General features: G+C 56.4%; 46 protein-coding genes and 4 pseudogenes (1 of these 50 running past the window's edge). 27 read left to right on the forward strand and 23 right to left on the reverse strand.

Features of this window, described 5'->3' with window-relative positions; translation table 11 throughout:
- Positions 1-238: 238 nt before the first annotated feature.
- A pseudogene (locus tag HV770_RS39015) lies at positions 239-463 on the reverse strand (IS5/IS1182 family transposase); the annotation flags it as partial.
- Positions 464-805: 342 nt separating this feature from the next.
- Here HV770_RS39015 and tnpA point away from each other — a divergent pair.
- A pseudogene (gene tnpA, locus HV770_RS30800) lies at positions 806-1,268 on the forward strand (IS200/IS605 family transposase).
- Positions 1,269-1,365: 97 nt separating this feature from the next.
- Here tnpA and istB read toward each other — a convergent pair.
- Positions 1,366-2,154, reverse strand: a complete 789-nt coding sequence (gene istB, locus HV770_RS30805; RefSeq protein WP_175165307.1) for an IS21-like element helper ATPase IstB — start codon at positions 2,152-2,154, stop codon at positions 1,366-1,368.
- A gap of 7 nt (positions 2,155-2,161) precedes the next feature.
- Positions 2,162-3,685, reverse strand: a pseudogene (gene istA / locus HV770_RS30810) (IS21 family transposase).
- Positions 3,686-4,463: 778 nt separating this feature from the next.
- On the opposite strand from istA, the gene HV770_RS30815 reads away from it, so the two are divergent.
- The 6 genes from HV770_RS30815 to HV770_RS30840 all read left to right on the forward strand — a co-directional run bounded on the left by HV770_RS30815 (position 4,464) and on the right by HV770_RS30840 (position 12,031).
- Positions 4,464-6,254 carry an ABC transporter permease gene (locus HV770_RS30815; RefSeq protein ID WP_217468663.1) on the forward strand — a complete coding sequence of 597 codons (1,791 nt, stop codon included), beginning with the start codon at positions 4,464-4,466 and terminating at the stop codon, positions 6,252-6,254.
- 14 nt (positions 6,255-6,268) lie between these two features.
- Positions 6,269-7,369 (forward strand): ABC transporter ATP-binding protein, encoded by a 1,101-nt coding sequence (locus HV770_RS30820; protein ID WP_175165308.1) that lies wholly within the window; start codon positions 6,269-6,271, stop codon positions 7,367-7,369.
- A 57-nt stretch (positions 7,370-7,426) separates the two neighbouring features.
- Positions 7,427-8,479, forward strand: a complete 1,053-nt coding sequence (locus tag HV770_RS30825) for an ABC transporter substrate-binding protein (protein WP_175165309.1) — start codon at positions 7,427-7,429, stop codon at positions 8,477-8,479.
- 144 nt (positions 8,480-8,623) lie between these two features.
- Positions 8,624-9,748: a porin gene (locus HV770_RS30830; protein WP_246291354.1), complete on the forward strand. Its 1,125-nt coding sequence runs from the start codon at positions 8,624-8,626 to the stop codon at positions 9,746-9,748.
- Between the two features lie 99 nt (positions 9,749-9,847).
- The gene (locus HV770_RS30835; RefSeq protein WP_175165311.1) at positions 9,848-10,732 is read left to right on the forward strand and encodes an amidohydrolase family protein; all 885 of its coding nucleotides are present in this window, start codon (positions 9,848-9,850) and stop codon (positions 10,730-10,732) included.
- 144 nt (positions 10,733-10,876) lie between these two features.
- Positions 10,877-12,031 carry a multidrug effflux MFS transporter gene (locus tag HV770_RS30840; protein WP_175165312.1) on the forward strand — a complete coding sequence of 385 codons (1,155 nt, stop codon included), beginning with the start codon at positions 10,877-10,879 and terminating at the stop codon, positions 12,029-12,031.
- Between the two features lie 172 nt (positions 12,032-12,203).
- Here HV770_RS30840 and HV770_RS30845 read toward each other — a convergent pair whose 3' ends face one another.
- From HV770_RS30845 to HV770_RS30885, 9 genes are all read right to left on the reverse strand, one after another.
- Positions 12,204-12,998 (reverse strand): NAD-dependent epimerase/dehydratase family protein, encoded by a 795-nt coding sequence (locus HV770_RS30845; RefSeq protein WP_175165313.1) that lies wholly within the window; start codon positions 12,996-12,998, stop codon positions 12,204-12,206.
- Positions 12,999-13,465: 467 nt separating this feature from the next.
- Complete coding sequence (locus HV770_RS30850; protein ID WP_175165314.1) at positions 13,466-14,473, reverse strand: aldo/keto reductase; 1,008 nt, start codon at positions 14,471-14,473, stop codon at positions 13,466-13,468.
- A gap of 191 nt (positions 14,474-14,664) precedes the next feature.
- Entirely contained in the window at positions 14,665-16,146 is a 1,482-nt protein-coding gene (locus HV770_RS30855; protein ID WP_175165315.1) for an FAD-binding oxidoreductase, read from the reverse strand.
- 67 nt (positions 16,147-16,213) lie between these two features.
- A complete protein-coding gene (locus tag HV770_RS30860) occupies positions 16,214-17,020 on the reverse strand; it encodes an SDR family NAD(P)-dependent oxidoreductase (protein ID WP_175165316.1) in 807 nt (268 codons plus the stop codon).
- Positions 17,021-17,082: 62 nt separating this feature from the next.
- Positions 17,083-17,757: an RraA family protein gene (locus tag HV770_RS30865; protein ID WP_175165317.1), complete on the reverse strand. Its 675-nt coding sequence runs from the start codon at positions 17,755-17,757 to the stop codon at positions 17,083-17,085.
- A gap of 465 nt (positions 17,758-18,222) precedes the next feature.
- The gene (locus HV770_RS30870) at positions 18,223-19,173 is read right to left on the reverse strand and encodes an NAD(P)-dependent oxidoreductase (RefSeq protein ID WP_217468664.1); all 951 of its coding nucleotides are present in this window, start codon (positions 19,171-19,173) and stop codon (positions 18,223-18,225) included.
- Positions 19,174-19,236: 63 nt separating this feature from the next.
- Positions 19,237-20,106, reverse strand: a complete 870-nt coding sequence (locus HV770_RS30875) for an amidohydrolase family protein (RefSeq protein ID WP_175165318.1) — start codon at positions 20,104-20,106, stop codon at positions 19,237-19,239.
- 345 nt (positions 20,107-20,451) lie between these two features.
- On the reverse strand, positions 20,452-21,408 hold the full coding sequence (locus HV770_RS30880; RefSeq protein ID WP_175165319.1) for a flavin reductase: 957 nt from the start codon (positions 21,406-21,408) through the stop codon (positions 20,452-20,454).
- 233 nt (positions 21,409-21,641) lie between these two features.
- Positions 21,642-22,616 carry a LysR family transcriptional regulator gene (locus tag HV770_RS30885; protein WP_175165320.1) on the reverse strand — a complete coding sequence of 325 codons (975 nt, stop codon included), beginning with the start codon at positions 22,614-22,616 and terminating at the stop codon, positions 21,642-21,644.
- Positions 22,617-23,042: 426 nt separating this feature from the next.
- Between HV770_RS30885 and HV770_RS30890 the strand changes: the two genes are divergently transcribed.
- From HV770_RS30890 to HV770_RS30915, 6 genes are all read left to right on the forward strand, one after another.
- A complete protein-coding gene (locus HV770_RS30890) occupies positions 23,043-23,834 on the forward strand; it encodes an HpcH/HpaI aldolase family protein (RefSeq protein WP_175165321.1) in 792 nt (263 codons plus the stop codon).
- A 647-nt stretch (positions 23,835-24,481) separates the two neighbouring features.
- On the forward strand, positions 24,482-25,726 hold the full coding sequence (locus HV770_RS30895; protein ID WP_175165322.1) for a lactonase family protein: 1,245 nt from the start codon (positions 24,482-24,484) through the stop codon (positions 25,724-25,726).
- The gene (locus HV770_RS30900; RefSeq protein WP_175165323.1) at positions 25,723-26,241 is read left to right on the forward strand and encodes a hypothetical protein; all 519 of its coding nucleotides are present in this window, start codon (positions 25,723-25,725) and stop codon (positions 26,239-26,241) included. The genes HV770_RS30895 and HV770_RS30900 overlap by 4 nt, the downstream gene beginning before the upstream one ends.
- Positions 26,242-27,125: 884 nt before the next feature.
- Entirely contained in the window at positions 27,126-28,205 is a 1,080-nt protein-coding gene (gene hppD / locus HV770_RS30905; RefSeq protein WP_175165324.1) for a 4-hydroxyphenylpyruvate dioxygenase, read from the forward strand.
- Between the two features lie 246 nt (positions 28,206-28,451).
- Positions 28,452-29,201 carry an electron transfer flavoprotein subunit beta/FixA family protein gene (locus tag HV770_RS30910; RefSeq protein ID WP_175165325.1) on the forward strand — a complete coding sequence of 250 codons (750 nt, stop codon included), beginning with the start codon at positions 28,452-28,454 and terminating at the stop codon, positions 29,199-29,201.
- Positions 29,202-29,214: 13 nt separating this feature from the next.
- Positions 29,215-30,159 (forward strand): electron transfer flavoprotein subunit alpha/FixB family protein, encoded by a 945-nt coding sequence (locus HV770_RS30915; protein ID WP_175165326.1) that lies wholly within the window; start codon positions 29,215-29,217, stop codon positions 30,157-30,159.
- Between the two features lie 1,017 nt (positions 30,160-31,176).
- On the opposite strand, the gene HV770_RS30920 is transcribed toward HV770_RS30915, so the two are convergent.
- From HV770_RS30920 to HV770_RS30945, 6 genes and pseudogenes are all read right to left on the reverse strand, one after another.
- Positions 31,177-32,457: an MFS transporter gene (locus tag HV770_RS30920; RefSeq protein ID WP_175165327.1), complete on the reverse strand. Its 1,281-nt coding sequence runs from the start codon at positions 32,455-32,457 to the stop codon at positions 31,177-31,179.
- 150 nt (positions 32,458-32,607) lie between these two features.
- Positions 32,608-33,159: a hypothetical protein gene (locus tag HV770_RS30925; RefSeq protein ID WP_175165328.1), complete on the reverse strand. Its 552-nt coding sequence runs from the start codon at positions 33,157-33,159 to the stop codon at positions 32,608-32,610.
- Positions 33,129-34,310 carry a lactonase family protein gene (locus HV770_RS30930; RefSeq protein ID WP_175165329.1) on the reverse strand — a complete coding sequence of 394 codons (1,182 nt, stop codon included), beginning with the start codon at positions 34,308-34,310 and terminating at the stop codon, positions 33,129-33,131. The genes HV770_RS30925 and HV770_RS30930 overlap by 31 nt, the downstream gene beginning before the upstream one ends.
- Positions 34,311-34,554: 244 nt before the next feature.
- Positions 34,555-35,655, reverse strand: coding sequence for a porin (locus tag HV770_RS30935; protein ID WP_175165330.1), 1,101 nt, complete (start codon positions 35,653-35,655; stop codon positions 34,555-34,557).
- Between the two features lie 356 nt (positions 35,656-36,011).
- Entirely contained in the window at positions 36,012-37,307 is a 1,296-nt protein-coding gene (locus HV770_RS30940) for an MFS transporter (RefSeq protein WP_175165331.1), read from the reverse strand.
- A 247-nt stretch (positions 37,308-37,554) separates the two neighbouring features.
- Positions 37,555-38,097 (reverse strand): annotated as a pseudogene (locus HV770_RS30945) (IS6 family transposase); the annotation flags it as partial.
- 132 nt (positions 38,098-38,229) lie between these two features.
- Here HV770_RS30945 and HV770_RS30950 point away from each other — a divergent pair.
- Complete coding sequence (locus HV770_RS30950; RefSeq protein WP_281366244.1) at positions 38,230-38,583, forward strand: beta-ketoacyl-[acyl-carrier-protein] synthase family protein; 354 nt, start codon at positions 38,230-38,232, stop codon at positions 38,581-38,583.
- 607 nt (positions 38,584-39,190) lie between these two features.
- Here the strand turns inward: HV770_RS30950 and dkgB are convergent.
- From dkgB to HV770_RS30975, 5 genes are all read right to left on the reverse strand, one after another.
- Entirely contained in the window at positions 39,191-39,997 is an 807-nt protein-coding gene (dkgB, locus tag HV770_RS30955; protein ID WP_175165332.1) for a 2,5-didehydrogluconate reductase DkgB, read from the reverse strand.
- Between the two features lie 239 nt (positions 39,998-40,236).
- Entirely contained in the window at positions 40,237-41,562 is a 1,326-nt protein-coding gene (locus tag HV770_RS30960; RefSeq protein ID WP_175165333.1) for an MFS transporter, read from the reverse strand.
- 27 nt (positions 41,563-41,589) lie between these two features.
- On the reverse strand, positions 41,590-42,342 hold the full coding sequence (locus tag HV770_RS30965) for a cytochrome b561 domain-containing protein (protein WP_246291359.1): 753 nt from the start codon (positions 42,340-42,342) through the stop codon (positions 41,590-41,592).
- Between the two features lie 307 nt (positions 42,343-42,649).
- Complete coding sequence (locus HV770_RS30970) at positions 42,650-43,597, reverse strand: 2-hydroxyacid dehydrogenase (protein WP_175165334.1); 948 nt, start codon at positions 43,595-43,597, stop codon at positions 42,650-42,652.
- 11 nt (positions 43,598-43,608) lie between these two features.
- Complete coding sequence (locus HV770_RS30975) at positions 43,609-44,376, reverse strand: glucose 1-dehydrogenase (RefSeq protein ID WP_175165335.1); 768 nt, start codon at positions 44,374-44,376, stop codon at positions 43,609-43,611.
- Positions 44,377-44,651: 275 nt separating this feature from the next.
- On the opposite strand from HV770_RS30975, the gene HV770_RS30980 reads away from it, so the two are divergent.
- The 13 genes from HV770_RS30980 to HV770_RS31040 all read left to right on the forward strand — a co-directional run.
- Positions 44,652-45,575: a cyclase family protein gene (locus tag HV770_RS30980; RefSeq protein ID WP_175165336.1), complete on the forward strand. Its 924-nt coding sequence runs from the start codon at positions 44,652-44,654 to the stop codon at positions 45,573-45,575.
- Between the two features lie 58 nt (positions 45,576-45,633).
- Positions 45,634-46,677: an L-idonate 5-dehydrogenase gene (locus HV770_RS30985; RefSeq protein ID WP_175165337.1), complete on the forward strand. Its 1,044-nt coding sequence runs from the start codon at positions 45,634-45,636 to the stop codon at positions 46,675-46,677.
- A gap of 11 nt (positions 46,678-46,688) precedes the next feature.
- Positions 46,689-47,030: a hypothetical protein gene (locus HV770_RS30990; RefSeq protein WP_175165338.1), complete on the forward strand. Its 342-nt coding sequence runs from the start codon at positions 46,689-46,691 to the stop codon at positions 47,028-47,030.
- A 2-nt stretch (positions 47,031-47,032) separates the two neighbouring features.
- The gene (locus tag HV770_RS30995; protein ID WP_175165339.1) at positions 47,033-47,938 is read left to right on the forward strand and encodes an SMP-30/gluconolactonase/LRE family protein; all 906 of its coding nucleotides are present in this window, start codon (positions 47,033-47,035) and stop codon (positions 47,936-47,938) included.
- On the forward strand, positions 47,935-49,032 hold the full coding sequence (locus HV770_RS31000; RefSeq protein ID WP_281366243.1) for a LacI family DNA-binding transcriptional regulator: 1,098 nt from the start codon (positions 47,935-47,937) through the stop codon (positions 49,030-49,032). The genes HV770_RS30995 and HV770_RS31000 overlap by 4 nt, the downstream gene beginning before the upstream one ends.
- A complete protein-coding gene (locus HV770_RS31005) occupies positions 49,029-49,907 on the forward strand; it encodes an NAD(P)-dependent oxidoreductase (RefSeq protein WP_175165340.1) in 879 nt (292 codons plus the stop codon). Before HV770_RS31000 ends, HV770_RS31005 begins: the two co-directional genes overlap by 4 nt.
- Before the next feature lie 17 nt (positions 49,908-49,924).
- On the forward strand, positions 49,925-50,461 hold the full coding sequence (locus tag HV770_RS39875) for a gluconokinase (protein WP_425497508.1): 537 nt from the start codon (positions 49,925-49,927) through the stop codon (positions 50,459-50,461).
- A gap of 294 nt (positions 50,462-50,755) precedes the next feature.
- Positions 50,756-51,526 carry an SDR family NAD(P)-dependent oxidoreductase gene (locus HV770_RS31015; protein ID WP_175165342.1) on the forward strand — a complete coding sequence of 257 codons (771 nt, stop codon included), beginning with the start codon at positions 50,756-50,758 and terminating at the stop codon, positions 51,524-51,526.
- A 102-nt stretch (positions 51,527-51,628) separates the two neighbouring features.
- A complete protein-coding gene (locus tag HV770_RS31020; protein WP_175165343.1) occupies positions 51,629-52,315 on the forward strand; it encodes a nuclear transport factor 2 family protein in 687 nt (228 codons plus the stop codon).
- Between the two features lie 308 nt (positions 52,316-52,623).
- Positions 52,624-53,451 (forward strand): p-hydroxycinnamoyl CoA hydratase/lyase, encoded by an 828-nt coding sequence (locus HV770_RS31025; RefSeq protein ID WP_175165422.1) that lies wholly within the window; start codon positions 52,624-52,626, stop codon positions 53,449-53,451.
- A gap of 35 nt (positions 53,452-53,486) precedes the next feature.
- Positions 53,487-54,938, forward strand: a complete 1,452-nt coding sequence (locus HV770_RS31030) for an aldehyde dehydrogenase (protein ID WP_175165344.1) — start codon at positions 53,487-53,489, stop codon at positions 54,936-54,938.
- 117 nt (positions 54,939-55,055) lie between these two features.
- Complete coding sequence (locus tag HV770_RS31035; protein ID WP_175165345.1) at positions 55,056-56,933, forward strand: feruloyl-CoA synthase; 1,878 nt, start codon at positions 55,056-55,058, stop codon at positions 56,931-56,933.
- Between the two features lie 173 nt (positions 56,934-57,106).
- Positions 57,107-57,671, forward strand: the 5' portion of a protein-coding gene (locus HV770_RS31040) for a LacI family DNA-binding transcriptional regulator (RefSeq protein WP_175165346.1). The gene runs 455 nt beyond the window's last position; only the first 565 of its 1,020 coding nucleotides appear in the window; the start codon lies at positions 57,107-57,109; its stop codon lies beyond the right edge, outside the window.

Consider the following 57,671-nt stretch of genomic DNA (forward strand, 5'->3'; position numbering starts at 1 on the left):
TCATGCCTTCCATTCGCCATTCGAGGTCTTCGCCGCGACCCTTGCCTCAGCAAGTCAACCTCAAGGCTCTAAACATTAAACCCGCTGTTGCGCTTCACTCTTGAAACCGCCCGTCAAAAAATGTCACTCTGTGCCGGTGCTCGAGCTTGCGATCGTCTAATCCATTTCATCTTCGTCTTTTTAGCGCTGGGTAGTGTCAATAGTCCGTCCTGAACAATTCGCTTTGCGGCCACCGGCGTTACGGCGATGGGACCGCGGCAGTGCGGCGCTCAAGCAAGGCAGCCAGAATAAAGACGCAAAGAAGCCGTAGCTTCCTCAGGATCATCCTCTAGTTGTCGCCGGCGCCGCACAACACCGCGTGCATTGCATCACCCAGCGCGCCTTTGAGCCAGTTTCTGCCGAGCTTCCCGTCTGTCTTCATGTGATCGATGGCTGGCTCGATTGCGCTGCGTCGCCTGATCATCGGTAAGCGATGCATCGGGGCCGTCTATACGTAACTGACCAGCCTGGTTACCGAGTTGCAATGAAAGGTCGCCAAGTCCTAACTCTGGTGATTGGTCTCATTCTTTTTGCTCCAGTCCATTGTCCCGGATCGTCGTGTCTTGGAGACCCGAAATGTCAGTCCGCCTCGCCATAACTCGTCCAAAATGCGTGGCCGTGCCTAACTGTCCGTGATTTATTAGCACACTAAAAACCACGTCCTATGGACGTGGTCATCACCTGACTGGCTGTGCCTGTCAGAGCACCCGCTCATGCGGGTTACTTTCAATACGTTGTTCCCACAACGTTGAGAAAGGAACGAAACATGAGCAGGTTCAAGAGAGCATCGCGTGTGATCTGGCATTGTCAATACCATCTTGTCTGGGTGCCGAAATATCGGTACCGGGTATTGCAAGGACCGATAGGCAGGGAGGTGTTCAAAATGCGTGATGGTGTTTTGTCAGCAGTTGGGCTGCGAGGTCGTGGAATTGAATGTGCAAGTGGATCACGTCCATTTGCTGGTGAAGGTGCCGCCGAAGCTGTCGATCTCACAGCTGACGGGCGTCCTGAAAGGACATACGGCAATAAGGCTGTTCACTGCGTTTCCTGTCATGCGCAAGAAGCCATACTGGGGCAATCATTTCTGGGCGAAGGGCTACTGCGTCGATACGGTTGGTTTGAACAGCGAGATGATCCAGAAGTACGTTCGATTTCAAGAAAAGGAAGAGCAACACCAGGAGCAACTGCAACTGGAACCGCTGGGCGGACCTTCTCGGAAGGGCCGCTAGTGCGCCCCCCATTTGTCACGGGGCGGCGTAATCGAGCCGCGGATGGGCGGCGTAATGGAGCCAGCAGAAACGGGGTAAAGCGCAGATTCGAACGGGCTCAAGAATGCGGTTTTTTGCCCGGTTTGGCAACCGCGTTTTCACTGTTTCCCGGCATCGGTTTGGGTTTGCGGAAGCTCTCACCTTCGATCACGACGCGATAGGCACCGTGGCGTAGTCGGTCCAGCGTCGCGGCGCCGAGGATGCGGTTGTCGGGGAACGCGTCTCCCCATTCGCTCAGATCTAGATTTGACGTGACGATGGAAGCCGCCCGCTCGTACCTGGCGGCGATCAGATCGTGGAAGTCTTCGTCGTGGGGCGGGTGTAGCGGTTTGACAGCGAAGTCGTCGATGATGAGCAGTGGCACGCGCACGAACTGCTGGAACCTGCGCTCGTACAAGCCCGTGGCGCGGGCCGCGTGCAGCTTCTTGAGCAGATCCGTCTGCGAGATGAACAGCACATCACGCCCCTGCCTGGCCGCGCAGTGACCCAGTGCCTGCGCCAGATGGGATTTGCCGACGCTTGTTCCGCCGACCAGTAGAACGCAGACCTTCTCGTCGATGTAGCGGCCGGTGGCCAGATCGTGGATGTAGGTTCGATTCAGCTTGGGTACCAGATCGAAGTTGAACGTCTCGAGCGTCTTGCCCATCGCGAAGCCAGCGCGGGCAAGCCGTACGCCCAGCTTCTTCGTGTCGCGCCGCGCGATTTCGTCGTGCAGCAGCATGGCGAGGAACTCGGTGTAGGCAAGCTGCCCGTCAATGGCTTCACGGTTTCGCTGTTCGATCGAGTCGAGGATGCCCGAGAGGCGCAGCTGCTTGAGGATGGTGTTCAGTTCGGGACTCGGATTCATGGTCGGCTCAATGGATCAGAAGGGATTGAAGGTCGCGGCCGAAGCGGCCACCGTTCAGGTAGGTATCAGTGGGCGCCGTAGTCGTGGATGGCGCCGCCGCCTCGCTGTCGAGTCCCTTGTCGAGGATCGTCTTGATGGTGCGATATTGGGGGCTGGAGAACGCGAGCGCGCGCTCGCACGCAGCGTTCAGCCGTGCATCGCCGACCTTCTCGCGCAGCCGCACGATGCCTTGGGCGCCGCGCAGGTTCTCAAGCACCGTGTTGTTGAACATCGCGAGGATGACGGCGTGGCAGGCTGGGCCGATATCCTTCGCGCGCGCGAGGCACCACTGGGGATCGTGCTCGAGCCACGCTTGCGCTTCGGGCGGCTGATGATCGCGCACGGTATGGCGGTCGCCGGGTTTGCGTAGCCTCGGATGAGTGGCGACGAGCTCGTGCCGGTGGAACGCCTGCACGGCCGTGTCGGTGGCCTTGAGCCACAGTTGCTTGCCCACCAGCGTGAAGGGCACGGAGTACAGCGCCTTCCTGTAGACGACGTGCCCATCCGTGTGCACCTTGACCTCGGACCACACAGCCAGTACCGGCGGCACATCGGGCAGGCGCGTGAGCAGCGGCCGCTCGATCGCGAAACGCGTGAGCGGTTGCTCGTGTGTGGTGCCGTGATCGCGCACACCGGCGTGCTGCATGATCCACTCGCGCAACTGCCGGTTCGCGTCGGCCAGATTGCGGAACTCACGTAGTGGTACGAAGGACTTCTTGACGTACTTGACTCCGGATTCAACGATTCCCTTCTTGGCTGGGTCGTGCGGCGGACACGGGTCGATGCGGAAACCCTATGCTTCGGCGAGCCCCGCGTAGGAGCGCTGAACCTCAGGACTGTGCAGGCAGTGCCGGATGATCGCGCACTTGGCGTTGTCGATCGTCACCCGGGAAGGACAGCCCCCGAACCATTCGAAGGCCCGGCGATGACAGGCCAGCCACGTCTCGACGGTCTGGTCCAGGACGACCTCGGCATACTGGTGCCGGGACCAGCACAGGGTCATCACGAAGATCCACGTCTTGAGCGCTGCCCCGGACTCGTGCGTAAGCACGGGGCCGGCGCCGAAATCAACCTGGGCGGCTTCGGCGGGCGCGAACTCTAGGATCGTCGTTGCCTTGACGACGCGTTCGGCCGCCAGACGGCGCAGCATGCGCTTCACGGCATCGTAACTGCCGGTATAGCCGTGATTGCGCTGAAGGGCTGCATGGATTGTGGTGCCCTGGACGCCGGCGGCAAGCCACTCGCGAACCTGCTCGCGGTACGGCTCAACCGTCGAGACGCTACTGCGTGGCACCTGTCTCGGAACGCTGTTGAGGACGCTGGCGATCTCGGGGTCTTCCGGCATGGGCTGCGCCGGATTGAGCCAGCCTCGCAACTGGGCTTCCTGCCGTAGTGCTGCAAGCTTCGCTCGGCCCATCAGGCGTCGCCGCGCGATGTCGCGGTCGGAATCACCGCGTCGCATGCGCACAAGGATATGACGATACTCAAACAATTCGAACCTCCTGTTGGCCATAGGCGCTCCGCTCAAAAGAACGGAGCGTACCGACTTGGAAAGTTCGAACTGCGCTTGTGCCCGCTACCGCTGGCGCCCCAGGGTGGCTTCTTTACGCCGCCCATGAGGTGGCTCGATTACGCCGCCCCTGAACTGGCTTCATTGCGCCGCCCCTCAGGTGGCCCCATTACGCCGCCCCCGGATTGGCTCTATAACGCCGCCCGCTGACACCATTGGGGGCATAAGGCAAAACCACGTTCTAAGAACGTGGTTTTTTACTCCCGCACCAGCTGCGATGGTCCGGCGTCGAAACTCTTCCAGTTCACGTGCGGAAATTATGGGGGGATGCGATCGGTCCCACGTCGCACTGAAAAAACGCAGGTTGGATGTCACGACGGAAATGCGGGTTTTCGAGCATGTCTCGAAAGAGAACATAGCCCACACATGAAAACGATCACATGGGGTGAGCTTAAATTAGTTAACGACTATGAATTAGCCTATGTCGATAGCGCAGGATAATCACCTAGAAGGCTCCGCTGACGCGGCAGTCGCGCGCAGGTTCGGCGGTGTCTGCGAAACGGCGGAGCCCTTATACGACGCCTGTTCCCGACTCGCGCGAGGTATTTGACGCGGCGTATCCATCGGTTTGATAGATGTATCTCATCAAAATATTGCGCATCTCTATCGGCTTCGCCTTTAGTAAGCTGCGACCATCAAATATGGAAAAAGATCTGGCAAACAAACATGGGGTATAAGGCAGACCCTAGGAGACAAGTTCATGCAGCCGTTGCAGGACAGTGACACCTCGGTCGGTGACCGAAGCCTAACCCGCCACCCCGCCGGTCTTCGCATGAATGCGGCTTCGCGAAGGGCAGTATGCATGCGCCTCGCGAGGCGAACTCTGGATCCCCAGTCATTGTGTGTTGCGTTCATCGTTGTGCTCTTAGGTTTTATTACCGTCTATCCGATGGTGATGCTGCTTTACGGGAGCTTCCATTCGACGCCGCCAGGAATGTCTGGAAGTTTCAATTTGGCTGGGTATATCGCCGCGTTGAAACCCTCGAATCTCGTTGTGCTTTCGAACAGCGTCGGCATAGCAATTATGCAAACGCTACCGTCGGTGGTGCTTGCGATCCTCCTGGCATGGATCATCGCGCGGACTGACACGCCTGGGCGCGCTACTCTTGAGATCTTGATAACGCTCCCTTTCTTTCTGCCGCCGATTCTCACAGCGATGGCGTGGGGGATGTTGGGTAATCCGCAGAACGGTCTTATTAATGATGCGTACAAGTTGCTTACCGGTAGCTCAAAACCCCTCGTAAACGTCTACTCCTATGGTGGAGTCGTGTGGCATCTGATGCAGTATTCAACTGCATTCTTGTTTCTTTTCTTGGTCGACGCGTTCCGCGTGATGGATCCGTCGTTAGAAGAGGCAAGTCGCATGTGCGGTGCCGGTTACAGATATACGTTTCGGCGCATTACGCTAGGCGTGATGCTTCCCGTAATCACAAGCGCCGCGATTCTTGCGTTCATTCGAGGCGTTGAGGCTTTCGAGTCTCCAGTGTTCTTCGGCACGCCAGCCGGAGTCAAAGTTATAACCACCGAGATCTACGACTCAATCACGGGCCGCACGCCACCAGACTATCAATACGCGTCGGCAATCGGCTTCGTAATGCTCGTGCTAATGCTTTGTGTGGTTTTGCTGCAGTGGAAGTTACTCCGAGGCAAAAGCTTTCAAACGGTAACTGGGAAGGGATTTCGTCCGGCACCGATTCAGTTGGGACGATTGAAGTGGCTCACGTTCGCGATATGCGTGCTCTACTTTCTAATTTCTGTAGTTCTACCGGTCGGCCAATTGCTTATCGGCTCGTTCTTTCAATTTCTGGGCTTCTACAGCGTTGACTCGCTGACACTCGATCACTATAGAAACGTATTCGACAACGCGGACTTTTGGCGGTCGTTCCGGAACACGATGTTCCTCGGTCTCGGCGGTGCAACGGCGACAATGCTTGTGGGTTGTCTCATAAGCTATATCACGGTCCGAACTCGTATGAAGGGCCGTCAGGTGATTGACGTGATCGCGTGGATTCCATGGATGCTACCGGGCATTGTCCTCGGTGCGGGATTTTTATGGGCCTTCGCAATGCTACCTGCTGGGATTCCGATCTATGGAACGATTTGGGCGCTCTTTTTTGCCTACCTCTCGCTAGGAACGCCCGTAGCCGTCCGGCGTATGAGCGAGGCATACCGGCAGCTCTCTGTTGACCTTGAAGAGTGTTCCCGAGTGCACGGTGCGAGTTGGGCTCAGACCATCTGGAGAATCATGATCTCGTTGACGTGGCCCGCGTTCACTGTGGGATGGGTGCTCGTCTTCTTTGGGATCATGCGCGAACTGAGTGCATCGATTCTCCTTTATTCCGTAGGAAACGAAGTCATGTCGGTGACCCTGTTGAAACTTTGGCTGAGCGGTCAAGCAGAGGAAGTATGCGTCATTGGGTTGCTGATGATTGCACTTGTCATCGTTTTGCGCCTCCTACTTCCGCGCATCGGCGGACGTTCAAAAGTGTGAAGGACCGGAGTGCTATGTCGAACATTACCCTTGAAAACGTAAGCCGCGCCTTCGGCAGCAACGTTGTCGTCGATGGCGTCAACCTAAACATTTCACCCGGCGAATTTGTGACGCTCCTTGGCCCATCGGGCTGCGGGAAAACGACCACCTTGCGCATGGTTGCTGGATTGGAGCGCAACAGCGGAGGAACCATTAAGATCGGGGACGCCGTCGTGAGCGATGCATCCCAAAAGATCTTCGTTCCGCCTGAGCGACGATCTCTCGGGATGGTCTTCCAGTCGTACGCCATTTGGCCTCATATGACCGTCTTCGAAAACGTTGCGTATCCGCTCAAAGTCCGGCGGATGCCCGAGCGTGATATTCGGACCAAGGTTGATAAGGCTCTGCGCCTTGTCGAGATGGAGAGATTCGCCGAAAGACCCGCGCCGGCGCTTTCCGGTGGGCAGCAGCAACGCATCGCGATCGCTAGAGCGCTGGTCTTTGAGCCAAAAGTGCTATTGCTGGATGAGCCGATGAGTAATCTTGACAGCCGGCTCCGGACCCAGATGGGAGATGACTTTCGTGAACTGCAGCAACGTCTAAAAATCACAACCCTGTATGTCACGCATGATCAGGCAGAAGCGATGTCGCTATCTGATCGTGTCGCTGTCATGAGCGGGGGGGAAATTCTGCAGATCAGTGCGCCGTCGGAGATATATCACCGTCCCGCCAATCGGCAGGTAGCGGAATTCTTTGGTTCTCCCAATCTGCTCAAAGCGATGGTCGTAGGAAGCTCGAAGAGACCCGATGGCCTTTTCAACGTGCGGGTCCGCGGATCGGGATGGCAGGGAAGTTGCACCGGAGAGAGAGACGTTGCTCCGTTTTCGGAAATCACGGTGATGATTCGCTCAGAAAACTTTCGGTGTGAGGCTGGGTTAGCGGTGGAAACTGGCGATGTAATTCATCTCTCGGGAACGGTAAAAGAGTCGGTTTTCCGCGGCCCGACCAGGTCGCTGGCGATTGCCAATGGTGAACAATGCATACGGGTGGAGGCGCCTTCCATGACAAACCCCGCCGTGGGTTCAGAGATCACGTTGTTTGCGAAGTCCGAAGGGGCTTGGGTACTGGACAGCTGAAAAAGCTAAACGATCTGGAATGGTCGGTTTCAGAGTAGTGATTTTTACGTTCGAAGCATGAGTTTGTCCATATTAAACAGTGGGGGAGACGAGATGTTGAACGGAAGAAAATTAGCGCTGGCCACGATGCTTTGTTTGACTGGTGTTGCGAACGCGCAGGAAAACAATTGGGACAACGTAGTGGCCGCAGCAAAAAAGGAGAAGACTGTCGTTTTCTATACTGGTTTGCTTTCCAGCAAATGCATGGATCGTAATATACAGCGATTCAAAGACCAGTATGGAGTTGAGGTTCAGAGTTTTCGTGCCCGTGGGGGAGAACTCCTCGAGAGAATTAGGGTCGAGCAGGCGTCGAATCGGTTCATCGGGGATGTGGAATGGAATGGGCCGCCTGTAATCTTCCTTCAAGGTCAGGCCGGCGCCCTCGAACCGATTGGGCAATTGCCCAACACGGCTAACTTGCTTCCCGGCTTCGCAGTCGAGAAATTTGCTGTCCCGGCGGAGCGCAGTTCTATCGGCATGGTCGTCAATGATCGCTTGGTCAAGCCTGGCGACATAAAGAGCTGGAAAGATATTATCGATCCAAAGTGGCGTGGGAAGATCGCGACCGACCAGATGGACGTTATGGGTATCGGGAACATTTGGTTTGATGTAACCGAGCGAGCGTTCGGGAAGAGCTATCAGGAGGCCCTCGCGAAGAACAAGCCATTGATTTCGCGGGACTGGGGCGCCATGCAGAGACGGGTCGCTAGCGGGGAATATCTGGCTTATGTAGGCATCGAAGCCTTCAACGGACTTACCGCGAGGGGCCTCCCTGTGAAGTGGATGGTTCCGGCGGAAGGGGCTCCAGCGTACACGGCGAAACTTGCTGTTTTGAAAAACGCGCCACACCCCAATGCTGCACGTCTGTTTATTAATTTCTTACTGAGCAGCGAGTCTCAATTGCAGTGCGCGGGGGAAGCAATGGGACCGGTGGTGAAAGGGGTCCTAGATAAGGTTGATCCGACGATGAAGCCTTATGTAGACGTCAAACAACTGGGTGAGCAGAGCCCTGATCCGGCTGAGGCTCAGAAGGCGGTCGACCTGGCTCGTCAGATCTATATGACGCGCTAGGAAGGTCCCGAAAAAGCTGTGGCCTTTTGGGCCTCAACTTTGATGGGTGACCAGATGTTCCGTCCAAGCCGGATCCAGAATAAACCGGTCCAAAAGAGAAGTTAATTAACAACAATCTGAAAGTATTTTATGTCGGAGTACTTAGTGAAAAAGTCTATAGTTGTAGCCGCAATTGCCGCCTCGTGTGCAGGCCCCGTATTCGCTCAAAGTAGCGTTACCCTGTACGGCATTATTGATGCAGGCTTAAACTTCGTGAACAACGACGGTGGAAAACAACTTTACCAATTCCAGAGCGCTGTATCTGGGTCACGCTGGGGTCTCAAAGGCTCGGAGGATTTGGGGGGAGGAACTTCCGCGATTTTCCAACTGGAAAATGGCTTCAGTCCTTTTACCGGAAAGCTTGGACAGGGTGGACTGTTCTTCGGTCGTCAGGCCTATGTCGGCCTATCGAACAATAGATTTGGTACGTTGACGCTTGGTCGCCAGTACGATCCATTGGTAGACCTCGTGGGGCCGCAGACGTTCAATCAGCACTACGGGGCGTTATTCTCGCATGTGAACGATATTGACAACAGCGACGATGCGTTCCGTGTCAGCAACGCCGTGAAATACGTGTCACCAAGCTGGAACGGGCTGATTGCTGAGGGTATGTATGCTTTTGGCGGTGTAGCCGGTCAGTTCCGCCAGAACAGCACGATTTCAGGAGGGGTCAAATACGCTGGCCAAAGCCTCACTGTAGGCGCCGCTTACTTTTACGCAAGAGATCCCGCGACCCAATTTCCGGATGGCAATTTCCAGCCGAATACGACTAACTTGAACGTCTCCACAACTGGCGTGTTCGGCTATGTGGGCAACCCGTCCAACATGCAGACGGTCGGGATCAGCGCTTCCTATAATATTGGCGCTGCCCAGTTTGGCGGCGCCTTCACCAACGCTCGATTTGACGATGCAAATGGGGTGAAAGGAAACACCGTCTGGTTTAACAACTACGAGATTTGGGGGCAATATTTCTTTACGCCTGCCATGGTGGCTGGGTTGGGATACAACTATTCCAACGGCCATGTTGACGCCACTGATGCCAAGCCGCACTATCACCAGCTAAACGCTGTCGCGGACTATTTTCTTTCGAAGCGAACCGACGTGTATTTGCTAGGTGTGTTCCAGCAAGCGGGTGGTGGGGCGTACGCAAACATTTATCAAGTCTTTACTGGTCAATCGACAACGAACCGCCAGTTCTTGCTCCGGGTGGGCATGCGCCACCGGTTTTGATGAAGCTGGATAAGCGCGCCGGCTGGTGATTTTGGACTAAAGGAGCGTGTCTCATCTCCCCAGCCGGCCACTTACGCACGAATACTTGAGGCTGAGACTATGAAGGATTATTTACTCTCTGGAGAATCGGTATTGCAATGTTTTAACTCAGAACCTAGAAAACCACTCATGGTTCTTCCACCGGGTGCATGTGATACGCACGTGCATGTCGTCGGTCCTCGGAGTCGTTTTCCGTTTGTCGAAAATCGCCCCTTCACACCCGCCGACGCGTCTAAAGAGGCGCTTTTTGAACTCCATCGAGTATTGGGGTTTGAGCGATGCGTCGTCGTGCAGTCTGGGATTCATGGGTTTGACAATAGCGCGGTCGAAGAGGCTATAGCAACATCCGACGGTAGCTGGGTGGGGGTCGCTCTCGTAGAGCCGACTATCGCAGATGCGGAACTGGCTCGGCTTGCCGGCGCCGGATTTCGCGCGGTTCGCTTCACGTTCTCATCCAGTCATGCGCAGGCGCAGCCGGACGAAGTCATTGATCTCAGCCATCGTCTCGCACGGTATGGCATGCACGTTCAGATTCAGGCAGACGGCACACTGTTGAGCGAGCTATCCCGTGTTCTAATGCAGAGCGCCGTGCCGGTCGTAATAGACCACATGGGGCGGGTCAATGCAGCGTTAGGCGTGGATCAGGCACCTATGGCCGCACTTCGCTCGCTTCTGCAGAATGAGAAGTTTTACGTGAAGATCAGCGGCATAGACCGGATTACCATTGGAGGAAACTACGCAGATGGTATCCAAATCGCCCGTGCACTAGCGGAGGAGTTTGGCGATCGCTGCCTTTGGGGGTCCGATTGGCCACACCTAGGGAATGACCACGTTCCGGACGACGCCGAATTGGTCGAACTGCTGGAGTCGATCTCACCTAACGAGTCCGATCGATCCAGGATCCTGGTGGAAAATCCTGCGCGGCTCTTCCGCTTCGAAGGCTAGACGTTTCGATTGCTGTCCTAAATTACGAGATCTGTCTTGGCGCTCAGCCGACAAACTGCGAAGGAACTCTTGATGAGCGCTTGAATTATTACGCTCATCAGGAGTCGACGTTTGTCACAAGTTAAGGAAACGCCGAGGGCGTCCATGTGGTTGCTGGTGCTGCTTGTGCTCAGCGGCACATTAGCGATGCATATGTTTGTACCCGCATTATCGCAGGCTGCGCGCGATCTGGGAGCAGACAGCGGCGAGATGCAACTGACAATTAGCCTGTATGTCTTGGGGCTGGCGTTCGGTCAACTATTTTATGGTCCGTTGTCCGACACGTTCGGCCGACGACCTATGTTGGCAATCGGGCTGACAGCTTATACCGTCGCCGGCTTTGCTTCCGCAGTCTCCGGAAGCGTTGTGTTTTTGATCTATGCCAGACTGCTTCAAGCCTTGGGAGGCTGTGCAGGGATGATCCTTGGGCGGGTAATAGTTAGCGATACCTCGTCGGGTGACCTTGCGATCCGTCGGCTGGCGCTTCTCAATCTGATTGCTGTGGCTGGTCCCGGACTCGCGCCCGCGCTCGGCGGATTCGTCACCGAGACGTTCGGCTGGCGAATGATATTTGTGTGTCTCGGAAGCCTGGGGATTTTGAATGTAATCCTCGTACTTACTCTATTACCTGAGACCACAATTCGAACCCGTCGAGTGGAATCGCAGGTCCTGATTGGCGACTACTTGCGACTGATTCGATCTCCGATGTTCCTGGGATACGCTATAGGAGGAGGTTGTGCCACGAGCTCGAGCTATGCGTTCATCTCCGCGGCGCCTTTCATTCTCGCCGACCTACACCGTAGCTTACATGAGGTGGGCTTTCTGCTTGGCTTCCTTGCACTAGGCGTCTTAGTCGGTAGTGCAATTACAAGCCGAATTGTGGGCCAAATTCCGGTCGCGCGCTTGCTCTACACTGCGAATTTTCTCGCCTTCACGGCTTCGATATCTTTCCTGTTGCTTGCGGTGACGGGCAAGCTAAATCTCATGTGGGTCGCCGGGCTCCAATTTTTGTACACTCTGAGTGCGGGGATGACAGGCCCGGTTGCGATGACGAAAGCAATCAAAGCGAATCCCGTTGTTATGGGATCTGCAGCAGGATTAGCGGGGTTTGTTCAGATGGGCGTCGGCGCAGTATGTATTTGGCTGACGGGATTGGGGGGAGGGGCGGGAGTTGGTGCCGGCGCGGTCGTCACCGGCGCCAGTGTGGTGGCCCAGATTTCTTTCCGCATCGCTGCTCGAAGTGAGCGACTGACCGGCTAGTTCCAGTGGAATCCGCTATGCGCCATCGCGACTTCGCCGGGCGGATGGCCCCTCGGGGCATCGGTAGTCTGTGATTGCTTGACGCTGGCAACGACGTAGATTTTCGAGCAATGCCGATGCCCGAGAAAGTTTCGGGCACCGCCTCTTCTAATGCGGAAATGCGGGTGGAGAGTCACCCAGCCTTGTTTGCGCAGAAACCTGCCCCTTGGTACTGTGCCTCGATCTCGTTCGAAGGTCGTACACCTTGCAGCTTTTCAATGTACGGGTCTGCACTGTCGGTGGGTGTCCATTGAATCGCATCGCGCAAGTCGTTTGCCCAGAACGACTGCCGATTGTCCGACGTCGCCCAGACGACACACCAGCCGACGTTGCTGGCTTCACCGCCACGAATGATCAGGTCGTTCAGATCCGCCCGAGACAGCCATGTGGCCAGCATGCGCTGATCCAACGGTTCAGGCGGTTCAGCGGAACCAATTCGAATTATTAAACTTTCTACGCCATGCTTGTCCCAGTAGAGGCGGGCCATAAGTTCACCGTATGCCTTCGAGAGGCCGTAGTATGAATCCGGCCGATACATGCAGTCATAGTCTAACCGCTCATCTTGACGATAAAAGCCAAAACAATGGCTCGACGAAGCGTACACGACCCGGCATTTGTTCGTTCTGGCCGCCTCATAAATTGAGTAAATCCCTTCGATATTTGGGCCAACAGTTTCGCGAAACGGTCGATCGGTAGCCTGTCCTCCGAAGTGGACGATCACATCGGCGCCGCGGGAATAATCGACGATCGATGCTTCATCCGCCAGATCTATCTGCCTAAATTCCGCATCGGCGGGCAGCGTGCCCGGGAACGGCTGGATATCCGTCAGGCGCAGCTTCCAGCCGTGACCACTGAGCGCGGCAGCTATTTCGCGACCGAGTTTTCCAGATGCTCCGGTCAACAGAGCTGTAACTTTTTTAGGTTGCACTATTCACTCCACAGTTCGATACGTTTCCAGCGCTTTCCGCAGCACCGTCAGGGACTAGATCACGCTGCCACGCCAGTCTCTCTTGAGGCGCGACAGCGAGCCGATGGACAGTCGGCGGCAGCTTTCGCTCGGCACTGTCTTGGTTGAATGAACGCTCTTCAGTGTGCGTATCAAGGCGGCCTTCGAGGTCATGGGTGGGTTGCCGCTTGCCGTGAGACCGTCTCGTCCGATTCCTGACATTGCCGTGTGCTAGAGCAGGCCCAGGTTCATGTCAATCTCTTTCCTCAAGATATCGGTAGCTCGTCGTGAGGCCGTTCGCCCACCGGCCTGAAAGCCTTCCTGCTACTTCACGCGGTCGCGTTATTCTTTGCAGGGGGCACCGATTTCCGCGAGATTGCGATAAGTTCCGAGAGCGTTGTACGTGCGTACAGTTTATTCGTGCGACTGTTCGCGTTGATTTCACGTTTCTAGCCCGAAATTCGGCCTAGGACTGGAAAGAGCGGATCGTTAAAGCCATATGCTGCCGCGTGCCCGGGGAGCACCAGCTCGTCAACAAAGGTCTCGTCGCTGTGAGCTGTTTGCAAATCAATGGCGGAGAGATAGTCTTTCCATTGGTCGACCGTGCGGGGACCGCCTACGACGCCACATAGAAGGGAGTTTGCCCGCAACCACGCGAGGGAAAACTGCGCGCAGTTCATCCCTTGATCGCGCGCTCGGTGAGTGACGGCCTCCGCAACGGCAAGTGACTCGTCCCGAAAATCTGTTTCAAGAATGCGCTTGTTTCCTCGACCGGCGCGGGAGTCCAGGCTGGGCTCCGCGTTACGAGCATATTTGCCAGTTAGAACGCCGCGGGCCAGCGGGCTGTAGGCAACGACGGCGACTCCGTAGTTAGAGCAGCAAGGCAGAAGCTCGCTCTCGGCTCCGCGGGTTAGAAGGTTGTAAGGTGTCTGGCAGACTATTGGTTGTGGAATCCCCATGCGGCGCGCCGCCTCGACGACTTGGGCGATGCGCCACGCCCTGAAGTTGGAAATTCCGTAGTATCGGATTTTCCCGTCGTCGATTAACCTGGCAAAGGTACTGAGCGTCTCCTCAAGCGGTGTTGTGACATCATCCCTGTGCATGTAGTAGACATCGATCCAGTCCGTCCTGAGTCGTTCCAGGCTGGCGTCGACCGCTCTATGGATCCATCGTCGAGAGAGCCCGCGGTCATTAGGCAGGGAGCCAACCGGATTTGCGAGTTTGGTGGCCAGAACCCAACGGTCTCGATCGCCTTCGAGCAGCTTGCCGACCATCAGTTCGGAGTCGCCGCCTGCATAATTGTCGGCGGTGTCAATCGCATTCACCCCGGCGTCCCGTGCCAAGGCGAGCATCTCGTTCGCCGGACCTTGACCGGTCTGGTCTCCGAACATCATCGTACCTAACCAGAGACGCGAGACTTTGAGTCCGCTCGACCCTAACGGGATGTAGGAATGCATGTAATACTCCAAGCGAAAGAAATCTAGTGGCCGAGCGGGGGGCAAGCCAAGAGGGCAATGTCGGCAGCCATGCGCAATCTCAAAAGAACAGGCTATGTGAGGAAAAAGGGGTGTGCCACGTCCAAGGCCTTATCAAAGAGTCGACACTCGACGTTGAACCTTCAGGCCGATGCGATCCCGGCACGCATGCATCAATCGAAGATTTTGCCCGGGTTCATGATGTTCTTCTCGTCGATGGCAAGTTTGATCCGGCGCATAAGATCAAGTTCGACATCCGATCGATACTTGCGGAGATGAGATTTCTTAACATACCCAATCCCATGCTCGGCGCTTATGGAGCCACCCATTCCGACAGCGATGTCGTAGACCAGTTCGTTGAACTCCGGTGCTCGGGCCAGAAACTCTTTTCCGTCGGTTCCCACCGGTTGATGGAAGTTGAAGTGAATGTTGCCGTCGCCAACGTGTCCGAAAGCGATCACACGGATGCCTGCACATCTCAATTCTGCGGCTGCACCAGCTTTCCGAACGAACTCGGCGATCTTGGCGATCGGCACCGAAACATCGTGGCTGATCACTGCCCCTTCAAATCGATGGCCTTCCACCACTCCTTCGCGGATCCCCCAAAGGCCCTTCGCTTGAGCGATGCTTTCAGCTAAGATCGCGTCCTCGGCAAGTTCAGCCTCAAGGATGCCCGTTAGAACATTCTCAGTCACGCTTCGGAGATTGTCACCAGCTTCGCTTGATGAGATCTGAGCCAACACATAGTAAGGGAACGCTCGATCGAAAGGCTCAATGGTGCCCGGAACATGTTTGAGTCCGAACTCGAGTCCAACGCGCGGGATCAATTCAAATGCTGTGAGGCGGTCACCCGACGCGGCCCGAGCGCGGGCGTAGATACCCATGACGCATTCGATGTCGCGTACCGCAAGAAGTGCAGTTTCAACCTGCACTGGTTGCGGGAAGATTTTAAGAGTTGCCGCTGTGATAATGCCCAGCGTACCTTCGCCGCCTATGAACAAGTGTTTTAGGTCGTAACCGCTGTTATCTTTGCGAAGTCCGCGAAGCCCATTCCATATCCTTCCGTCCGGAAGCACGACCTCAATCCCTAGAACGAGGTCTCGTGCGTTCCCGTAATGAAGCACTGCTATGCCTCCCGCGTTCGTCGACAGGTTCCCACCAATTCGGCAGCTGCCTTCGGAGGCCAGACTCAACGGAAAGAGGAGTCCAGCCTCGCGCGCGGCTTCCTGAACATTCGCCAAGATACAGCCGGCTTCGACGGTCATCGTGTGCCCGACGGCGTCGACTTCAACAATTCGATTCATCCGCTGGAGACTCAGCAGCACGTTGTTGCCGCCACAGAGCGGTATGCCGCCGCAGACTAGGCCGGTATTACCGCCCTGAGGAATGATTGGCGTTGCAGTTGCAGCACATATTTTGACAACCTCTGCCACTTGCTGCGTCGTGGAGGGGCGGACGACGAAGCTCGTTTTGCCCTGATGCTTTCCTCGCATGTCCTGCATATACGGCGCGACGTCGGACGGGTCTGTTATGACCCCATCTTTTCCGACGATGGCTATGAGTCGGTCCAGTAGCCACTTCGCCTTTTCCGGCTCCTTCAGCGCCGTGTATATAGGGTCGCCGATGGTCTCAGCATCAGCAGTGGACTTCAACATATATCCTCCATTATCTTCGTCGCCCTTGCAACGTGCTCAAAAGCTTAAGTTTTACCGCATGAGGCGCTCAGTTGCCCTGGTTTTGATGCGCAGCAAAATACTCGACTTGTCCAAACGGAATGAAGTTCGACCCGGTCACTGGCATGACGGTGCCCGTGATGAACGATGAAGCGCCGCTCGCGAAGAACACACACGCGGTTCCGATGTCAGCGGGCGTACCCAGCCGTTGCAGAGGCGAATTGCCGGCCTGACGGACTCGCCATTCGTTAGGTCTGTTGTTGCGCTTTTCGGGCGTGTCAATCACGCCCGGAGAGACTGAATTCACACGAATTCCGAGGTGACCCCACTCGATCGCCATAGTGGATGTCAAGCTGTCGATGCCAGCTTTTGCCGCTGTATAGTGTGCCATCATCGGACAGGGAATTCTGGTCAGCCACGAAGACACGTTGATGATGGAGCCGCCGTCTTTCATCCGCTTCGCCGCCGCTTGCGCGAACATGAACGGTGCCTTCAGATTCAGTCCGACTACCTCGTCCCAAAGAGCTTCCGACATACTAAGCAGCGGAGCAGCCTGTTCTTGCGATGCACCGCCCGCGTTATTTACGAGGCAATGCAGTCCACCGAAGGTTTCGACCGTGGTGTCGATCACCCTTTCGATGTCGTTTCGGTTCGTGATATCGCCGGTAGTGTACGCCAGTACGAGCCCGTCCTTCTGTGCGGAGCTTACCGTCTCTTCGAGCTTGCTGGCGCTTCGGCCGGTAATCATCACGTTTGCGCCGGCTCTCGCCATCTCCAGAGCAACACCTGCGCCAATGCCGCTACCTCCTCCCGTGACTAGAACTGTCTTGCCGATCAGTGTGAATTTGTCATGCATATTGCTTTCCTTTCCAAAGAGCTGCTGGAGCATCGATTCGCTGACTCGCGAAAGTTGATGCGCTACGAAGCGGAAACATACCCTGCTCGGGACAGTGCGTCGCCAATCCAATCGCCGTTGTGAGTACCGGCTTCAATCGCCGACATGATCTTCTGTTCCTTTGCGTGAACTTGCAGGGCAGCTTCCAGAACAGATTCGGCCTCGTGGAATGGCACACAGATCAGGCCGTCATCGTCACCGAGAATGAGATCACCCGGTTCTACAACCATCCCCCCAATGGAGATCGGCACATTGATCTCGCCTGGACCGTCCTTGTATGGGCCACGATGCGTGACGCCCGCCGCGTAGACGGGGAAGTTGTTCCACTTGATGAATCGATAGTCTCGAACGGCACCATTGATCACCACACCGGCAATTCCGCGCCGCATGGCATAGCTGATCATGAGTTCGCCCATCAGTGCATTGGTGCAGTCGCCGCCGGCATCGACGACTAGGACGTCTCCTGGTACTGCCATCTCGATGGCTTTGTGCAACATCAGGTTGTCGCCTGGACGGCTCTTGACGGTGATCGCCGGGCCGGCCATTTTTGATCCATCGTGGAGCGGCCTTAGAGCCGGTCCCCCGGCGGTCATTCGAGCCATACAGTCGCTTACGTTTGCAACCGGCAATTTAATATACCGGGCGGCTAGCTCCAGGCTGACAGATCGTGTTCGAGGCAAAATACGAAAGCCCAACATGTTTGCTCCTCTGTTCGATGTTTCGAGGCCTTTTTAGTGGTCCCCTTGAATATATTATGGATACTCCGGTTCAGGTCCGAAACCGCAATATTCAGGGACGTTCTATCTACAAAACCGATCGATGGACAACTTCGTCCGGGCTTACAACCGGGTCGCGATCTCACAAGCTTGGCCCGACTGCCCACTGCAGCGGCGGCCGGGCACGAAAATCCTTCTGGCGACCAGTGAGAAGCTCGGCGCCAACGCAATCAGTGAATTCTTGAAACGTACCGAACACGACTTTCCGCGCGGACATTTCTCTGAGACGATCTGTGTTCATCGTGATGTAGCAACGCAGTATCGCCGGCATCCGTCTCCACAGCGTCTTTCGAGAATAGTCGCGTCAAATTCAGATGAGCGGAACGGATGCTCGGCCGGCGATTCTGGGTGGCCTTTGCATCCATTCGTTTGTCCGCTCATTTTTGGCTAGGCGCTCACGCGACGAAGATGTTCGAGAACGAAGTCGCACACTCGGGAAGCCAGGCGCGCTTGAGCCGAGGCGCTGGCCCATGCGACGTGAGGTGTCACGAGAAGCCGAGGGACGTCTGCACGAAGTAGCGGATGTTCAAGCGGAGGAGGCTCAACATCGAGCACGTCGATAGCTGCCCCACCGATGATTCCGCGTTGCAATCCGTCTACGAGCGCAGCCGAGTCTACGAGGGCGCCACGGGCAGTGTTGATCAACACTGCGTGGGGCTTCATCAGGCCAAGCGTCTCGGCGTTGATGAGGTGACGCGTATCGGCAGTGAGCGGGACGTGCAGAGAGATGGCGTCGGAGGTAGATAGAACCTCCTGTAGCGGGGCTTCGTCTCCGACGTTACCCGACGACGCGGGATCCTCCGCAAACAAAACCTTCATTCCTAGGCTTTGGGCTAAATTTCCGACGGCTTGTCCGATGCGTCCACGCCCGACAATGCCAAGTTGACTGCCTGCCAGATCGTAAATCTTCGGGCCGGTCCAGGAGAAGTGACTGGATCCCGTCCAACGCCCGTCACTCGCGGCAGCGGAATAAGTCAAAAGATCCCGCCGCAAGGCGAATAAGGTGGCCATCACATGCTCGGCTACCGAGTGCGTTCCATAATCTGGAACATTTTTCACCTCTACACCCCGAGCACGGGCGCTTTCGATGTCGACGTTGTCGGTACCTGCCGCAGCGATCACGATCAAACTAAGTTTCGGAGCGGCGTCCAGTTCCGGACGTTGAAGTCGGATTTTGTTAGTGATAACCACATCAGCGTTTGCGATTCGAGCGGCGACTTCGTCGCTGGCCGTCGAGTCGAAGGCCTGGTAATCGATGGCTTGGTCATTGCCGAAATCTAGCGGATACGGGAGCGTTCCGGCGTCAAGAAAGACGACATTCAGGGGTTTCGTATTCATTACAGGCCTTTCGCATTAGATGAGTTAGATGTTTGAGATGGGATGTTGTGGTCGATCTGTGCTTTACGAATTAAAGCCGTAAAGTGCCGCGGGGTTTTCGACCAATACTTGACGTTGAGTCGTCTCGTCGGGTAGCCAATTCAGTACCGCATCCATAAGGTCTGCTGGATCCGGGGCAGCGTTATTGTGATTCACGAAGGGCCAGTCACTACCCCAAAGAAGACGATCGGCCCGCGTATCCAATAGCCGAGAAATGAAGGGGCGCAGATCGTCATACAGCGGAGAATGGACGGACAAGTGATAGGGCGCTGATAGCTTGACCCATAGCCTACCTGTGGTCATAAGGCGCAGCAAAGCTTTGAACGCCGGTTGCTCGATTCCTTTCTCGCATTGAATGTGCGCCAAGTGATCGATCACAATCGGGCACCCCAGCTCTCTCAGAGTTTCTTCAGTCTCAATCAACAGTCGCGGATTGAGCAATAGCTGGATATGCCACTGGCGTTCGTGAAGCTTTCCAGCAAGCTCGGGCAGCGATGACAAAGGTGCACCGATAGGAAGCGTGCCGATCACCCTTATTCCACGGGCACCCTGATTCCAGAACACTTCGAGTTCTTGTGCGCTGACTTCAGGGGGAGCCATAATTACCATGCGCGTTGGAATAGGAAGCTCGGCCGCTGCGCTCATCAGTCGATGATTGTCAAAAGCATAGACGCTCGGTTGCACCAATACAGCGCGATCGATGCTTAACATGCGACAGATGGAAAGATAGTCCGAGGACGTAGCATCTTCTGGCGTGAACTTGCGTTCCGGTGAAAAAGGAAACCGGTCTGCAGGGCCGAATACATGAAAATGGCAATCCGTTGTGCCAGATGGCGGGAGGGCCCGGGGACGCGTGAGTGGTCCGGGGCGCCACTGAGTGATCTGACTTAACAAAGGGTTTTGCTCCGACTATTAAGGGCTTTGCAGGCCGCGGTTATCTGGGGAGAAGGCTTTCCTTGAAAGTCTTACCTTCATACTCGGTGCGGAAGATTCCCCGCTACTGCAGATGCGGTACTACTTGGTCAACGAAATCATCGATGCCAGAAGGGGGGATATTGAAGCCACGACACCGCTCGTCAGCCCAGCTGAGATTGGCGTGATTGATAGGGCTGTGCGTCAGAAAGCTCAGCAGATGCATCATAAGACACCTCTATCAAGGTTCAATGTTTTCGATTTCCGGCTCGGCACCACATGTGAGAAGGAGCGACTTTGAAGGGCTCCTTAAGGCGTCGTTCTGGTTCACGAATGGTTCAGCAACGCAAAGAGCACCTTACGCGCGGAATGCAACTCTTCCGGCGAAATCTCCTCGGTTTGGGTGGAATCGAATTCTCGGAGTCGCTCGTGGAGGGTCAACTGAAGCTTCTCGCCGGCGTCGGTGAGCGCAAACTCTTCGACAGTTCCCTTCTTCGTGATAAGGCCTCGATTCAAGAGGTCGCCGATCGCATCCATCGCGTCTGGACGAGGCAGGTACATCTCGTCAATGATTTGTGCTGCTGTCTTGTGCTGCTTATTTCTCAGGCTAACGAGGACGCGTGCGTGCGAAACAGTGACGCCTTGCGCTTGACGATACTTGTCAAATCGCGCGGACAATTCATGATGGACGCGAAAGATAAGCGTCGCGAGCGAATAGGATTCTTGGGATGAGTCCTCGAGGGATGGCCTTGTTTCTCGTGGCTTCAGATCGGGGTGCGGCTCGGCGATTCCGTAGTACCCTTGCACATAGAGCAGGGGCTTGCCGTTCGATCGCGCATATCGGGCTACGCGGCCAATCAAGAGTATGTGATCGCCACACTCATAGAGAGCTTCCGTTTCGCACTCGAGAACGGCAATGGCGCCCATGACCCTGGGGGCGCCGTTATGACCAGGAAGCCAAGAGATCGACTTGAACTTGTCTTCATCGCCGCTCGAGAACGCCTGCGAGATCGCGATCTGATCGCTACCGAGCACGTTCACTGAAAAATGCTTCGCCTCACGAAAGGCGTTGTAGCTTCGCGAGGTCTTGCCGAGTGCCCAAGCAATCAACGGCGGGTCGAGAGAAATCGAACTGAAAGAATTGGCTGTGTTACCGACCCGTCCAGCAGGCGTTTCGGCAGTTACGACCGTGATGCCCGTTGCAAATTGTCCCAGGCAACGCCGGAACGCACGCAAATCTGATTCGGGCGTTTCGTATCCAACGTCGGTCGTTTTGGCGTCCATGGCTGTCGTCTCCATTGCGAAAGGTTGCTGCGCCTTTCGCATTACTGTTGATGGAGATAACCATATCAAAGCTCAGGAGATGGATATCGGCAATATTTCGATGATTTCCATCTGCTTTGAAGATAGACGGCCCGGTTTGTAAGCTACCGAAGGGGCGCGAGGAATCTCATCGGAGATTCTGTCGGCAGAATCTCCGTGCTATGCCGCGACTTCTTGGCAAATGTGAAGCGCGCTCAGCCTGCGGCGCCCCGAGGAGCCATGCCTACGGGGATCGCTGTGCCCAGCTCGTCCATCGGAATTGCAGGGCGAACGTCCAGTCGCTCTCGTAGATCGTCAATGAGCCACCGTGCGACTTTTCCCAGTCTGTAGTTCCGTCGATGAACCACGTGTAAGCCAATGCTAAGGTGGCCGCCAGCGAGCCGCTGCAGGGCGATTCGTTTGAGTCGCCCAGACTCGAGATAGTCTTCCACGAAATGCAAGGGAACGTGACACCAACCGAATCCGCCAAGCAGGTATTCAAGACGGGTTCGCTGATCGGCGAACTGCCAATAACGGGCTCCGAGCGGTGCGCCAGGTGCTACGGTCTGCATCCGTTGCTCTGGGTCGGTCAGAACAAGTTGAAGATGCTGATTCAGTTGGGCATTGGATATCGGGCCATCGACCAGGGCTAATGGATGTTGCGCGCAAACCACCGGGACAATCGGAATGGCGGCAAGGAATTCACTTTCGAATTCACCCCTACCGACGTTGTAGGGCGGGTAGATGCCAAGTTGAGCCGCGCCGGCTTCCAGACGCTTCTCGGGCGAGCCTAACGCCTCGGCGTAAATGGTCACGCGTACGGCAGGAAATAGCTCGCCAAGCACCCGCAGGGAGTCCATCAGGTACTTGTTGGGAAACATCTGCTCAACGGCCAACGTCAGTTCCGGTTCTATGTCCGACGCGAACGTTGCGGCACGCGCCCGAAGCGCCTCTGCTCCTTCGAGAATGATCCTGGCGTCGTCGATCAACGCCTTGCCAGCATCGGATAGGACAGGGAATTTTCCAGAACGGTCGAATAGCTCGATCTCCAGCTCGTCCTCGAGCGTCTGGACAGACTGACTTACTGCGGACTGTGCCCGAAGAAGCTTGCGCCCTGCGGCCGAGAAACTACCCTCATCGGCCGAGGCGACAAGCGCACGGAGTTGATCTAGGGTCAGCCGGTCGAGCATGTACTATCTCCTTTGCCGTGAGTAAGCTTATTTTTCATCACTTTGCGATCTTGCGTATTGCTCGCAAACCCTTAGGCGGCCGATCAGTCCGAGTCTATCGACATTACTAGGTATGTGCATACATAATAGTAAGCGCATCCTATCTATCTATTTTGTCGATGACCCGTATCGGGATTTGGCTGCTTCCCACAGCCAGAGGAACGGGATAATGTGCTGACCGTGCAGTGTCGTTTTTGGTCCGAGAAAGCAGCTGAAAGCCTACCTTGCGAGCGATGCCTCGTGGCGTATTAAGCGTTCGTTGCTAGAGAGTTGCGCTACCTCGAAGCGCCCGGCTTGGCGCCCTGCTAACCGACGTCACCGAGATCGTGGCTCTGCCTGGAAGATTGCCAACGACATACCGTAACTGTTTTCGGATGGAACGAGCGAATGGGCAACGAACTTAAGGAGCGGTTGGATGGCGGCGACTACTGTCTCAACGGTTGGTTGGCGATACCTTCCGGCTTCTCGGCTGAAGTGATGGCGCAATGCGGTTGGCAAAGTGTGACGGTCGATTTGCAGCATGGGGTGCAGGACTATCATTCGCTAGTGTCCTGCTTTCAGTCCATGGGGGCCCATCCTGTAACTCCACTCGTCAGAGTTCCATGGAATGAGCCTGGGATTATTGGAAAGGTTTTGGACGCAGGCGCATGGGGCGTCATCTGTCCCATGATAAATACGCCAGAGGATGCCGCAGCGTTCGCGTCTGCATGTTTGTACCCCCCGCACGGAAAGCGAAGTAACGGTCCGATTCGGGCCGCGGCATATGGTGAAGCGAGTGCGTATCAGACAATCGCCAACGCCGAGATTCTGGTCCTGCCAATGATCGAGACGCGACAGGCGGTCGAGAACATCGACGCTATCCTTGATACGCCAGGAATAAGCGGAATCTATGTTGGGCCGGGGGATCTGGCATTCTCGCTGGGCAAGCTCCCAGCACTCGACCGCGAGGAGGACGAATTCCTCGCTATTTACGAGAGCCTAATTCAAAAAACGCGGAAGCGGGGGAAAGTAGCGGGCATTCACACCGGGACTGCCGCCTATTCGGCGCGGATGATCAAGATGGGCTTCAACTTCATCAGTATCGCAAACGACAGTGGACTGATGGCAAGGGCTGCTCGTGACGTAATTCGAGAGACGCATGAAGTCGTCAAGAGTTTGTCGTCATCAAACAAAGAATAGCGATCTCGAATCATTCTGAGGGTTGTTTTGGTCGAAGAGTTCCTCCGCTTCCCTAGAGTATCGGACTGTCAGGGGGGCGGAGTCTCCTCGCCGTACCAAAACTGATTTTCGCTGGCCAATAGCTGGCGTTTTTTTGCGTTCCGCTGCTTTGCAACGATAGGAACGTCAGAAGAGCGTCGTGTGGTGTTCGAGCCAGACTCGGTCGACAAGTCGCAAGACTTGAGAGCTTGTCACGTCAGATTTGACGGGCTCATTCAACCGTGGCGGCGTCCTGGATGGATGGGCACAAGGATTCCACTAGCGTTACCGCCGGCACCACTCGCTCCTGAAGGCCGACAAAATAGGCGAAGGCAACACGTGTCGGTTAAGGGTTTTCAAGCATAGCGACAACTTAGGCGTGGTTGCTAACCTGCATCGCAGTCTGATGGGAACGGTCACATTGCGTGAAGAGGACTAACACGCCTGTTCCGTCAGTGTGACGAGTTCGAGCAGGCTGTCGTTCGCAACCAGTGGCGATAGATGTCAAATCGACGAAAGGGAACGGCATGAAAATCACAAGGGCAAGCTCGCCATATCTGTCGTGGCGACGAGCTGCGTCCAATGAAGGACGTGCATCGTCACGTGCGAAGGGCAACTCGCAGAGTGGATTGTCGAAGGCATCCCTCCTTGCAATCGCTTTCGCGATGACAACGCTCCTAAGCAACGTGCACGCTGCGGACTTCATGTACGTCGGCACGTGGAACAATGTGCAAGCCTCTCCGCAGCTTGGCTTTTCGAAGGGCGTGTACGGCTGGCAGTTGGACAAGTCGTCTGGAGAGGTCAAACCGCTCGGTGTCGTCGCGAAGACGGTGACAAGCCCTGATAGCCTGGCAAGCAGCCCGGACGGCCGCTATCTCTATGTAACGGAATACAACGGTTGTGTGTGTACGCGTAGCTGGCCGTTTCCCGGCGCGCCCAGGGCGGGGGTGTCGGCGTACGCTATCTCACCGACGGATGGCTCTCTTACTTTGCTCAACAGCGTCGATGGACTGGGCGACATGCCAGCAGAGATCGGCGTCGATGCAACCGGGAAGACTCTGGCGCTCGCGAATTACTATGGTGGGAACGTCGTTACCTATCGAATTGAGCGCGATGGTCGACTCGGGCCAGCGGTGAACAACATCCATCACGTGGGCGCGGGTTCGCACGAATCCGCCGGACCGCATCCACATGGCTTGGCCTTCTCACACGACAATCGATGGCTATTTGTTACCGACCAAGGTCTCGACCGCGTCTATAGCTACGTGTTCGACGCGAAGACGTCTTCGATCCATCCGGCTTCGCCGGTGCCGTTCATTCAACTTGAGTCGGGACAGGGTCCGCGTAATATCGCAGTGCATCCGAATAACAAGTGGATTTACGTGGACACCGAAGAGGGCGGTCGCGTGTATTTGATGAGTCGCGGAGCTGACGGGGCCTTAACGGCACAGCAATCGGTTTCGGCGATTCCCGATGGCACGATGCAGCTCGGCACGGCTCAAGTCCACGTCAGCCCCGATGGAAGCTTCTTGTACGTAAATCACCGGCCGAATGAGAACATCGCAGTATTCTCGATCGACCAAAACAACGGAAGACTTGCGTTAATTGGCTTCACGCCATCGAGTTCACGAGCAGTGATCGGTAACCGTGCACCGGTGCCCAGTTGGAAGGAAAAGACTTTGTGGGAAAAGGTCGAGACGGGCGCCCGTTCGTTCGCTTGGGACATGACGGCGACTTGGGTCGCTTCAGCCAATTTGGGTGAGAACTCGGTAGCCTTGCTCAAGCGAAATCCAACAACCGGCAAGCTTACTTCAACCGGAACGGCTGTCTCCGTACCTCAGCCCACATACGCTATCTTCGTGAGCCCGAAATGAGACGACTTGCGTTTTTCCTCGCGTTGCTGATTACGGCGCCGGCCTTTGCTGACAGCGTCGATAGCATCGACGACCAGACAGTGCTCAAGGCATTCACAGAGCCCGCCGCCATCGCGGGAGGCCCCCTGTGGGTCACCGTGTTGTCGAACCGAACCATCGAAGCACTATGGCGCGACGACCCTGCGCGTACGACTCTTCAAATTGAGGCTGCGAATGCAGGATCTTCATTCTACGTGATGGGACTGGCGACAAAGACGCTGAACTTCAAACCCGAGGTTAAGCTCATTCAGAACGGACAGACGCTCGATGGCACAGTTGTCAATGTGGCGCATCTGAATGGGAATGCAATTCCCGAGGGCAGCGTCGCGCTCGGTTTGTTGGAATTCAAGGAGAAGGTCGACCTTGGGAGTGCTTTTACCCTGAATCTCGGTGGCACTCAAGTCAACTTCGCCATTGACCCGAGGCTGGCACAGAGGTGGGGAGCAATCACCACGCCGTCAGGGAAGGGATTCTAGTTAATGGCATGAGTGCAGGCTTGTGGCGTCGCTCCTTTTCCGGAGGCGCTGCTGGCGCGACGTACTGCTGTTGCATCAGTGCCGACTTCCAGTGGCTTCCGCCCCGCACCAGAGCCGCTGAGGAGTGTCACTACCTTTCCGGCGGACCGATCTAAGTGGTCCATAGGCTGTCGGGGGCAGCACACACGGGTCTGCACGAGGCTGCGGTATTTTTTCAGACCAGCACGAAGTAGCAACGATTTGCCCGTTTGATTATACGCATCAGCTACCATCATTTTTGCGACAAGGACCATAGTCCTGCAGGTCCGCGTCGTTCCTCTCTTCCAACTCAACGTCACGTAAATGCACACCGCCGCCTTTCTGTCGGCGGTTTCGATGGATTTCATTCCTCCGCCCGCACCGGCGCGCGTACTTTTATGATCAATCCCGCCTGGCCACGTCTTTGCTACGACCGTCGACTGGCTGGTTCCATCGGTGAATCCGATAGAAGTTATCGAAATTTGGCCGGTTCACACTGCCTCAGTTAGGGGATACCGTGGAATGACTTGTCTTCCTTCCTGTTTCGTCCGTAGGACGGCGCAGCGAGCGGGCGGGCGCAGGCCGTAAAAAATTGCGTAGCGTGGTTTCGCGGATGAGAACGCATCTACCAGGCCGCTTTTCGGAGGCGCGAGAACCTGAGATACCGCTTTTCGGACACGTGCCTGCTCGAATCCGGCCGCGTGAGCGGAAAAACTGGACATATGTCGTGCGAGGCGTCTCTGTCGCAATGGATATCGGCAGGTCGCGCCACAGTGAAGACATTGTTGAAGCCGACCCAGGCTCACGAGATTGGCACTTGAACTTCAACTTGGAGATACATGATGCAGCGAAGTAAGGAGGATAGCGTGACTGACCTTTCTGAGAATCCCATGCAGTTGACGGGCTTCGAATTTGTGGAATTCGCTTCACCAGAAGCTAACGTGCTGGAGCCGCTTTTCGAGGCTATGGGGTTCACGCTCATTGCTCGCCATCGTTCCAAAGACGTACTTCTGTACCGACAGGGTGACATCAATTTCATCGTCGATCGGGAGCCCCATAGCCGCGCCGCTTTCTTCGCTCGTGAACATGGCGCTAGCGCGTGCGGAATGGCATTTCGTGTAAATGACTCCCACGCCGCGTATGCGCGAGCTCTATCCCTTGGCGCCGAACCGATTGAGATTTCAACCGGCCCGATGGAACTCAAGCTGCCTGCCATTAAAGGCATCGCTGGAGCGCCCATTTATCTCATCGATCGATTTAAGGAAGGCGGATCGATCTACGACATCGATTTCGAATATATCGACGGTGTGGACCGCCATCCTGCTGGCCACGGACTTCGCCTCATCGATCACCTGACGCACAACGTGTATCGGGGTCGCATGGCTCATTGGGCGGCTTTCTACGAAAAGCTTTTCAACTTCCGCGAGATTCGTTACTTCGACATTAAAGGCGAGTACACCGGACTAACCTCGAAGGCGATGACAGCTCCGGACGGAAAGATCCGCATTCCACTTAACGAAGAGTCTGCGAAGGGCGGCGGCCAAATCGAAGAGTTTTTGATGGCTTTCAACGGGGAAGGCATACAACATATCGCGCTTCTTTGTGACGACTTGCTCTCAGTGATTGATAACTTGCGGACGTCTGGAGTGCCTCTTATGTCCGCGCCGAACAAGTACTACTACGACGCCTTGGACACGCGGATTCCTAACCATGGGCAACCTGTTGAGGAGCTCGCGGCGCGCGGAATCCTGCTCGACGGGGCAGTCAGGGATGGCGCACCTCGGCTCTTACTTCAGATTTTCTCAAAGACAGTGCTGGGCCCTGTCTTTTTTGAGTTCATCCAGCGTAAGGGCGACGACGGCTTTGGCGAGGGTAACTTTAAGGCTCTGTTCCAATCGATCGAGCGCGATCAGATCGATCGGGGTGTGCTAAGCACCAGTGCTTAAACGACAAACTTGTCGGTTACTGTCTAGCCGACCGACAAGCACCCGCAACCGTCTATCTGGGGAGTCTGCCATGTGCGTGGTCTCTCCAGTTCGCACCGCGGTTCAAATCGTTCTTAAACCCATCTGCCGATCGCAATGGTAACTCGATAGATTGCTGGCTTACGAATTGGCTAGAGTCATAGGTCCCGTTTTGCGTCGAGCATTCGTCAAAGCGGCAGGTGAAATGCTCCGTGAATGAGAGTCGTGATGAAGCTTTTGGTATGTCTCAAGCGAGTGGTCGACTACAACGTCAAAGTCCGCGTGAAATCGGACGGTACGGGCGTCGATATCGCGAACGTGAAAATGTCGATGAACCCGTTCGACGAAATCGCGGTTGAAGAAGCGGTGCGTCTGAAGGAAGCGGGCGTCGCGACCGAAGTGATCGCCGTGTCGGCCGGTGTTGCGCAGGCACAGGAAACGCTGCGCACCGCGCTCGCCATCGGCGCGGATCGCGCGATCCTGATCGAATCGAACGAAGACCTGCAGCCGCTCGCCGTCGCGAAGCTGCTCAAGGCGCTCGTAGACAAGGAGCAGCCGCAGCTGGTGATCCTCGGCAAACAGGCCATCGACGACGACTCCAACCAGACCGGCCAGATGCTCGCCGCGCTCGCGAATCTGCCGCAGGCGACGTTCGCGTCGAAGCTTGTCGCGGCGGACGGCAAGGCGACGGTGTCGCGGGAAGTGGACGGCGGCGCGGAAACGCTGTCGCTGACGCTGCCCGCCGTGGTCACGACCGATCTGCGTCTGAACGAGCCGCGCTACGTGACGCTGCCGAACATCATGAAGGCCAAGAAAAAGCCGCTCGAAACGGTCAAGCCCGAAGACCTCGGCGTCGATGTGACGCCGCGTTTGAAGACGCTGAAAGTCGCCGAGCCGCCCAGGCGCTCCGCCGGTGTGAAGGTGCCGGACGTGAAGACGCTGGTCGAGAAGCTGAAGACCGAAGCGAAGGTGCTGTGAGGAGACCCGAGAAATGACGAACCTGGTAATTGCAGAACACGACAATGCGTCGATCAAGGCCGCGACGCTGAACACGATCGCAGCGGCACAGAAGATCGGCGGTGATATTCACGTGCTGGTCGCGGGACATAACGCGCAGGGCGCGGCCGATGCGGCCGCGAAGATCGCTGGTGTCAGCAAGGTGCTGCTCGCCGATGCGCCGCAACTGGCCGCAGGCCTCGCGGAAAACGTCGAAGCGACGGTGCTGACGCTTGTGCAAGATGCGGCGAAGCACTACACGCACATCCTCGCGCCGGCTACCGCCTACGGCAAGAACATCGCGCCGCGTATCGCCGCGAAGCTCGACGTCGCGCAGATCAGCGACATCACGGCAGTGGATAGCGCCGACACGTTCGAGCGTCCTATCTACGCGGGCAACGCGATCGCGATCGTGCAATCGGCTGATCCGATCAAGGTCATCACCGTGCGCTCGACCGGTTTTGATGCCGTCGCGGTCGAAGGCGGCAGCGCAGCGGTCGAGAAGATCGAAGCGGCAGCCGACGCAGGCCTCTCGCAGTTCGTGAGCCGCGAGGTGACGAAGCTCGATCGCCCGGAATTGACGAGCGCGAAAATCATCGTGTCAGGCGGCCGGGGTCTTGGCAGTGGCGAGAACTACACGAAGGTTCTGGAGCCGCTGGCCGACAAGCTCGGCGCGGCACTGGGCGCATCGCGTGCGGCGGTCGACGCGGGGTTCGTGCCGAACGATTATCAGGTCGGTCAGACCGGCAAGATCGTGGCGCCGCAACTGTACGTCGCGGTCGGCATCTCGGGGGCGATCCAGCATCTGGCCGGCATGAAGGACTCGAAAGTCATCGTCGCGATCAACAAGGACGAAGAAGCGCCGATTTTCAGCGTCGCTGACTATGGGTTGACGTGCGACCTGTTTGAAGCGATTCCTTGCTTCGCTGCCGAACTCTAGGTACTTGGGACAACTCGAGGTGAATCGTGAGCAAATCTGAAACAGGGCATCCCGCGAATACGCGGAATGGCACGAAGCGACATGATGCTGCTATGCAAGCAAACCAGGAAGACGCTGAACTTTGGAGGTGGTTTGCGGCTGTGTATGAAGAGGGTCGCATCCGATGGTGCCGGTCTCACAGCGGATGGCTCGTGAGCGTCGATCACAAGCATCTGGCTACCGAACCAGATTTTGATACTGCTATTAGACTGGCTCGGGTACGGTACAACGTCGGTGAGCGGCGAGGGAAAGATCCGGCCGCCGAGACGCCGTCAGGTCCGCGTCGGGCGGCGATTGCTCTATAGCATCTCGACTTGATTGAAAAACAGAGCGGTTCCACCGTGAAATTGCAGACCGTCTTCAAGCAAGACCGATTCGTGTAGACGCCAAAGACGGAGACCTCTCGAGGAAACCCGCGGCTTTGAACCTTCTTGTCCTGAAAGGCACTGCAACACGTTCTCAAACCGTTCCAATATTGGGTTGACGTTCGGTATGTCTCCCACGCTGATGGCGGTGGGCAGCCAGCCATGGTGCTGTAGCTAGTGGAAGGCTGTCTGGAGAATACGAAGACCAGGTTGGTCCGCCGTACGCAGTCGTGTGTCCATACGTCCTCACCAGATTGCCCACCCACTGAGCCGACGACATCGCTACGCTTCTGCCACACTGCTGAACACTCTCTGCGGCGTGATTGACGGCAATTTACGCTCGTCATGTCCTCCGCCGAGCGCGGGAAATCGGGCGGACACGAAGAATGAAGCCAATGCCGGTGTGGGCCGCCGGCGGGACGAGCAGGTAAACCGGCAGGTCCTTGCTGAATGCTCAGCGCATCCCGCACATGTCGGTGTGCCAGTGAGTGCTGCCCTTTCCGACCCCGCCGCGCTAGTTGCTGGCCGTGAGCCGGAACTTGTCACGCCAGTGAGGTACGATCAACGGCGAACGCCAGGCGGGATATGCTGAGACCATAGCGTTCACGAGAATTCACGATCTCACATGTGCAAAGTCAATTGAGGCGCGTTGTGTGCGTTGTCGAATAGCCGCAGCGAACAGCACCGCAATGAAGAGGGAGACGCCCATCAACAGGTAAGATGTGTGAGGGGAGCCCGTTGGACCAGTCAGTAGCCCCACAAGATAGCTACCACAAAAAGCCCCCAAAGCGCTAAGGCTGTTTATAAGTGCAACGGCACCGCCGATGACGTTCTTTGGCAAAATTTCCGGGATGAGGGCAAAATAAGGGCCGCCTGGAACGTACATTGATACCCCTGCAATTGTAAGTAAGAGGAACGAACTCCAGAAGTGCGAAGAGCCAAGTAGCCAAAGTCCAAAGAAGGTCGCTGATGCGAGCGACAGGGATGTCGTGATGAATATCTTTCGGTTTTGCAGGCGATCAGAGAGCCATGCTGTTGGCAACATGACGAACACTGCACAGAAGTAGGGAACCGAAGCCAGCCAGCCCGTACTGACCATGCTCAACGAAGACGCCGATCGAAGTATGGACGGTAGCCAGATCAGAAACCCCGTGAAGCCGATGGACATAAAAAACATCATGCCGCCAAGTATCCAAACCGCGGATGTTCTGTACGCTTCCCGATAGTTCTTTATCGGATTTAACAGCTTTTGCTCTTCAGCGAGAGTGGTTTGAAGGGTCGCCTTTTCCTTCTCGCTCAACCAGCTGACTTGCTCCGGACGATCGCGAACAACAAGAAACCAAACCACGCCCCAAAGTACGGCAGGAAGACCTTGCGCCACGAACATAATGCGCCATCCATATGCTTGGACGAGATAGCCCGAAGCGATCGACATCCACAGCACGGTTACCGGATTGCCGAGAAATAATGCAGCGTTCACCCGGGACCGCTCGCGCTTGGTGAACCAATTCGATACCAGAATGAGAATTGACGGCATAACCGCACATTCAACGACTCCAAGTGAGAATCGGATCAGCATCAGAGTCGTGACGTTCGTTACAACACCGGTTAGCGCGGCCAGCACTCCCCACGCCACAAGACATACAGATAAGACTCTCCTGACGCTGTATCGTTGGATAGAGACGCCGATAGGGATCTGAAAGATGAAGTAACCTAGAAAAAATAGTGATCCGATGAGTGATGAAGTGGCCTGTGTAATGCCCAGATCGACGTTAATTCCGGCCGCGGCCGCGAAGCCGTAGTTTGCCCGATCGAGGAAAGCAAGGCTGTAAGTAACGAAAAAGAGTGGGGTGAGAATCCACCACCGCTTGTCGGACCACCGATTGATGTGCATCACTGTCTCCAAATCTATGTTATTGCAGATTTATCTGCTTCGCGATAAGCGATGGTGACGGAGGCAGTATTCGATCCTTGTTTGAAGATCGAATCTCTGCGATCCACGGCGACGGGGCGTCTCCGTCAAAAGCCTGCGACTTATCAAGGTTTAGAATCCTCTGCCGCCTGGATGTGAGACGTTTCCCCACTGCTCAGCGGTGCGACGGTTGATCGAAAATTTGATCGTGACTGTGCTGAATTCGATCTCGAAGGGACGAGCGATGTCGACGCGCTCGGTAAACTCAAGCAGGCCGAGCATCGTATTGCCTTTTGGAACTTGCTGCCCGTTCAGATACGCTATGTTCACGATGCGGCCGGTGTAACGATGGCCGTCTTGAACAATCGCGGCGTGGGGATCAATCGTGAGTGTGCGCGTCGCGAGCCCCATCATGTAGAAACAGGTGCCCGTTAGCGCAGCTTCAATTTGAAGCGCCTGACGAGCCGGATCTTCGCGCCATAGCGCTTCAATAGTCCGGTCCGAGAGCAGGGTGACCCAAAGCGGACCACCCGGCAAGGCTGCGGGTTCTGAAAATGCGGACAATACAGCTTGGTCTTCGGCCGATATTGAAGCTTCATTCTTGATTGCGAGGTCAGCTGTCGCAGTTTCGGGTTGTTTTGCGCACTGCGGTGTCATTTTGGCCTCACGATCAAGATTGAGCATGGTTGAGGAGTCGGGAGAACGTTATCCGTCGAAGAAAGGATGCCGCTCGAACGATCTCTCGCTAAGACGAGCACCGCGTCTTCTCCCATATTTGGAAAGGCCAACCAGGAAGCATCGTCATTCATAGCAAAGACGCGCGCACCCGTTTGGACCTTTTGCCACAATGTCTTGTCATTCCAGTCAATGACGTCGTCGTTTTCGAGAACGGAACGAGCGCTAGTCTCGGAGGACCCCAGAAATGTCAAGTGGCCGTCCTGTTGGTCAATCGAAAACGCCGCGACGCTTTCGGACGTGCGATGGTTTGCATACAAAAATAGTCCATCGGGGCTCACGTGAAGATGTGCGGCGCCGATTTTGATCGTTGAGTCACTGGGAAGCAACGAAATGGACTGTTGGAGATGAAGTAACCCTGAAGCAGCTCGAGTTAATACGTGAACTAGCCCGCTTTCTTCTGAGACCACGTACACACACTCGTTGAACGGATGTGCGGTTAGATGTCGGGGTCCATGGTCTCCCTCAAATTGCAGAAAAGGGGTTACAGCAGAAATAATGCGAGACGTCGACGGATCGAAGTCATAGACATATATCCTATTTAAGCCACGGTCTGCCACGTAAAGGCTTTTGTTGTCGGCAGAAAACGCGAGGCCATGTGCACGTGACTTTGATGAGCCAAAATCTGATTCCGGAACGCCATGCTTGATGTTACTAATAACATCGCCAATCGCCCCGTCTTCTCGGATTCGATATGTGACGACATTTCCCTCGTAAAAATTGACGAGCGCGAGAGTGTTACCTGTAGCATCGGTGCCTATTTCCGTGGGCATATCGCCGAGGGAATCTACGCTGTTGAGCTTTTTCAGCGCGCCAGTCTCACGGCAAATTGAATAGGACGTGAGGCCCGCTCGCGGTGCCCCGGGGAAGGGCCAGCTGCGGGTACTTATGCCGCCGTTGAACTCAGTCGCATATAGGTATCGCCCGTCGGGCGTTGTGGCCAAATCAGTCGCTGAACATACCGTCTCTGCCACCAAGCCCAATGGAGTAAAAGACCGGGCATCGCCCTCGACTCGCCACGCATATATGCCGCGAGAGAATCCGAGCGTTCCTCTCGCGGCGACATAGTTCCAACCACCGACGTATAAATATTGAGCCATATTGACCTGTTTTGTGGATATTGAAACTTCCTCGCGACTTGGTTACCGGATGCGTTCATGAGAAGACTGAGGGTTCATCAACGTGTGCCTCTAGAAGACTTTCTATATTCCTTTGCGTATCGACGGAAAAATATCGGTTCGCGTCCATTCGAGTCACCTGATAGAGCTACCCAATGCGATGATTGGTAATCGGAGTCGGTGCAGCTCGGCTAGTCACTGATGAAAAGGGCATTGGAACGTCGTGCTAGAAAAAGTGACGAATCCCGATCCCGAACGAATTCGGATCTGCGCCGACGGTCGAAGGTGCAACGGCAATTGCACCGCCGAAGAGAGAGAAGTTACCGGTAGAGTTGTTCCAAACACGACCGTAGTCAGCATACACGAATGTGCTCTTTGAAAGTGGATGTTTGTACGAGATGCCAAACACCGTCCCTCGCCCCACTTCGCCCGTTGGATTGTCTTGAGCGAGGCGCTGCACCTGAACTTGCAAGGTGTCTATTCCAATCTGTACACCAGCACCCAGCCAGGCGTCCCAGGCGCTTACAGGCGTGCCTTCTTTCCAATATCCTCCAGACGCTTCAAAGATGCCAAACTTGTATCTTCCGCCAAACAGATAGTCCCAGCGATCAGAGGTTGAACCGGTAAATGCAAGTGGGGAACCCGCGATATTGGCGAACGTCGCTCGCTGATATGACGCGGCGAGCGTCAGGTTTTGCTTTTCAAAGACGCCGCTTACCCCGAACAGACGCCCCGCATTCGTCGGAGGGTTGCCTATGCCTCCCGGACTTTGGTCTCCGAGACTGTAGGTCAAGTGTACGGTTAATCCGTACAGATTTGGGCTGATGTAAAAAACAGCGTTACTGACCCGACCGAAATGCTCAACGCCGCCAAGACCAATCACTGTGTTCGCGTTACCGAGCGATTGCAATTGAAAGATATCAGCTTTCACCCACGCATAGTAGGAGGGTGAAAAGTCGCGTCCGAAGACCAGCGTTCCGAATGTGTTGCTATTAAGTCCAACGATTGCTCGTCGATCGAAGCCGGTGCCAGGTAATCCATTAGGAGCCGCTGGAGTAGCGCTCGAGTAGTTCCCAGAGTAAGAGGAGGCGGCACCTGTGTTAATAGCAAAGCTCGACTGCAGGTCGAAGATCGCTGCAAGGCCGCCACCAAGGTCTTCCCTTCCTTTAAAGCCGAAGAAGTTCGGTCCGTCCAACCCCGAGGTCTGTGAAAATGAATGCGCACCACCGCCATTGTCAATATACGCTAGCCCGGCGTCGAGCATTCCGTAGAGAAGGACGTATGACTCAGCTTTGGCGGGCGTGCTTGCAAGCACAAGCAGTGTCACTGAAGCAGTCGCGAGGTGTCGGAACTTTGGTCGGCAAGGGCGTCGCCGGCAAGTATGAATGTCTCTTGTCATATGTATTTGTTATGTACAACTATTAAAGTGAAGGTTGGTGGTGGTGCGAAGATGGGCGGTTGCCCGGTATTGAAGGCCAGTATTGCAATGAATTTATTCGATGTACAGCTACTGTTTGTTTTCGACTCGAAACCAAATACAACAGGAAAACGTTCGCTTGGCGGATTTCTCGGGAAGTGGTTCATCCAAACCAGGCGGCTCCGCCTTCAGTTGAATCGGTGGGCAAAAAAGCGAAGCGAGCATTGCATCTAGCGAAGCTTCGTTGTAGTCACGCCGGTAGTTAGTCATTGGAGCGCTGTCGGGCGAGCCATCTGATCCTCACGGGAGTGAAACTTGCCGCAGAAGAGCAGGAGAATGGAACTCAGAAATGCGACCGACATGATAATTAAGAGACCAACGGTGTAGGACCCCGTCCAATCCTTGACTGTACCCATTAGAGTGGGTGCAAGAATTCCAGAGATGGAGCCTACTCCATTGATTATGCCCAGCCCTGCCGCTGCTTCCGTTCCAGACAGCATCTGTGTAGGAATAGCCCAGAAGACCGGTGAGAAGGCGTAGACGCCGCCAAAAGTCAAACTAAGACCGAGCAAGCCTGCGACAGGGTGATGACTGGTGAGGTAGCAAGCGCAGCCAATGAGAGCGACGAACACCGCCGTGACGGCGTGGAAAAGGCGCTCACCTGACTTATCGGAGCTATATCCCCACAACAGCATGAAAATTGCTCCGACTGCGAAAGGTACACCTGCCAACATTGCGGCGACGGTTCCGCTAAGACCAAAGCCTTGAATAATTTTAGGTAGGAAGAAGATGAGCCCAAATGGGAGGCACGACACGCCAAAATAGACAGCCGTAAAGAGTGCGATGCGCGGGCTCATCCACGATCGCCGTTGAGTTTGAATGCGCGGCTGACGCTGATTGTTCTCCTCATCCAACTGGCGCCTAATCCAACGCTGCTCCTCTGGACTGAGCCAGCGGCTCTCTTCCACACGCGCAGGGAGGACGAAGAGAACAACCATGGCAAGTAGGCACGAGGGCAGTGCTTCAAACACGAATATGTTCTGCCAACCTGTTAGGCCGAGGAGTCCATGCATGTGTAAAAGAAACGCCGAAATCTGCGCCGCGATCAATGCCGCAAGTGGGTGAGTCACAAGCAGTAGGCTGAGTACACGGCCGCGATACTTCTCCGGAAACCATGTCCCTGCGATGAAGACGACGGTCGGCGCGAATCCGGCTTCTGCGGCACCCATGGCCAAGCGGATGACGTAGAAGGTGCCGGGCGTTTTCACGAGGGCAAGTGATGCGCCAAGGACGCCCCAAATGAACATCGTCAGCGCGATCCAAAAACGGGCACCCAGCTTAACGAGGGCCAGGTTGGACGGGGCACCCATCAACATATAGGTTAGGAAGAAAATTCCGGAGCCAAATCCGAACTGGGCGCCGGTAAACTTGAGTTCGCGAGTCATTTCGAGACCGGCGTAGGCGACATTCATCTGACTGAACGCCTGTAACACCGAACCCAGCGCTAGGATTGGGACTACCCACCACATCAGTTTTCGAATCGTGCGGGATTCAATGGTCATGAGTGTCTCCGGGAAGGTATTGGGTCGTCGTGGATGCGCCTCCACGAGCGAACATATTTCAGCCAAGGTAGCCCCTTACTTCTATTATGGGAAGTGGCGAAATTTCGATACGATCCATCGCGCACACCGATAGGTGCGGTGGTCCCGTAACAGATGTCTATCCCCAAGAGGACGCAGGCGACACACAACCGGGCCTCAGGGGCTCGAATGAGGGAAAGCACTTAGCCGTGGCTGGTTATTTGACTGTTTTGATCGCTCGCTGGTCTTGCCCGACAACGTTGTTCAGGCACTTCGTTTGTCGAATTTTGATCGGTGCCTCACGCTCGAGATTGATTATGTGTAGCCCTGCGAGGTTGGCTCCGCTCTTATCGATCGTTACCGTCTCGGGTGCGCCGTTCGGAGCGATAGCTTTTTCGAAGTAGCGCTGCGCGGCGGTCTTGTCCCGCTTCGCGCGGAACAGAAAATCGATCGTGTTACCAGCTTCTTCGACGGCCCGGTACAGGTATTTCCATTCACCCTTCACCTTGATATACGTCTCGTCCATTCGCCAGCTCTTACCAACCTCCCGCTTACGCGGTCCGAAGGCCTTCTCGATAACCGGCAGAAGCTTGATAGCCCAGCGATGCACAGTCGAATGGTCGACGGACACAGCCCGCTCCAACATCATTTCTTCGAGATGGCGCAGACTTAACGGACAGGCTACGTACCAGCGCACGCAAGTGAGCATCACATCCAGTGGGTAGGGTAGGCGTTTGCGCACCCTCCTCACGGCGGCATTCGGGGTTGTCATCGTCGGCCACATGTTCGTTTCGGAAACATTCACGATAGCAGGTACGCTTACTGCGACAGAGCCGCCGGCCTCGTCGTCACGGGACTGGACGGGGCGAGGGCGCTTGCAGGTGGATAGGGGGTCACAGCTCTGCTGTCGGTTGGCTTTTGCCGGGCAGAGAAAGGGCGCACGCCTAAGGCGCCGGCGCTTGCCGCCCAGCGGGCGCTTGCCAGTGCGGGTGTCGCTATCGACGAAGTGAAGGTCGTCGTGACTCACAATCCTTTAGCTGTCAACGACCTGTGGTTCGCGAAGGCGCTCGGCTTTTCGCTCGTGAATATGAACCCCTACGGTTGCAGCCTCATTTATGGTCATCCGCAAGGCCCGACCGGAATGCGCGGCATCGTCGAACTCGTTCACGCATTGCGTGAGCGGGGCGGCGGCCTGGGGCTGTTCGCCGGCTGGGCGGCCGGTGACATGGGGGCCGCGATCTTGCTGCGTGTCGAATGATCAAGGAACTGGGGCAGGCGACGATGTCGAATTGCCGTACTGTCTCTAACGTCATTGTCGGCTTTTCATCCGATGCTCACCGGCGGCAGCAGCATATGCGGTGCGCGTCCACAGGGATGCCGGACACGGCTATAGTCAAGGTTCCGGACCCGGCAAGCACGAGATGTGGAGAGCCGCGCTTATGCCGCTCTCATATGTCATAGCACCGTGAGCGGCAACGTCGTCGAGTAGGCCTACTGTATCGCCCGTGGCTTGAGCGCGGGATGCTAACGCCCGCACGGCGTCAAACCAACGATTCGGTCGAAGCGATGGCCGCCGCTCAGTGACGCCCAATCGCCTTACGCGAGGATCGCTATTGATTCTTCAACTTCGTCGCAGTTGATTCGAGGGCGGGCTGTACTCGCAGCGCGAAAGGGCCATTCTGCACGATCAATTTCGCTAGATCGAGCAGTCAAGGGGTTGGGTAGTGCCGCACCTAGACGACCCTGATGAAATTAGTCGCGTTTCCTTTGGAAGGGCGGTATTCCGTCCATCGTATGATCCCGCATGCGCGGGGCGTCGTTTGGAGATGAATTGCAACGGAGCAAGAAGGAAGCGTGTTATAGCACTAGTCCCATTCTGGCGCTAGACCGTCGGGGTTAATCATCCGGCAATTGCACTCGAGTCCAGCGATCTGTTCCATGTCTTCGCGAGTCAGGCGCACGTGCTGCGCGAGTAGATTGCTTGCGAGATGCTCACGCTTTGTCGAGGACGGTATCACCGAATAGCCCAAGCTCAGGGCCCATGCAAGTGCGACTTGTGCAGGGGTCGCAAGTTGACGGCGTGCAATCGCGTTTATCACAGGGGCTTCAAGGACCTTACCGTACGCAAGAGTCATATATGATGTGACGTGAATTCCTTCTCTTTGCAGGAACTCGACAAGCTTGCGATTCTGTAGATAAGGACTCAGCTCGATCTGATTGGTCGATATCATATTCTTTCCAACAGCGGCTTCTGCTTGCTTAACCAGTGAAACGTTGAAGTTTGATACGCCAATTCTCCGAGTGAGGCCTTTTTCTTTTGCGTCCACGAGAGCGATCATATAATCCTCAAGCGGCACTCCACAATTTGGAGCAGGCCAATGAATGAGCGTAAGGTCGAGATAGCTCGTGCGTAGTCTTGCAAGACTTTCTTCGAGGCTGTCCGCAAGCCTATCTTTAGGGTAGTTATCGACCCAGACTTTGGTGGTCAGAAAGATGTCCTCACGCGGCACACCTGACACCGCAATTGCCGTTCCTATTTCTGCCTCGTTACCATAACGCTGTGCAGTGTCGATCGAACGATATCCCAGTTCGAGCCCGTCTAAGACTGAATTCGTAACGATCTGACCTTGCAAGCGAAACGTACCGAGGCCGAGGGAAGGAATGCTGGTCATTGGGTCTCCTACGTGTGGACAATGTGATCCTTACGGATCTGCATCGAAAGAAAACGTTTGATTTTGCGTCCCGCTGTCGTTCTCACCGATGGCCAGCCGCGATGGGCACAATTGAACGGCGACGTCTTGAGTTCGGCAGAACGACAGGCTCGTGGCAGGGCCGCGGGGCGGCATGGTTGCAGGTTGTTGTCGTCAGGCTGGCTCGACGGAGGACTGAGGTCTCCGCCGAACCTATTTCCTCAAAGCTCGCGCATCGTCGGCGTAGCGGGGGCCTGAGATCCCTTCTTGTTTTCGCCAACTCGCTTGTGCAATCCGTGGTGACGGCCATACAGATAAAGGAGAACGCCGGCGGCCGTTGCTGTCAGGACGACGCAGAGAAGACCGGATTCGTAATGGCCTGTAATGTCCTTCAGCCAACCCATTAAGGTCGGGGCCATGATGCCAGCTACTCCGCCCATACCATTAATCACCGCAATACCCATTGCAGCGATAGCACCACTGAGCATCCGATTCGGCAGCGTCCAGAAGATTGGCAGAAAGGCAAAGATCCCTCCAAGCGTCAGACAGAGACCGATCAAGCCTGACACAGCGTTGCTGGTGACCAGATAAAGGGCGCTGCCGAGCAACGCGACACCGAGGGCGGCGAGTGCATGATAAAGGCGCTCGCCGGTTCGATCGGAACTTCTGCCCCAAAGAAGCATCAGCACACCTCCAGTTGCGAAGGGAGCACTCGCGAGCATCGAGGCGACGGGCCCGCTAACACCAAAAGTCTGAATGATTTTCGGCAGAAAGAAGATCAGGCCGAACGGCAGGCAGGAGGCACCGAAGAAGATGAGCGCAAACACAATGACTCGGGGATCGACTAGTGCTGCCATCGAAAACGTCACCTCCGACTGTGCGCCGTGTTCTGATTCCAATTTTGCTGCCAGCCAGTCGCGTTCGTCGTTCGTGAGCCATGGCGCTTCTTCGATACGAGCCGGAAGTACCCAAATCACGAACAGGGCGAGAACCGAGGCGGGTAGTCCCTCAACGATGAAAACCCACTGCCAACCTGCAAGGCCGAGTACCCCATTCATTTCGAGCAACCAGCCCGAAATCTGTCCGCCGAGAGTCGCGGAAATGGGGTTGCAGACGAGCAGGAGGCTCAGTACTCTCCCCCGATACTGCTCGGGGAACCAGTTCCCGGCGATGTAGAGGATACCGGGGATGAAGCCCGCTTCGGCCGCTCCGAGCAGTAGGCGCAGGACATAGAAGCTGGTAGGTCCCCTGGTGAGTGCAAGGGAGGCACACAGAAGTCCCCATGCAAACATCGCAAGCGCAATCCACCGTTTTGCTCCGACCTTCAGGAGCATTATGTTGGCCGGTACTCCCAACAGCAGATAGGACAGGAAGAAGATCCCGGAACCAAATCCAAACTGTGTGTTCGTCAGTCCGAGGTCCCGCGTCATTTCAACGCCCGCGAAAGCGACGTTTAACTGGCTAAACGCCTGAAATACGGCGCCAATTCCCAGGACTGGAACTACGCGGCGCATAAGCTTGCGCATTGTGCTGTCTTCGATCGTCATTGCTTATCTCCTCCAAGAGCTGTCGCTCTAGTGATGTGGGTTATCTTTCGCACTTACGCGGCGCACGCCGATGCCAATTACCTTGATCTTGTTTCCAGGATGCAGCGGATCGGGGCCCCAGATAGCTTGATACGTATCGATGCAGCGCCCACTCATCTGCAAGGCACCTGCGGCGACGCCCAATAAGCACCACCACAGGAGAATGATGATCAGCATCCAGCGCGGCGCATCAGCTACGAAGAGCCCTATGACGATTGCTGACGCGGCGATAAGTAGCGCAAGGACGCCACCGAACTTGTGCACATATTCAAAAACGATCCGCCGACGGGTCATGTCATAGTGATCTCCGCGGTAGCTGCCTTCCGCCGCGAGTTCACCGGTTGGTCCGCCCTTGGTGCCTCGCAGGACGCCGGACGCAATTTGCGTCGCTGCTAGCAACATCGTGGCCCAGCCGAGCAATCCGTGAATATGAGCGATAGCGGTCGCTTGCCGGGCGTATTGGATGACAATCACGAGCGCGCAAACGGCAATAAACGTCCCGACGTATTGGAGCCGGCGATGCCAGCGCCACCAGAATTTGTTGTCGAGCTCCTCGGGCCAGACCTGTCGTGGGGTGATCTTGAAGTACCGGGCGATGAGTACTCCCAACGGTATCAAGATTCCCCATGCCAGCACCATTCCTCGTCCGTGCCAGGCAGCCCACATTGGCAGATGATGCTCACCGGCCCCGCTTAGCGGGGCCATCAGCCAAGTGACTAGGGAAAATTCTTCAGCGCTCACGTTGCTTCCGATTTAAGAGGCGTTTCCGGTTGGGTTCCAGGGGTCGAATGGCATTCAGTCCACTTGAGAAATCATCGTTCCATTTCTCGAATGTGAACGGTCACATCGTAGTTTGCACATCCCCGGCATACAACCCGTGAAAACCTCTAGTCCCTTGCCTTGAGCCGTTTTTGCCTATTGCTGGATGGAATCGAAAATTTGGTCAGCGATGTGCACGTGCATATTGCCGCTCAACGCAGTGGCGCAGGCACACCGAAACGCGGCCGGCTCCGGAATCGAAGCGACGGTGCGCTGTGCTAATGGCAGGCTACACGAGGGCAGTGAGTAGCGGTCTTTGCCCGACATAGGCCTCAAGGTTTCCGAGGACGATGTCTGCCATTCGCGTTCTGGTCTCTACGGTCGCGCTTGCAACGTGTGGGGTGAGAACAACCCCAGGATGCTTAAGCAGCGCTTCCGGAATGTTCGGCTCGTGCTCAAACACGTCGAGCGCCGCGCCAGCAATGGTCCCTGCATTGAGCGCCTCAATCAGCGCCTGCTCGTCGACCAGAGAACCGCGCGCAACGTTTACGAGATACCCACTGTTACCTAGCGCCGAATACGTATCGGCTTTGATCAGATGGCGCGTCGACGCATTTGCGGAGCTCGCCAGGATCAGAACGTCACTTGCCCGGGCGAGTGAATTGAGGTCGGCATGGAACTCGTATTGCACGTCTTTCCGCTCAATGTCCGTATAGCAAATCGGCCCAAAGGCCTTCAGACGAGAAGCGATGGCTGATCCGATTCTGCCGAGGCCGACGATTCCGAAGCGACGCCCGGTGACCTTCCGCGCGAGCCGAACGTCTCCGTTTGGCCATTCTCCAGCGCGTACGTGAGCGTGAGCTGCCGGGATTTCGCGAAGGAGGGAGATGATCAGGCCGACGGCGAGATCCGCGACATCGTCCGTTAATACATCAGGAGTATTTGTAACATGGACACGGCGTGCTTTTGCCAGGTTCAGGTCGACTTTGTCGAAGCCGACCCCATTGATAGCTACGATGCCCAACGATGGGAGTCTGAGCATCAGGTCACTGGGGCAGCCGATGTGCCCACCCGTCGCCACCGCGCGCACGCGCGCAGCATTCTCTTCCAGCCATTGGTTCTGTGCCTGATCGTCCAATTCGAACCAGCGCACGATTTGAAGATGCTTGTTCAGCCCGGCCTCGAGGTATTCAGAGAAAGGGCACAGCTGAAGCGTGAGAGTCTTGCTTTCGCTCATGTTATTTACCGTTAGATGACGGAGAGAATGCCGCCGTCGACATAGAGGGTTTGCCCGTTTACGAAGTTAGATGCGGGCGACGCAAGGAAGACGGCTGCACCGTGGAGGTCCTCAAGCTTTCCCCACCGGCGTGCAGGCGTGCGCTTCTTGAGCCATTCGTCGAAGACGGGATCTTCATACAGAGCCTTGTTCAGTGGCGTCTCGAAGTAACCAGGACCGATCGCGTTGATCTGCAGGCCGTACTGTGCCCAGTCAGCGCACATGCCTTTCGTCAGATTCTTTACCGCGCCCTTGGAGGCGGTGTATGGAGCAATGCCGGGCCGGGCAAGCTCACACTGGACGCTGCCGATGTTGATGATCTTCCCGTGCTTGCGGGCAATCATGTGCCTCGCGACCGCCTTGCTCACAAGATAGACGCTGTCGAGGTTAGTGCTCATCAACTCGCGCCAATCGTTGTCGTCGAAGTCTTCAAGTGGCTTTCGGCGCTGAATACCTGCGTTGTTGACGAGAATGTCAATTGGCCCTTTTTCCTCGACTTTGTCGATGGCCTGCTTGATGCTTGCGGCGTCCGTGACGTCAAATGACGCTGTATCGACCTGTCGTCCAAGCTCACGAAGCTGGTCGGCGGCTGTATTCAATGCTTCCACCGACCGGCCATTCAAAACCACTTGGGCGCCCGCTGCCGAGAGTGCGTCTGCGATTGCAAAGCCAATACCTCTTGATGCGCCTGTTATCAGCGCGGTCTTCCCGCTCAGATCAAAAAGTCCCTGATGTGTCACTTATATCTCTCCATGGATGCTGAAACTTCACCTTGACTCCCATGAGTGTGTTTGTATCATGTGACCGCTCACATAGCAAATAGGATTTAGCAAAATGGCCGGAAATCCATGCTGGATAGGCTTAGTGGAAAACCCGCACAGTCTTATTGCGGACTCTGAGCTACTATTATGTGTACGGTCCCATTAAATGTTGCGTTTGACTTGCGGGTGCCACGTACGCGACTTACACCTGTGCGCGAGCCGCGCGCAGACTCTGACTGAAAGAGGTTTCGAATATGTGCAGCAATCATGGCCATGCTCCCTCGGCTGGGAGCGGCGAGGGGAAGGAAAACTGGGGGCGATGGGGGCGCGATGACGAACGTGGCGCTGCGAACTTCGCGACGGCTGAGAAGTTGGCTGCTGCGGCTCAGTTGGTTCGCACTGGTCGCGCGTACAGCCTTGCGCTTCCGCTGCAGCCCAAGGGGCTCCCGGTTAATCCGGAGCGTGGCGTGCCAGTGCATCTGATGTCGATCGACGCTGGCGACTTCGCGGCTGGATTCGAAATCGAAGGTGGTTTTTGTACGGCTGACGACTATTTCGCCATGCATACGCAAACCGGGACGCACATTGACGGTCTTGGGCATGTTTGGTACGACGACGCGCTTTTCAACGGGTTTCCCGCCAGTAGCGTTCGCAGTAACGGCGCTGCCAGGCTTGGGATTGAGAAACTCAAGCACCTCACGGGGCGTGGCGTGCTGCTGGATGTTGCAGGCTATTTGGGCGTCGAGCATCTTGCGCCGACCCATGTGATTACGCCCGAAGAACTTGAAATGTGTGCGAAAAGCCAAGGTACAGAAGTTGGAGAGGGCGACATTCTGCTTGTCCGTACCGGCTGGTTGGGAACGTATAAGGACGACGATCCTCGCGCCTTCTGGTGTTCCAATCCTGGTTTGGGCATCGCCGCCGGAGAATGGGTCGGTGCGAAGCGCGTAGCGGGTATCGGGATGGACAATTTCGCAGTTGAGGTTCATCCGAGTGAAACAGGCTTTATTGGCCCTGTTCACAAGCGTCTCATCCGCGACTTTGGCTGCTTTCTGATGGAACTCGTTGTGTTGGACGAGTTGGCTCACGACAAGGTCTATGAGTTCCTATTCATGGCCGCGCCTCTACCGATCACCGGCGGCACCGGTAGCCCAATCAATCCGCTTGCCCTGTGTTGATCCATTTGTATTGCGACATTCTTGACGCATCGCTAACTGAACGTGAAAGGAATTAATTATGCTTGCTGCCGTGTGCCACGGAAAGAAAGATCTCCGGATTGAGGACGTGGAAGATCGTGTGCTTGCACCGAATGAGGTGCGCGCACGAGTTGCGTTCGGGGGGATTTGCGGGTCGGATATGCACTACTTCCATCGCGGTGCGGTGGGTGACTTCGCCGTTCGTGAACCATTGACTTTGGGGCACGAAATCTCCGGGGTTGTGGTTGAAGTCGGAGCGGACGTGAAGGGGCTCAAGCCAGGCACGAAGGCGGCTCTGGATCCTAGCCGCCCTTGCCTCAAATGCGAATATTGCCGCCAGGGTCGCATGAACCTTTGTTCGAATATGTATTTTCTGGGAAGTGCCGGGCGCTTTCCTCACGTGCAAGGTGGGTTTGCACAACACCTCGTGCTGCACGAGGACCAAATTATTCCGGTGCCCGACAACACTGATCTTCTGGCGCTCTCTTGCGCCGAACCCTTGTCCGTCGGATTGCACGCGGTCGCTCGCGCTGGGAATCTGGTCGGGAAGCGAGTGATTGTCACTGGCTCTGGCCCGATCGGGCTTCTGACCATGCGCGCCGCAAAATACGCGGGAGCTGCAGAAATCGTAGCAACCGATGTCGAGGATCCTCCTCTTGAAGTCGCCCGCACGAAAATGGGTGCAGCGCGCGCAGTGAACATTGCACAAGACCCGGAAGGTCTTCAGCAATATGAGTCAGTCGGCGGGTATTTCGATGTTGCCTTCGAAGCGTCAGGTTCACCCGCCGCGCTGGCTTCACTGTTCAAGATGGTCCGTCGCGGCGGTCGAATTGTGCAATTGGGCATGCTTCCCCCGGGCGCCACGCCTATCCCCGTGAACATGCTGCAATCGCGCGAAATTGATCTGGTGGGTGCTTTCCGGGCCAACGGAGAGTTTCGCCTCGCGGTGGATCTGATTGTGTCCGGCGCAATTGACGTTTCGCCGATTCTGTCCGGTACGTACCCATTGGCTGACGCAACGACAGCTTTTGAACTCGCAGGCGACCGCACGAAGGTCGTCAAACTTCACCTGGAACTGAACTGAAAGGCATTAGCATGATTACGAGAACGGCAATCTTCGAAGGCAAAATCAAGGATGGTTGCGAGGAGCGATTTTTTTCTGAAATCCAGGTTCGCCTTGCACCGCTTTGGAAGCAGTTTCCGAATGCAAGTAACGTTCGGTTGCTTCGGATTGAAGAGGCTGACCAGGATGCAGCGCCAATCGTGATGATCCAGCAGATCGATTACCCGTCGATGGACGCGGTGAAAGCAGCACTGGAATCGCCAATTCGCACTCAGGCGCGCGCAGTGACCCTTGAGATCCTGGAAATGTTTGAGGGCCGGTTCTATCACCTGATGAGCGATGGAAATTTTGTCGCGACTGAGCCGGGAGCGTAACCGTGGAAGGCGAGTTCGAAATCATCGACCCAGTGTTCCAGCGTTATGTACTGCACAATGCGAAACTAGAGAAACTAGCGACCGGCTTTCGTTGGACGGAAGGCCCCGTATGGTTCGCCGATGCCGGTGCACTGTTGTTCAGCGACATTCCGAACAACGCGATCATGCGTTGGATTGAAGGCGTTGGAGTTTCGGTATATCGCTCGCCCTCCAACTATGCGAACGGCAACACCCGTGACCGGGAAGGTCGGCTGATCACATGTTCTCACGGGCAGCGCGCCGTAGTCCGGACCGAACAGGATGGTTCGCTGACCGTCCTTTGCGACCGGTACAATGGGAAGAGACTCAACTCGCCGAACGACGTTGTGGTCAAATCGGACGGAACAGTCTGGTTCTCGGATCCGCACTACGGAATCAAGATGGACTACGAGGGCGGTCGCGCAGAGCAGGAGTTGCCCTGCAATGTTTACCGGTTTGACCCGCACACCGGACGGCTGGACGTGATGGCCGATGATTTTGGTGGACCGAATGGCCTCGCTTTCTCGCCCGATGAAAGCCGCCTTTACATTGCTGATACTGGAGCATTCCACGACGACAACGCAGAGCGCCACATCAGGGTATTTGATCTGGAGGCCGAGGGGCGACTGAAGGGCGGGAACGTATTTCATACAGTATCTCCAGGCGCGGCCGACGGTTTTCGCTGCGACGAAGATGGCAATGTCTGGACGAGTGCTGCCGATGGTGTTCACTGCGTTTCGCCTGAAGGGCGCTTGCTTGGCAAAGTACGCGTTCCCGAGATGGTCGCCAACGTAACTTTCGGGGGGCGTGGGCGCAGTCGCCTGTTTATCTGCGCGTCGACATCACTGTATTCGATTTATTTAAACCGTAGGGGCGTACAAAAGCCATGAATTCCCGGATACCTTCCCGCGAACGCGATAAGGAAGACGACTTGCAGAGGAAGCGGTCAAAGCCGCCCCAGCGCGCAACCATACGTGACGTTGCACGCCTGTCCGGCGTCTCGCGGATGACGGTATCGCGCGTTTTGAGTGAGCCAGATGTGGTGCTGCCGGCAACTCGGGAGCGGGTCGCGAAAGCGATCGCCGACCTTGGGTATGTGCCTGACAAGGCGGCCGGGAGTTTGGCAAGTCGGCGCACGGGGTTCATCGCCCTAATTCTGCCGACTTTAACCAATTCGAACTTCTCAATGGTTGCACATGGCTTGACAGAGATCCTTCGCGAGCGTGATTACGATCTCCTGATCGCCTATACCGACTATGACCTCGCGGAAGAGGAGCGTCAGCTTACCAACCTGCTTGCGCGCCGCCCCGAGGCGATTGTCCTCACCGGCGCTACGCATCGGCGATCGGCAGTGCTCTCGCTGCTGCGGGCAGACGTACCGGTAGTCGAAATTGCGGACCTGCCGAATCAACCGATCGAGCACGCGGTGGGTTTTTCAAATTATGAGGTAGGACGCACCGCAGCGCGGCATCTGATTTCGAAGGGTTTCAAGCGGATCGGTGCGATCGCGAGCAAGAACGACGGCGACATCTGTGACCATCGCGGTGAAGAACGGGTTTGCGGCTTCGAAGACGAACTGCGTCTGTCCGGTCTATCAACTGACCTTGTCCTGAGGAACGGTCGGGCTCCGGTCTCGTACGAACATGGTTCGACGGCGATTGGACTATTACTTGACCGCGCCCCCGACATCGAAGCCGTGTTTGCGGTCTCGGACCTTTCCGCAGTAGGCGTCGTAATGGAATGTCAGCGACGTGGGGTTGATGTACCGGGGCGGCTCTCGGTGATGGGGTTCGGTAATTTCGACATAGGTCGCGAGATCAATCCGCCTCTCACAACGATACATGTCGATTTCCATGCGTTGGGCCAGCGCGCCGGACGCCTTCTTCTGGAGCTTGTGGCCGGGACGGGCGAAGATGCATCGGAAATTATCGACGTCGGTCTGTCGGTAGTTGAAAGAGGATCTGTTCGGGAGGCGAATGTATGAAGGTCGCAGTTATCGGTGTAGGCGTCATGGGTTCTGCCATTGCGACGCGTCTAATTCAGACAGGCGCGGAAGTGACGGTTTTCGACGCCTTTGCGGGCAAGCTTGGGCCGCTCGTTTCAATCGGTGCCACCGCAGCCGAATCTGCAGCGACAGCGACGCGTAACGCAGATTTTGTGATTACCAGTCTTAATAGCGCTGCAATCGTTGAAAAGGCTGTCTTCGGGCCCAATGGGATCGCTGCCGAGGGAAGCACCGACAAGCTTCTCATAGATATGTCGAGCATTGATGCCGGGCGTACATCTGAAATGGCCGCCCGATTGCGGGAACAGAGCGGGATGGGTTGGGTAGACGCACCCCTCTCCGGTGGTGCTCCAGCTGCTCTTCAGGGTACGCTGACACTGATGGTCGGCGGCACAGAGCAAGACGTAAAGCACGCCGAGCCCCTACTCGCTCAGTTGGCCGCGCGCTTTACGCGCTTCGGCGAGGCCGGGGCTGGTCAGACGGTCAAGTTGATCAATCAGGTACTTTGCGCGGCGGGGTTCATGGCAGTTGCAGAAGCGGTGCGGTTTGCCGAACAGCACGGAGTTGACGCTTCCAAGATTCCGGGTGCCTTAGCGGGCGGTCGCGCCGACTCGCGGATTCTTCAGGAGTTCATGGGGAAGATGGCCGTTCGGGACTTCACGCCGACGGGGCGAATTGACAACATGTTGAAGGACCTGGAGACAGTTCAGGCATCAGCCATGGCAAGGCGAATCCCGATGCCAGTGACCTCCGTGATCACCGACCTCCATCGCATGTTGGTTGCCGGAGGCTTTGGTGCTGCCGACAGCGCCGAATATATGCGTCTCTTCCGGCTAGGGAAGGGCGAGGTATGAGCGGGGCACTCGTTGTCATGGGAGTGAGTGGATGCGGTAAGTCCACTCTCGCGAAAGCAATCGCTGTGGCGCTTGGATGGCATTTTATCGAGGGAGACGATTGTCATCCGGCATCGAATATCGCCAAGATGCGAGCGGGTATTCCGCTCTGCGACTCCGATCGGTGGCCATTCCTCAATTCTGTAGCCGCAACGCTGCGCCGATATGTCGATGTCGGGGCCGTGGCGTCGTGTTCGGCGCTTAGGCTTTCATATCGAGATCGAATCCGTGCCGAGTGCTGTCAGGTCCGCTTCGTTCTCCCAGTGGTGTCCCCAGATTGCCTGAAGGCTAGGATGGCGTCGCGCGAAGGCCACTTCATGCCTGTATCCCTGCTCGAGAGTCAGATTGCATCACTTGAGCTTCCCACGGCTACAGAGCAGGCAATCTATGTGGATGGCGCGGCGTCAACTGCCGAACAGGTGCGTCAGGCTCTGTCGGCTTTAGGTCCGAACGCTCGCGCAAAGAGTGGCACGAGCTCACTTCCTCACCGGTCGGCAGGATCGGGCGCGGTCTAACGAATCTAGCTTCGAAACGTTAGAGACCTCCGATGTGCCCGTTCACATTTATCGCGCAATATGAGTAATATGGATATCAGCGCTGACAATGTCGGCGTCGCAATGAGACAAAGCATGTGCGCATGGTGGAAAGCGCTCAGCTCCTCACCGGCCGGCACGGACGAGGCGTAGTCTGACGAATCTGGCGTGAAAAATGTCAAGAAAATTTCGATGTGACCGTTCACATCGCCCTCAAATCCGAGTAGTATGGTCTTAGCGCTGACACGATGTCGGCGTCGCAATCAGGAGACAAGCATGAGCGAATCGGTAACAACTTCAGAAATTCATCTGGCCAAACCCCATCCGCAAGGTTCCGTCGTAGTCGTCACTGGTGCCGGAAGCGGCATCGGGCAGGCGACAGCAGTCCTCGCAGCGCGCCGAGGCTATCGAGTTGCCGCGTGGGATTTGAATCCGGACGGTATCCAGAAAACCATTGAGGCAGCAGGGGGGTTCGGTGCATCCATCACTGCAGTCAGCGGTGACGTGACGAACTCGAGTGCAATCGACGCGGCCATGAAGAAAAGCGCAGAGCTTGGGCCGCTCGTGGGGCTGGTGAATAACGCCGGACCTGTCGCAATCGGACGTGATCCGCAGTTCGCTGACACCGTGAAAGACGCCATCGGTAGCGTAGAGATGGTTACCGCGGCCTTTATGCAAAGCAATCCTGCAGAAGGCGCAGCGGTGGTCAACATCGCTTCGGTCGTTGGTCCAATCTTTGGTGGTGGGGCTGCATGGTATTGCGCGGCGAAGGCCGGCATTGTCGGCTATACAAAGTATATGGCTGCTACTCACGGCGGTCGCGTACGATTCAACTGCGTCGCCCCCGGCGGTCCAGTGCGCACCCCTCGCAATTCGAAGTTCATCGATGAAGGTGTCTTCAGCAAGCATCTTGAAAAGAATCCAATGCGCCGGCCCGGCCGGCCCGATGAGCTCGCAAGTGGAATCGTGTTTCTGCTAACGCCTGCAGCAAGCTACATCAACGGTGTTCTCCTGCCCATCGACGGTGGTCTCTCCATCGTGGAGTAAGTGTGCGCGGGGCTTGACTGCTTAAACCCCTGCCGGCCCCATAGGGCTGTATCCGCCGCGCGTCCCAGCCGGCAAGAATTCAATCCTTGAGGATGTTATCGAATGAGCGCTAACACCGTTTCCCCGAGCGAGCTTCAAGCACTCCAACACGAAATTTTTCGGTTGAATGCGGTGCGAGAAGTCCAGAATTTGATGGGTGCCTATACCGTCAACCATCTTCCGAAGAACATGCATGACCACATCGAGCTGTTTGCGATGAACATGCCCGATGTGTCTGTCGAGGTCGGCGACCGTGGTGTATACGTCGGTCCTGACGCACTGCGCACATTGTTCGGCAAGCAGTTCTCGATGGACCTGAAGGGCAATATGCTCATTCACTATCTTGCCACGCCGATGATTGAGGTGGCAGCCGATGGCAAGACGGCGAAAGGCGTCTGGCGATCGCCCGGTATTGAGGCCGTGAGGTATGAAGAGGGGAGAAACCCTGTTCCTCTCTGGTCGTTCGGTTCGTATGCATGTGATTTCATTTACGTGGATGGGAAATGGAAGATTTGGCACCTCCATTGGTTCCGCGTCGTGAAGTGCACGTTTAAGGATGGTTGGGTAGACGATCTTTCAATGACCTATACCGGGAAGATGGCCGAAAGCCCCGACCTCAAACCGACGACGTATCACAATCCCTATACGCCTGAAACTGTTCAGGAGTCGGTTCCGCCATGCCCGTTGCCCTATGACAGCTGGGCCGATGACGGATGGGCTGTAAAGGAACAGATTCTGGGCGAGCGCTAATTGGCGACAGGGGCAGCGTAGCGCCGTCGCCAACGGCAGATTGCCATGTATGTCTACGTGTCACCCGGGCCTTCAACAGATCGCGGAGAGGGGTCGGAAGAGGTGGCGATTCCCGATCTGGGCTAAGCGCCTTGTATGAGCACAGTGACCCAGGATTTCCGGCGGTTTTGCCTGAGATGCCGCACTGATCGAGGCTATGTGAACGGTCACATTGCTGCAAAGCGACCGGGTGGCGCTCTCAGTTGCGCTACCTGGTGGATAGATGGGAAGGCCTCGGCCCAGCTTGGCCGAATTCACGGAGAGAGATGATGAGTTACGAAGGACGCTGGAAAACAGTCAAAGTCACGGTGGAAGGCGGCATCGCATGGGTGGTCCTGAATCGCCCGGAGAAGCGCAATGCGATGAGTCCGACGCTCAATAAGGAAATGATCGACGTACTCGAGACAATCGAGCTCGATCCCGATGCGCAGGTGCTCGTGCTGACCGGCGAAGGCACGGCGTGGACCGCCGGCATGGACCTCAAGGAGTACTTTCGGGAGGTCGACGCGGGTCCTGACGTGCTGCAGGAGCGTATCCGTCGCGACGCGAGCCGTTGGCAATGGCAATTGCTACGCATGTATTCGAAGCCCACGATCGCGATGGTCAACGGCTGGTGCTTCGGTGGCGGCTTCTCGCCGCTGGTCGCGTGCGACCTCGCGATCGCTGCCGACGAAGCCGTGTTCGGCCTGTCGGAAATCAACTGGGGCATTCCTCCCGGTAACCTGGTGAGCAAGGCGATGGCTGACACGGTCGGTCATCGCGAGGCACTGCATTACATCATGACTGGCGACACGTTCACGGGCCAGCAGGCGGCGAAAATGGGCCTCGTGAACAAGAGCGTGCCTCTCGCACAGCTGCGCGAGGAGACCCTGGCACTGGCCGCGAAGCTGCTCGACAAGAACCCGGTGGTATTGCGCAATGCGAAGCACGGCTTCAAGCGCTCGCGTGAGCTTACGTGGGAGCAGAACGAAGACTACCTGTACGCGAAGCTCGACCAGGCCAGCCATCGCGACCCCGAAGGCGGTCGCGAAAAAGGCCTCAAGCAGTTCCTCGATGACAAGGCCATCAAGCCGGGTCTGGAGGCGTACAAACGCTGAATGACGTCTCATCGAATCGAGGGAGGGAGGAAAACATGCAAGAAAGCGGACTTCTGGTCGGCGGCGCGGCTCGCGCCGCATCGAACGGCAAGACTTTCGAGCGCATCAATCCGGCGACGGGTGAGGTCGCCACGCGCGCCGCTGCCGCCACGGTGGAAGACGCCGATGCGGCCGTGGCCGCTGCGGCGCACGCGTTTCCCGCGTGGGCCGCGCTCGCGCCCACGGAGCGCCGTAAGCGTCTCGTCGCCGCGGCCGACCGCATGGACGCACGCACGCCCGATTTCATCAGAATCGGCGCTGCTGAAACGGGCGCAATGGCGAACTGGTACGGCTTCAACGTCATGCTCGCGGCCAACATGCTGCGTGAAGCGGCCGCGATGACCACGCAGATCGACGGCGCCGTGATTCCGTCCGACGTCCCCGGTAGCCTCGCGATGGCCGTGCGTCAACCGTGCGGTGTCGTGCTTGGCATTGCGCCGTGGAACGCTCCGGTGATCCTCGCAACTCGTGCACTGGCGATGCCGCTCGCGTGCGGCAATACGGTGGTGCTCAAGGCATCGGAAGGCTGCCCCGGCGTGCATGCGCTGATCGGTGAAGTGCTGAACGAGGCGGGTCTTGGTGAGGGCGTCGTCAACGTCATCACTCACGCTCCCGAAGACGCACCGGCGATCGTTGAGCGCCTGATCGCGAACCCGGCCGTCAAGCGCACGAACTTCACGGGCTCGACGCGCGTCGGCCGCATCGTCGCGGAACTGTCGGCACGGCATTTGAAGCCCGCATTGCTGGAACTGGGCGGCAAGGCCCCGGTCTTGGTGCTTGACGACGCCGACCTCGACGCAGCAGTTGAGGGCATCGCGTTCGGGGCGTTCTTCAATCAAGGGCAAATCTGCATGTCGACTGAACGGGTGATCGTCGACCGCAAGATTGCCGATGCGCTTGTCGAAAAGCTCGTCGCTAAGGCGCGCACGCTCAAGGCCGGCGATCCGACCCAGCCGGGCTCGATCCTGGGAACGCTGGAAAGTGAAGGCGCGGCACGGCGTATCCGTGCGCTTGTGGAGGACGCGCGTGAGAAGGGCGCTAGTCTGCCCCTCGGCTGCGAGGTCAACGGCGCGATCATGCAGCCTGTGATCGTCGAAAACGTCACGCGTGAGATGAAGCTCTACGCAGACGAATCGTTCGGTCCGGTCGTGACGGTGCAGCGGGTGGATGGCGACGAAGAAGCGCTGGCAGTCGCGAACGAAAGCGAATACGGGCTGTCGGCGGCAGTGTTCAGCCGTGACATCGCACGTGCGATGAACGTGGCGAAGCGCATCGAGTCGGGCATTTGCCACATCAACGGACCGACTGTACACGACGAAGCACAGATGCCCTTTGGCGGCGTGAAATCCAGTGGCTACGGCCGCTTCGGCAGCAAGGCCTCGATTGCCGAATTCACCGACCTTCGGTGGTTGACAGTGCAGACTGCCCCCCGGCATTACCCGATCTGACTGGTACGCCAATCGGCACTCGCTTGCGGTGCAAAACCGCACTCGAAGAACGTAAGTGCGCCATCGGTTCCCGGCAAATCAGTGCCGGGAACATATTGCCTCATCTAGGAGAAGGATTTGGAATCGCAACTACGCGAGAACGCTCGGGAGACACCATATCGCAGTGTCGCCGTTAGTTCGGTCTCGCCACGCATCGAGCAACGTGGCGATTGCTGGTACATCGAGGCGACGGATCCACTGGGTAGTTATCCCACGCGCTTGACCGAGCGTCTAGCTAGCGGTGCAGAGGCACATCCTGACCGCCTCCTTGTCGCCCGGCGCGATTCGAATGGTGTCTGGCGCGGCATTTCCTATGGGCAGATGGCACAGGACGCCCGCGCTATTGGGCAGGCCCTGCGCGACCGCGGTCTCAGCGAGGAGCGTCCTCTTGTGATTCTTTCGGGGAACAGTCTAGAGCACTTGCAGCTTGCGCTGGGCGCAATGTGGGCGGGTATTCCTTACGCTCCGATTTCACCGGCGTATTCATTGATTTCAGGCGACTACGGGAAACTGCGTCACGTTCTGTCCACGTTGACACCGGGGCTGGTATTCGCTGACGAAATCGCCTCATACACGGCAGCGCTCGATGCGACGTTGGCCTCAGACGTCGAGCGAGTGAGCGTCACATCGCTTGAAGGTGGCAGCCCAGTGACTAGCTTCGCCTCGTTGCTAAATACAAAGCCACGAGACGTTGACACGGCTCACGAAAGTATCGATGGTGACACGGTCGCCAAGTTTCTCTTTACGTCAGGGTCGACCCGTCTCCCTAAGGTTGTTCCTACCACGCATCGTATGCTCTGCTCAAATCAGGAGATGCTCCTTGAGACATTCCCGGAATTTGGCAAGGAGCCGCCGGTGTTGGTGGATTGGCTGCCTTGGAATCACACGTTCGGGGGCAGTCATAATCTCGGTATTGCACTATATAACGGCGGTACGATCTACATCGACGACGGAAAGCCCGTTCCCGGCAAATTCGAAGAAACGTTGCGGAACCTTAGAGAGATTGCACCGACGATCTATTTCAACGTTCCGAAAGGTTGGGAAGAACTAACCATTGCGTTGGAGTCCGACGCAACACTGCGCGAGCGATTTTTCTCAAGCGTCAAGATGTACTTCTTTGCCGGCGCAGGCCTCTCAAAGGCAGCATGGGAGCGGCTGGAGCGCGTGACCCTGAAGTATTGTGGCGAACGGATTCGCATCATGGCCGGACTCGGCATGACTGAGACGGCTCCGTCATGCCTATTTACAACTGGACCTTTCTCCGGTGCGGGCTATATCGGTCTGCCCGCGCCCGGATGTATGACGAAATTGGTACCTGTCGACGGAAAGCTCGAGGTGCGCTTTCGGGGGCCGAATGTGATGCGTGGATATTGGCGCGCTTCGCCGGAACAGACAAAGGATGTGTTTGACGATGAGGGATATTACCGAACTGGCGACGCGGTGCGCTTTGTCGATGCAGCGCGACCGGAAATCGGCCTCTCGTTTGATGGCCGCATCGCGGAAGACTTCAAGCTCGGATCGGGAACATTTGTAAGCGTGGGACCGATGCGCGCGCGAATCATCTCGGAAGGCGCTCCCTATGTTCAAGACGCTGTCATAACCGGAATGAATCGCGACGATGTTGGGGCTATGCTCTTTCCCCGCGTAGACGCTTGTCGGACCCTAGCTGGTCTTGGCGCGAACTCGACGGCAAAGGAGGTGTTGAATGCGCCATCTGTTCGCGCCTATTTTACAGAACTCGCCGCTCGTTTGAACTCTGGAGCAACAGGTAGCTCCACATATATCGCACGCCTGCGAATCTTGACTACGCCACCCTCACTCGACAAAGGCGAAATTACAGACAAAGGGTCAATCAACCAGCGGGCGGTTCTTCAGCACCGGGCACACTTGGTAGAAGCCATGTATGCGAATGACGGGGCGGATCCTGAGGTCATCTACACGCGGCGGAAAAATTGACAATGCAGCGCTACGTGACCGACCAATCGCATCGACCTGTCGTGCGTCAATGAACAATGATGCCGTGCCCGATGACGATCGAGGTCACGGCGTCGCAGCGAATAGGTAGCATGGGGGGGTACTACAGTCCCCGCATAGGGGCACCTATCAAAGCCGAATATGGGAGCAGGACTGTGTCCGAAGCAGAAGGGACTCCGCGATCAGGGCGAGCAAGGGGGCGTGTCACGCAAAGTGACCTCGCCGCGCTAATCGGCGTCACCAAAATGACAGTCTCACGGGCGCTGGCAAACCCCAATCTTGTATCGAAAAAGACTCTCGATCGGGTGAAAGAAGCGGTTTTTCAGACCGGCTACGCACCGGATCTTGTTGCCGGTGCCTTGGCCTCAAACCGTAGCCGCCTGATAGTCGCTTTAATCCCGTCGACGGCTAACGGAGTCCTTCGGCAAACGTTACCGATTTTGAGCGAACAGTTGTTCGCTGCTGGATATCAGCTGATGACGGCGCGATGGGATTCCGTTCAGGCAGAAGACAGTGCAGCAATTGACGCTATTTTAGGCCGTCGTCCGGCGGCGATCGTTCTGGCCGGGGTGGTTCGCACCGGCTTGACGAGAAAGAAGCTTCTCTCAGCGGGGATTCCCATTGTCGAAATGTGGGACACGACGAAGTCTCCGATCGACATGTTGGTGGGCTTCTCTCACGCTGCTGTTGGAAGAACTGCGGCAAGGTACTTGCGGAGAT

It is taken from the genome of Paraburkholderia fynbosensis, from assembly GCF_902859935.1.
Classification (GTDB): Bacteria; Pseudomonadota; Gammaproteobacteria; order Burkholderiales; family Burkholderiaceae; genus Paraburkholderia; species Paraburkholderia fynbosensis.

What these genes read in the sequence shown, in the direction of transcription:
- istB (WP_175165307.1), bottom strand. Translation starts at nt 2,154, where the DNA reads ATGAATCCGAGTCCCGAACTGAACACCATCCTCAAGCAGCTGCGCCTC.
- HV770_RS30815 (WP_217468663.1), top strand. Translation starts at nt 4,464, where the DNA reads ATGCAGCCGTTGCAGGACAGTGACACCTCGGTCGGTGACCGAAGCCTA.
- HV770_RS30820 (WP_175165308.1), top strand. Translation starts at nt 6,269, where the DNA reads ATGTCGAACATTACCCTTGAAAACGTAAGCCGCGCCTTCGGCAGCAAC.
- HV770_RS30825 (WP_175165309.1), top strand. Translation starts at nt 7,427, where the DNA reads ATGAGTTTGTCCATATTAAACAGTGGGGGAGACGAGATGTTGAACGGA.
- HV770_RS30835 (WP_175165311.1), top strand. Translation starts at nt 9,848, where the DNA reads ATGAAGGATTATTTACTCTCTGGAGAATCGGTATTGCAATGTTTTAAC.
- HV770_RS30840 (WP_175165312.1), top strand. Translation starts at nt 10,877, where the DNA reads ATGTGGTTGCTGGTGCTGCTTGTGCTCAGCGGCACATTAGCGATGCAT.
- HV770_RS30850 (WP_175165314.1), bottom strand. Translation starts at nt 14,473, where the DNA reads ATGCATTCCTACATCCCGTTAGGGTCGAGCGGACTCAAAGTCTCGCGT.
- HV770_RS30855 (WP_175165315.1), bottom strand. Translation starts at nt 16,146, where the DNA reads ATGTTGAAGTCCACTGCTGATGCTGAGACCATCGGCGACCCTATATAC.
- HV770_RS30860 (WP_175165316.1), bottom strand. Translation starts at nt 17,020, where the DNA reads ATGCATGACAAATTCACACTGATCGGCAAGACAGTTCTAGTCACGGGA.
- HV770_RS30865 (WP_175165317.1), bottom strand. Translation starts at nt 17,757, where the DNA reads ATGTTGGGCTTTCGTATTTTGCCTCGAACACGATCTGTCAGCCTGGAG.
- HV770_RS30870 (WP_217468664.1), bottom strand. Translation starts at nt 19,173, where the DNA reads ATGAATACGAAACCCCTGAATGTCGTCTTTCTTGACGCCGGAACGCTC.
- HV770_RS30880 (WP_175165319.1), bottom strand. Translation starts at nt 21,408, where the DNA reads ATGGACGCCAAAACGACCGACGTTGGATACGAAACGCCCGAATCAGAT.
- HV770_RS30885 (WP_175165320.1), bottom strand. Translation starts at nt 22,616, where the DNA reads ATGCTCGACCGGCTGACCCTAGATCAACTCCGTGCGCTTGTCGCCTCG.
- HV770_RS30890 (WP_175165321.1), top strand. Translation starts at nt 23,043, where the DNA reads ATGGGCAACGAACTTAAGGAGCGGTTGGATGGCGGCGACTACTGTCTC.
- HV770_RS30900 (WP_175165323.1), top strand. Translation starts at nt 25,723, where the DNA reads ATGAGACGACTTGCGTTTTTCCTCGCGTTGCTGATTACGGCGCCGGCC.
- HV770_RS30910 (WP_175165325.1), top strand. Translation starts at nt 28,452, where the DNA reads ATGAAGCTTTTGGTATGTCTCAAGCGAGTGGTCGACTACAACGTCAAA.
- HV770_RS30915 (WP_175165326.1), top strand. Translation starts at nt 29,215, where the DNA reads ATGACGAACCTGGTAATTGCAGAACACGACAATGCGTCGATCAAGGCC.
- HV770_RS30920 (WP_175165327.1), bottom strand. Translation starts at nt 32,457, where the DNA reads ATGCACATCAATCGGTGGTCCGACAAGCGGTGGTGGATTCTCACCCCA.
- HV770_RS30925 (WP_175165328.1), bottom strand. Translation starts at nt 33,159, where the DNA reads ATGCTCAATCTTGATCGTGAGGCCAAAATGACACCGCAGTGCGCAAAA.
- HV770_RS30930 (WP_175165329.1), bottom strand. Translation starts at nt 34,310, where the DNA reads ATGGCTCAATATTTATACGTCGGTGGTTGGAACTATGTCGCCGCGAGA.
- HV770_RS30940 (WP_175165331.1), bottom strand. Translation starts at nt 37,307, where the DNA reads ATGACCATTGAATCCCGCACGATTCGAAAACTGATGTGGTGGGTAGTC.
- dkgB (WP_175165332.1), bottom strand. Translation starts at nt 39,997, where the DNA reads ATGACCAGCATTCCTTCCCTCGGCCTCGGTACGTTTCGCTTGCAAGGT.
- HV770_RS30960 (WP_175165333.1), bottom strand. Translation starts at nt 41,562, where the DNA reads ATGACGATCGAAGACAGCACAATGCGCAAGCTTATGCGCCGCGTAGTT.
- HV770_RS30970 (WP_175165334.1), bottom strand. Translation starts at nt 43,597, where the DNA reads ATGAGCGAAAGCAAGACTCTCACGCTTCAGCTGTGCCCTTTCTCTGAA.
- HV770_RS30980 (WP_175165336.1), top strand. Translation starts at nt 44,652, where the DNA reads ATGTGCAGCAATCATGGCCATGCTCCCTCGGCTGGGAGCGGCGAGGGG.
- HV770_RS30985 (WP_175165337.1), top strand. Translation starts at nt 45,634, where the DNA reads ATGCTTGCTGCCGTGTGCCACGGAAAGAAAGATCTCCGGATTGAGGAC.
- HV770_RS30990 (WP_175165338.1), top strand. Translation starts at nt 46,689, where the DNA reads ATGATTACGAGAACGGCAATCTTCGAAGGCAAAATCAAGGATGGTTGC.
- HV770_RS31000 (WP_281366243.1), top strand. Translation starts at nt 47,935, where the DNA reads ATGAATTCCCGGATACCTTCCCGCGAACGCGATAAGGAAGACGACTTG.
- HV770_RS31005 (WP_175165340.1), top strand. Translation starts at nt 49,029, where the DNA reads ATGAAGGTCGCAGTTATCGGTGTAGGCGTCATGGGTTCTGCCATTGCG.
- HV770_RS39875 (WP_425497508.1), top strand. Translation starts at nt 49,925, where the DNA reads ATGGGAGTGAGTGGATGCGGTAAGTCCACTCTCGCGAAAGCAATCGCT.
- HV770_RS31015 (WP_175165342.1), top strand. Translation starts at nt 50,756, where the DNA reads ATGAGCGAATCGGTAACAACTTCAGAAATTCATCTGGCCAAACCCCAT.
- HV770_RS31020 (WP_175165343.1), top strand. Translation starts at nt 51,629, where the DNA reads ATGAGCGCTAACACCGTTTCCCCGAGCGAGCTTCAAGCACTCCAACAC.
- HV770_RS31025 (WP_175165422.1), top strand. Translation starts at nt 52,624, where the DNA reads ATGAGTTACGAAGGACGCTGGAAAACAGTCAAAGTCACGGTGGAAGGC.
- HV770_RS31030 (WP_175165344.1), top strand. Translation starts at nt 53,487, where the DNA reads ATGCAAGAAAGCGGACTTCTGGTCGGCGGCGCGGCTCGCGCCGCATCG.